Annotated in this window: 59 protein-coding genes and 1 pseudogene (2 of these 60 only partly in view); 19 read left to right on the top strand and 41 right to left on the bottom strand. The window is 67.0% G+C overall.

Features of this window, described 5'->3' with window-relative positions; all coding sequences use genetic code 11:
• The 3 genes from ACWPN8_RS08685 to ACWPN8_RS08675 all read left to right on the top strand — a co-directional run.
• Positions 1 to 248, top strand: partial view of an ABC transporter permease gene (locus ACWPN8_RS08685; protein WP_492240525.1) — the 3' end only. 520 nt of this gene lie to the left of the window's left edge; 248 of the gene's 768 nt are visible here — the last part of the coding sequence; its start codon lies beyond the left edge, outside the window; it ends in the stop codon at positions 246 to 248.
• A gap of 17 nt (positions 249 to 265) precedes the next feature.
• Positions 266 to 1207 carry an ABC transporter substrate-binding protein gene (locus ACWPN8_RS08680; RefSeq protein WP_492240524.1) on the top strand — a complete coding sequence of 314 codons (942 nt, stop codon included), beginning with the start codon at positions 266 to 268 and terminating at the stop codon, positions 1205 to 1207.
• Positions 1208 to 1322: 115 nt separating this feature from the next.
• The gene (locus ACWPN8_RS08675; RefSeq protein WP_109446152.1) at positions 1323 to 2150 is read left to right on the top strand and encodes a universal stress protein; all 828 of its coding nucleotides are present in this window, start codon (positions 1323 to 1325) and stop codon (positions 2148 to 2150) included.
• A gap of 43 nt (positions 2151 to 2193) precedes the next feature.
• Here the strand turns inward: ACWPN8_RS08675 and ACWPN8_RS08670 are convergent, their stop codons facing one another.
• The 12 genes and pseudogenes from ACWPN8_RS08670 to ACWPN8_RS08615 all read right to left on the bottom strand — a co-directional run bounded on the left by ACWPN8_RS08670 (position 2194) and on the right by ACWPN8_RS08615 (position 15350).
• Complete coding sequence (locus ACWPN8_RS08670; protein WP_492240523.1) at positions 2194 to 3006, bottom strand: inositol monophosphatase family protein; 813 nt, start codon at positions 3004 to 3006, stop codon at positions 2194 to 2196.
• Between the two features lie 37 nt (positions 3007 to 3043).
• Positions 3044 to 3607 carry a hypothetical protein gene (locus ACWPN8_RS08665; RefSeq protein ID WP_492240522.1) on the bottom strand — a complete coding sequence of 188 codons (564 nt, stop codon included), beginning with the start codon at positions 3605 to 3607 and terminating at the stop codon, positions 3044 to 3046.
• A gap of 142 nt (positions 3608 to 3749) precedes the next feature.
• Positions 3750 to 4058 carry a hypothetical protein gene (locus tag ACWPN8_RS08660; RefSeq protein WP_492240521.1) on the bottom strand — a complete coding sequence of 103 codons (309 nt, stop codon included), beginning with the start codon at positions 4056 to 4058 and terminating at the stop codon, positions 3750 to 3752.
• A 163-nt stretch (positions 4059 to 4221) separates the two neighbouring features.
• Entirely contained in the window at positions 4222 to 5502 is a 1281-nt protein-coding gene (gene hflX, locus ACWPN8_RS08655; RefSeq protein ID WP_492241383.1) for a GTPase HflX, read from the bottom strand.
• Between the two features lie 52 nt (positions 5503 to 5554).
• On the bottom strand, positions 5555 to 5803 hold the full coding sequence (gene hfq / locus ACWPN8_RS08650) for an RNA chaperone Hfq (protein WP_012974114.1): 249 nt from the start codon (positions 5801 to 5803) through the stop codon (positions 5555 to 5557).
• A gap of 61 nt (positions 5804 to 5864) precedes the next feature.
• Positions 5865 to 6593 (bottom strand): HAD family hydrolase, encoded by a 729-nt coding sequence (locus ACWPN8_RS08645; RefSeq protein WP_109446141.1) that lies wholly within the window; start codon positions 6591 to 6593, stop codon positions 5865 to 5867.
• Positions 6594 to 6771: 178 nt separating this feature from the next.
• Positions 6772 to 8173, bottom strand: a pseudogene (gene ntrX / locus ACWPN8_RS08640) (nitrogen assimilation response regulator NtrX).
• Positions 8163 to 10481: a sensor histidine kinase NtrY-like gene (locus ACWPN8_RS08635; RefSeq protein WP_109446137.1), complete on the bottom strand. Its 2319-nt coding sequence runs from the start codon at positions 10479 to 10481 to the stop codon at positions 8163 to 8165. The pseudogene ntrX and the gene ACWPN8_RS08635 overlap by 11 nt, the downstream one beginning before the upstream one ends.
• Before the next feature lie 236 nt (positions 10482 to 10717).
• Positions 10718 to 12163 carry a nitrogen regulation protein NR(I) gene (ntrC, locus tag ACWPN8_RS08630; RefSeq protein WP_098739873.1) on the bottom strand — a complete coding sequence of 482 codons (1446 nt, stop codon included), beginning with the start codon at positions 12161 to 12163 and terminating at the stop codon, positions 10718 to 10720.
• A complete protein-coding gene (locus ACWPN8_RS08625; protein ID WP_492240520.1) occupies positions 12163 to 13377 on the bottom strand; it encodes a two-component system sensor histidine kinase NtrB in 1215 nt (404 codons plus the stop codon). Before ACWPN8_RS08625 ends, ntrC begins: the two co-directional genes overlap by 1 nt.
• On the bottom strand, positions 13377 to 14363 hold the full coding sequence (dusB, locus tag ACWPN8_RS08620) for a tRNA dihydrouridine synthase DusB (protein ID WP_492240519.1): 987 nt from the start codon (positions 14361 to 14363) through the stop codon (positions 13377 to 13379). The genes ACWPN8_RS08625 and dusB overlap by 1 nt, the downstream gene beginning before the upstream one ends.
• A gap of 156 nt (positions 14364 to 14519) precedes the next feature.
• Positions 14520 to 15350: a cytochrome C assembly family protein gene (locus ACWPN8_RS08615; RefSeq protein WP_109446133.1), complete on the bottom strand. Its 831-nt coding sequence runs from the start codon at positions 15348 to 15350 to the stop codon at positions 14520 to 14522.
• Between the two features lie 174 nt (positions 15351 to 15524).
• Between ACWPN8_RS08615 and ACWPN8_RS08610 the strand changes: the two genes are divergently transcribed.
• From ACWPN8_RS08610 to ACWPN8_RS08600, 3 genes are read left to right on the top strand one after another with little or no spacing between them, the layout of a single operon-like run.
• Positions 15525 to 16697, top strand: a complete 1173-nt coding sequence (locus ACWPN8_RS08610) for a bifunctional 2-C-methyl-D-erythritol 4-phosphate cytidylyltransferase/2-C-methyl-D-erythritol 2,4-cyclodiphosphate synthase (RefSeq protein ID WP_492240518.1) — start codon at positions 15525 to 15527, stop codon at positions 16695 to 16697.
• 36 nt (positions 16698 to 16733) lie between these two features.
• Positions 16734 to 17237, top strand: coding sequence for a CinA family protein (locus ACWPN8_RS08605; RefSeq protein WP_109049900.1), 504 nt, complete (start codon positions 16734 to 16736; stop codon positions 17235 to 17237).
• Between the two features lie 24 nt (positions 17238 to 17261).
• The gene (locus ACWPN8_RS08600) at positions 17262 to 17468 is read left to right on the top strand and encodes a 4-oxalocrotonate tautomerase (RefSeq protein ID WP_282188100.1); all 207 of its coding nucleotides are present in this window, start codon (positions 17262 to 17264) and stop codon (positions 17466 to 17468) included.
• A gap of 33 nt (positions 17469 to 17501) precedes the next feature.
• Here ACWPN8_RS08600 and ACWPN8_RS08595 read toward each other — a convergent pair whose 3' ends face one another.
• The 9 genes from ACWPN8_RS08595 to ACWPN8_RS08555 form a co-directional block, all read right to left on the bottom strand.
• Positions 17502 to 17957, bottom strand: a complete 456-nt coding sequence (locus ACWPN8_RS08595; protein ID WP_109049901.1) for a type II toxin-antitoxin system RatA family toxin — start codon at positions 17955 to 17957, stop codon at positions 17502 to 17504.
• Between the two features lie 36 nt (positions 17958 to 17993).
• The gene (lipA, locus tag ACWPN8_RS08590) at positions 17994 to 18950 is read right to left on the bottom strand and encodes a lipoyl synthase (protein WP_492240517.1); all 957 of its coding nucleotides are present in this window, start codon (positions 18948 to 18950) and stop codon (positions 17994 to 17996) included.
• 61 nt (positions 18951 to 19011) lie between these two features.
• Positions 19012 to 19497, bottom strand: coding sequence for a DUF29 domain-containing protein (locus tag ACWPN8_RS08585; RefSeq protein WP_492240516.1), 486 nt, complete (start codon positions 19495 to 19497; stop codon positions 19012 to 19014).
• A gap of 42 nt (positions 19498 to 19539) precedes the next feature.
• Positions 19540 to 20937 (bottom strand): dihydrolipoyl dehydrogenase, encoded by a 1398-nt coding sequence (gene lpdA, locus ACWPN8_RS08580; protein ID WP_109096346.1) that lies wholly within the window; start codon positions 20935 to 20937, stop codon positions 19540 to 19542.
• Positions 20938 to 20952: 15 nt separating this feature from the next.
• Complete coding sequence (locus ACWPN8_RS08575) at positions 20953 to 21255, bottom strand: chorismate mutase (RefSeq protein ID WP_492240515.1); 303 nt, start codon at positions 21253 to 21255, stop codon at positions 20953 to 20955.
• Positions 21256 to 21274: 19 nt separating this feature from the next.
• The gene (locus ACWPN8_RS08570) at positions 21275 to 22603 is read right to left on the bottom strand and encodes a pyruvate dehydrogenase complex dihydrolipoamide acetyltransferase (protein WP_492240514.1); all 1329 of its coding nucleotides are present in this window, start codon (positions 22601 to 22603) and stop codon (positions 21275 to 21277) included.
• Positions 22604 to 22619: 16 nt separating this feature from the next.
• The gene (locus ACWPN8_RS08565; RefSeq protein ID WP_109096344.1) at positions 22620 to 24008 is read right to left on the bottom strand and encodes a pyruvate dehydrogenase complex E1 component subunit beta; all 1389 of its coding nucleotides are present in this window, start codon (positions 24006 to 24008) and stop codon (positions 22620 to 22622) included.
• A 78-nt stretch (positions 24009 to 24086) separates the two neighbouring features.
• Positions 24087 to 25100: a pyruvate dehydrogenase (acetyl-transferring) E1 component subunit alpha gene (pdhA, locus tag ACWPN8_RS08560; RefSeq protein WP_492240513.1), complete on the bottom strand. Its 1014-nt coding sequence runs from the start codon at positions 25098 to 25100 to the stop codon at positions 24087 to 24089.
• A 194-nt stretch (positions 25101 to 25294) separates the two neighbouring features.
• Positions 25295 to 25666: an FtsB family cell division protein gene (locus ACWPN8_RS08555; RefSeq protein WP_199237508.1), complete on the bottom strand. Its 372-nt coding sequence runs from the start codon at positions 25664 to 25666 to the stop codon at positions 25295 to 25297.
• A 355-nt stretch (positions 25667 to 26021) separates the two neighbouring features.
• Between ACWPN8_RS08555 and ACWPN8_RS08550 the strand changes: the two genes are divergently transcribed.
• Positions 26022 to 26333 (top strand): hypothetical protein, encoded by a 312-nt coding sequence (locus ACWPN8_RS08550; protein ID WP_492240512.1) that lies wholly within the window; start codon positions 26022 to 26024, stop codon positions 26331 to 26333.
• A gap of 67 nt (positions 26334 to 26400) precedes the next feature.
• Here ACWPN8_RS08550 and modC read toward each other — a convergent pair whose 3' ends face one another.
• Genes modC through modA form a run of 3 tightly spaced genes read right to left on the bottom strand, consistent with a single transcriptional unit; the run spans position 26401 to position 28992 of the window.
• Positions 26401 to 27522 carry a molybdenum ABC transporter ATP-binding protein gene (gene modC / locus ACWPN8_RS08545; protein WP_492240511.1) on the bottom strand — a complete coding sequence of 374 codons (1122 nt, stop codon included), beginning with the start codon at positions 27520 to 27522 and terminating at the stop codon, positions 26401 to 26403.
• A gap of 2 nt (positions 27523 to 27524) precedes the next feature.
• Complete coding sequence (modB, locus tag ACWPN8_RS08540; RefSeq protein WP_109096341.1) at positions 27525 to 28220, bottom strand: molybdate ABC transporter permease subunit; 696 nt, start codon at positions 28218 to 28220, stop codon at positions 27525 to 27527.
• Between the two features lie 10 nt (positions 28221 to 28230).
• A complete protein-coding gene (modA, locus tag ACWPN8_RS08535) occupies positions 28231 to 28992 on the bottom strand; it encodes a molybdate ABC transporter substrate-binding protein (protein WP_247872818.1) in 762 nt (253 codons plus the stop codon).
• A gap of 279 nt (positions 28993 to 29271) precedes the next feature.
• Here modA and rpe point away from each other — a divergent pair, with 279 nt between their 5' ends.
• Positions 29272 to 29925, top strand: coding sequence for a ribulose-phosphate 3-epimerase (gene rpe, locus ACWPN8_RS08530; protein ID WP_492240510.1), 654 nt, complete (start codon positions 29272 to 29274; stop codon positions 29923 to 29925).
• A gap of 223 nt (positions 29926 to 30148) precedes the next feature.
• Complete coding sequence (locus ACWPN8_RS08525) at positions 30149 to 30406, top strand: GlsB/YeaQ/YmgE family stress response membrane protein (protein WP_085089454.1); 258 nt, start codon at positions 30149 to 30151, stop codon at positions 30404 to 30406.
• A 95-nt stretch (positions 30407 to 30501) separates the two neighbouring features.
• On the opposite strand, the gene ACWPN8_RS08520 is transcribed toward ACWPN8_RS08525, so the two are convergent.
• From ACWPN8_RS08520 to ACWPN8_RS08510, 3 genes are all read right to left on the bottom strand, one after another.
• The gene (locus tag ACWPN8_RS08520) at positions 30502 to 31305 is read right to left on the bottom strand and encodes a response regulator (protein ID WP_492240509.1); all 804 of its coding nucleotides are present in this window, start codon (positions 31303 to 31305) and stop codon (positions 30502 to 30504) included.
• A gap of 247 nt (positions 31306 to 31552) precedes the next feature.
• Positions 31553 to 32131: a thermonuclease family protein gene (locus tag ACWPN8_RS08515; protein ID WP_109096337.1), complete on the bottom strand. Its 579-nt coding sequence runs from the start codon at positions 32129 to 32131 to the stop codon at positions 31553 to 31555.
• Positions 32109 to 32843: an SOS response-associated peptidase gene (locus ACWPN8_RS08510; protein WP_492240508.1), complete on the bottom strand. Its 735-nt coding sequence runs from the start codon at positions 32841 to 32843 to the stop codon at positions 32109 to 32111. Before ACWPN8_RS08510 ends, ACWPN8_RS08515 begins: the two co-directional genes overlap by 23 nt.
• Positions 32844 to 33043: 200 nt before the next feature.
• On the opposite strand from ACWPN8_RS08510, the gene ACWPN8_RS08505 reads away from it, so the two are divergent.
• Entirely contained in the window at positions 33044 to 35380 is a 2337-nt protein-coding gene (locus ACWPN8_RS08505) for a xanthine dehydrogenase family protein molybdopterin-binding subunit (protein ID WP_492240507.1), read from the top strand.
• 204 nt (positions 35381 to 35584) lie between these two features.
• Positions 35585 to 36283 carry an EAL domain-containing protein gene (locus ACWPN8_RS08500; protein WP_492240506.1) on the top strand — a complete coding sequence of 233 codons (699 nt, stop codon included), beginning with the start codon at positions 35585 to 35587 and terminating at the stop codon, positions 36281 to 36283.
• Between the two features lie 3 nt (positions 36284 to 36286).
• Here the strand turns inward: ACWPN8_RS08500 and ACWPN8_RS08495 are convergent, their stop codons facing one another.
• Positions 36287 to 36778: a GNAT family N-acetyltransferase gene (locus ACWPN8_RS08495; RefSeq protein ID WP_492240505.1), complete on the bottom strand. Its 492-nt coding sequence runs from the start codon at positions 36776 to 36778 to the stop codon at positions 36287 to 36289.
• 159 nt (positions 36779 to 36937) lie between these two features.
• On the opposite strand from ACWPN8_RS08495, the gene cysQ reads away from it, so the two are divergent.
• Genes cysQ through rnhA form a run of 4 tightly spaced genes read left to right on the top strand, consistent with a single transcriptional unit; the run spans position 36938 to position 40022 of the window.
• Positions 36938 to 37714, top strand: a complete 777-nt coding sequence (gene cysQ / locus ACWPN8_RS08490; protein ID WP_109049920.1) for a 3'(2'),5'-bisphosphate nucleotidase CysQ — start codon at positions 36938 to 36940, stop codon at positions 37712 to 37714.
• Positions 37711 to 38544 carry a ferritin-like domain-containing protein gene (locus ACWPN8_RS08485; protein ID WP_492240504.1) on the top strand — a complete coding sequence of 278 codons (834 nt, stop codon included), beginning with the start codon at positions 37711 to 37713 and terminating at the stop codon, positions 38542 to 38544. Before cysQ ends, ACWPN8_RS08485 begins: the two co-directional genes overlap by 4 nt.
• 13 nt (positions 38545 to 38557) lie before the next feature.
• Positions 38558 to 39541 carry a homoserine kinase gene (locus ACWPN8_RS08480; RefSeq protein ID WP_492240503.1) on the top strand — a complete coding sequence of 328 codons (984 nt, stop codon included), beginning with the start codon at positions 38558 to 38560 and terminating at the stop codon, positions 39539 to 39541.
• Positions 39542 to 39545: 4 nt separating this feature from the next.
• The gene (gene rnhA / locus ACWPN8_RS08475; RefSeq protein WP_492240502.1) at positions 39546 to 40022 is read left to right on the top strand and encodes a ribonuclease HI; all 477 of its coding nucleotides are present in this window, start codon (positions 39546 to 39548) and stop codon (positions 40020 to 40022) included.
• A gap of 47 nt (positions 40023 to 40069) precedes the next feature.
• Here rnhA and ACWPN8_RS08470 read toward each other — a convergent pair whose 3' ends face one another.
• The 3 genes from ACWPN8_RS08470 to ACWPN8_RS08460 all read right to left on the bottom strand — a co-directional run bounded on the left by ACWPN8_RS08470 (position 40070) and on the right by ACWPN8_RS08460 (position 43224).
• Entirely contained in the window at positions 40070 to 40552 is a 483-nt protein-coding gene (locus tag ACWPN8_RS08470) for a peroxiredoxin (protein ID WP_109049924.1), read from the bottom strand.
• Between the two features lie 141 nt (positions 40553 to 40693).
• Positions 40694 to 41047, bottom strand: a complete 354-nt coding sequence (locus ACWPN8_RS08465) for a zinc ribbon domain-containing protein YjdM (protein ID WP_492241382.1) — start codon at positions 41045 to 41047, stop codon at positions 40694 to 40696.
• A gap of 89 nt (positions 41048 to 41136) precedes the next feature.
• On the bottom strand, positions 41137 to 43224 hold the full coding sequence (locus tag ACWPN8_RS08460; RefSeq protein ID WP_492240501.1) for a protein-disulfide reductase DsbD family protein: 2088 nt from the start codon (positions 43222 to 43224) through the stop codon (positions 41137 to 41139).
• Between the two features lie 195 nt (positions 43225 to 43419).
• Between ACWPN8_RS08460 and ACWPN8_RS08455 the strand changes: the two genes are divergently transcribed.
• On the top strand, positions 43420 to 44010 hold the full coding sequence (locus tag ACWPN8_RS08455; protein ID WP_492240500.1) for a YqgE/AlgH family protein: 591 nt from the start codon (positions 43420 to 43422) through the stop codon (positions 44008 to 44010).
• A gap of 25 nt (positions 44011 to 44035) precedes the next feature.
• On the opposite strand, the gene moaE is transcribed toward ACWPN8_RS08455, so the two are convergent.
• From moaE to ACWPN8_RS08415, 8 genes are all read right to left on the bottom strand, one after another.
• Entirely contained in the window at positions 44036 to 44488 is a 453-nt protein-coding gene (moaE, locus tag ACWPN8_RS08450; RefSeq protein WP_492240499.1) for a molybdopterin synthase catalytic subunit MoaE, read from the bottom strand.
• A gap of 3 nt (positions 44489 to 44491) precedes the next feature.
• Entirely contained in the window at positions 44492 to 44743 is a 252-nt protein-coding gene (moaD, locus tag ACWPN8_RS08445) for a molybdopterin converting factor subunit 1 (RefSeq protein ID WP_109096325.1), read from the bottom strand.
• 10 nt (positions 44744 to 44753) lie between these two features.
• The gene (locus ACWPN8_RS08440) at positions 44754 to 46019 is read right to left on the bottom strand and encodes a molybdopterin molybdotransferase MoeA (RefSeq protein WP_492240498.1); all 1266 of its coding nucleotides are present in this window, start codon (positions 46017 to 46019) and stop codon (positions 44754 to 44756) included.
• A 70-nt stretch (positions 46020 to 46089) separates the two neighbouring features.
• The gene (locus tag ACWPN8_RS08435; RefSeq protein ID WP_492240497.1) at positions 46090 to 46761 is read right to left on the bottom strand and encodes an HAD hydrolase-like protein; all 672 of its coding nucleotides are present in this window, start codon (positions 46759 to 46761) and stop codon (positions 46090 to 46092) included.
• Positions 46762 to 46791: 30 nt separating this feature from the next.
• Positions 46792 to 47292: a molybdopterin-guanine dinucleotide biosynthesis protein B gene (mobB, locus tag ACWPN8_RS08430; protein WP_492240496.1), complete on the bottom strand. Its 501-nt coding sequence runs from the start codon at positions 47290 to 47292 to the stop codon at positions 46792 to 46794.
• Positions 47293 to 47303: 11 nt separating this feature from the next.
• Positions 47304 to 47906 (bottom strand): CDP-diacylglycerol--glycerol-3-phosphate 3-phosphatidyltransferase, encoded by a 603-nt coding sequence (gene pgsA, locus ACWPN8_RS08425; RefSeq protein ID WP_109049932.1) that lies wholly within the window; start codon positions 47904 to 47906, stop codon positions 47304 to 47306.
• 78 nt (positions 47907 to 47984) lie between these two features.
• The gene (uvrC, locus tag ACWPN8_RS08420; protein WP_492240495.1) at positions 47985 to 50003 is read right to left on the bottom strand and encodes an excinuclease ABC subunit UvrC; all 2019 of its coding nucleotides are present in this window, start codon (positions 50001 to 50003) and stop codon (positions 47985 to 47987) included.
• Positions 50004 to 50419: 416 nt separating this feature from the next.
• On the bottom strand, positions 50420 to 51190 hold the full coding sequence (locus ACWPN8_RS08415; protein ID WP_492240494.1) for an SDR family oxidoreductase: 771 nt from the start codon (positions 51188 to 51190) through the stop codon (positions 50420 to 50422).
• Positions 51191 to 51287: 97 nt separating this feature from the next.
• Between ACWPN8_RS08415 and ACWPN8_RS08410 the strand changes: the two genes are divergently transcribed.
• The 3 genes from ACWPN8_RS08410 (at position 51288) to ACWPN8_RS08400 (ending at position 52904) form a co-directional block, all read left to right on the top strand.
• A complete protein-coding gene (locus ACWPN8_RS08410; protein ID WP_492240493.1) occupies positions 51288 to 52103 on the top strand; it encodes a hypothetical protein in 816 nt (271 codons plus the stop codon).
• A 39-nt stretch (positions 52104 to 52142) separates the two neighbouring features.
• The gene (locus tag ACWPN8_RS08405) at positions 52143 to 52517 is read left to right on the top strand and encodes a hypothetical protein (protein ID WP_492240492.1); all 375 of its coding nucleotides are present in this window, start codon (positions 52143 to 52145) and stop codon (positions 52515 to 52517) included.
• A gap of 219 nt (positions 52518 to 52736) precedes the next feature.
• Complete coding sequence (locus ACWPN8_RS08400) at positions 52737 to 52904, top strand: RSP_7527 family protein (protein ID WP_158285359.1); 168 nt, start codon at positions 52737 to 52739, stop codon at positions 52902 to 52904.
• Between the two features lie 109 nt (positions 52905 to 53013).
• Here the strand turns inward: ACWPN8_RS08400 and ACWPN8_RS08395 are convergent, their stop codons facing one another.
• Positions 53014 to 53322, bottom strand: a complete 309-nt coding sequence (locus ACWPN8_RS08395; RefSeq protein ID WP_492240491.1) for a hypothetical protein — start codon at positions 53320 to 53322, stop codon at positions 53014 to 53016.
• Positions 53323 to 53346: 24 nt separating this feature from the next.
• Positions 53347 to 53678, bottom strand: partial view of a DUF983 domain-containing protein gene (locus tag ACWPN8_RS08390; RefSeq protein WP_492240490.1) — the 3' portion only. The gene runs 61 nt beyond the window's last position; only the last 332 of its 393 coding nucleotides appear in the window; its start codon lies off the right edge, out of view; it ends in the stop codon at positions 53347 to 53349.

Here is a 53678-nt window from a genome sequence, read left to right as displayed (position 1 = left end):
CCGGCGTGCGGGTCGCCGCCGCGGTGGCGCCCATCGGGGCGGTGATCGGCGAATGGGTGGGGTCGTCCTCCGGTCTCGGCTACCTGATGCTGCACGCCAATGCCCGCATGCAGATCGACCTTCTGTTCGCCGCCGTGCTGGTGCTGGGACTTTTCGCCGTCTCGCTTTATGCCGCCGTCGATGCGCTCGCCCGCCGTGCCCTGCCCTGGCAACCCGATACCCAACCTGCCGAAGACGCCAACCCTTGAAGGGGGAGAGACACTCGATGAAGCATCTTTTCACCGCCGGCCTGATCGCCGCCGGCCTGATGACCTCGCTTCCCGCGCTGGCCCAGGACAAGCTGTCCGTGATGCTGGACTGGTTCGTCAACCCGGACCACGCCCCGCTGGTGGTGGCGCAGGAGAAGGGCTTCTTCAAGGATGCCGGTCTCGAGGTCACCTTGACCGCCCCGGCCGATCCCAACGACCCGCCGAAGCTGGTGGCCGCCGGCGGGACCGACATCGCCGTCTCCTACCAGCCGCAGCTGATCCTGCAGGTGGCCGAGGAACTGCCCCTGGTCCGCATCGGCACGCTGGTGTCCACGCCGCTGAACTCCGTCGTCGTGCTGCGCGACGGGCCGGTGAAGACGCTGAAGGATCTGAAGGGCCGCAAGGTCGGCTACTCCATCGCCGGTTTCGAGGACGCTCTGCTGGGCGCCATGCTGGAGAAGCAGGGGCTGAGCCTGAAGGATGTCGAGCTGGTGAACGTCAACTTCTCCCTGTCGCCGTCGCTGCTGTCGGGCCAGGTCGATGCGGTGGTCGGTGCTTTCCGCAACTTTGAACTGAACCAGATGGAGATCGAGAAACACCCTGGCCGTGCCTTCTATCCCGAGGAAGAGGGCGTTCCGCCCTATGACGAGCTGATTCTGGTCGCCCGCAAGGACAAGGCGAACGATCCCCGCTTCAAGCGCTTCCTGGCGGCGGTGGAGCGGGCGACGCTCTACATCCTGAACCATCCGGAGGAGTCGCAGGCCGCCTTCGTCAAGGGCCGGCCCGAACTGAACGACGAGCTGAACCGCCGCGCCTGGGCCGACACGCTACCGCGCTTCGCCCACAGCCCGGCCGCCCTGGATGCCGAGCGCTACACCCGCTTCGCCGAGTTCCTCAAGGCCCGCGGTCTGATCAAGGCCGTGGCGCCGATCGACCAATATGCGGTGGTTGTGAAGTAACCGCCTGCCTTTCCCTTGACCGGCGTTGCCATCGACCCCGGCGGAGCGTTACCTAGAGGGAAACCGCTCCGCCGGCTGATGGTGGACCGATCATAATGTTGGGAGACGCGAGGGCATGCCGATCAAGACCATCCTGCTGCACATGGCCAACGACGACGCCCACGCCAGCCGTCTGGCGGTGGCCGCGGCTTTGGCCAAGCGTTTCTCCGCACATATCCAGGCGCTCTACATCGCCACCCCGGTGTCGATGCCGGCGGGCGCCACCGGCCGCGCCGCGTCTTATGGCTTCATGGCGGAGGCGACCGCAATCGCCCATGAGAATGCCGAGCGGATCGAGCAGGAGGTCCGCAAGTCGCTTGACGGGCTGCCCTACGACTGGACGGTCGAAGAGGGTGACCACGTCGATCTGCTGGCAGAGCGCGCCGCCTATGCCGACCTGATCGTGGTCGCGCAATCCGCGGCGGTGCGGGCCGGCGAGCGGGTGTCTCTGCACCACATCCCCGACCGTTTGCCGCTGGAGACCGCCACGCCGGTCCTGGTCCTGCCGCCGAAGCAGCCGGCGGCGGCGCCCATCGGCCGCCATGTGCTGATCGCCTGGAAGAACACGCGCGAATCCACCCGTGCGGTCCGCGCCGCCATGCCCTTTCTGGAAACTGCGGAATCCGTCACCGTGCTGACCGTGGAGCCGCTCGGGCAACAGAGCAGGGAAGCCGCGACCCTGGTCGAGTGGCTGCACCGCCACGGCATCGCCGCACGTCCGCAATCGGTCATCGCGTCCGGCGGCGAGGTCGGCGACATGATCCTGTCCTGCTGCACCGACCAGGGCGCCGACCTGCTGGTGATGGGCGCCTACGGCCACTCCCGCCTGCGCGAACTGGTTCTGGGCGGGGCGACCCGCACGGTGCTGGACGGGCTGGCCCTGCCGGCGTTGCTGGCACATTGAAGGGGCGCGGGAGGGCTGTCGCCCTCCTGCCCCAAGGACGCACTCAGCCGAAAAGCTGTCCGTGCAGCGCCTGCCAGCTTTCGCGGTCGGGCGCCAGCAGGATGCTGCCGTTCAACAGTCCAGGCCGGTAGGGTGTCCCGTCGATCAGCGCCGAATGGCCGCCCGCCTCGGCATGCAGCAGAACGCCGGCCGCATGGTCCCAGGGCATCAGCCGGTGATAGAGCGAATACTGCGCCCGTCCCTCCAACAGCCGCAGATACTCCTGGGCGGCGCTCGACAGGCAGACGCGCTCCGCCAGCCCGACGCTGCGCTCCTCCAATCTGAGCCTCATCTCCTCGCTGCAGAAGCGCGTGGACAGTGCGCCCACCATCTGCCGCAACGGCACGGCCGGCGCGACATGGACGCGGCGCCCGTCGAGCCAAGCCCCCTGCCCCTTCACCGCCGTCGCCATCCGGCCGTCGACCGGATCGTGAATCCAGCCGGCGATCGTCTCACCCTTGCAGGCAAGCGCGACGATCACCGCGAACATCGGCCGTCCCTGGGCGAAGTTGATCGTGCCATCCACCGGGTCGATGATCCAGACCGGGTCGTCGCCATGGATGCGTTCGAGCACGCGCTCGTCCTCGGATGCGGCCTCCTCCCCGACGACGCGGCTGCCCGGCAGCAGCGCCGACAGCGCCGGGGTCAAGGCCCGCTCCGCCGCCTCGTCCGCCAGCGTGACGAGGTCGGTCGGGCCGGTCTTCTGCCGGATGCCGGCGGCGTCGAGCTTCTGGAAATAGGGCATGATCTCCGTCCGGGCGACGGAGCGGATCAGATCCGCGACGCAGTCAATGTCGGGAAGCGGGAAACCCGTCATGGTCGATTGGCCCTTTACGGCTTGAGTTCGGAGAGGGTCAGCGCTTTGCCGCCGGCTTGCTGCCGGGCACGCTGTCCAGCTTCAACATAGGATCGCCGCCCTTCGGATCGGTCAGCAGCACCTTGCCGTCCAGTCCGCTGTCCTTCAGCGCCTTCGACAGCGCATCGAAGGTGGCACGGTCGGCCGCGGCGGCGGCGGCTTCCTTGGCCGCATCGGCTGGCGGAGGCGGCACCGGTCCGCCCTGCGCCGGTTGGCGTGGCGCCTTGGGGTCGGGTGGCGGCGGTGGCGGAGGCGCCGCGGCGGTATCCTTCTCGGGCTCCGGCGGCGGCGGTGGAGGAGGAGGAGGAGGCGGTTGCCACAGGCGGAAACAGTCGGTGAAGGTCTGCTGCTTGCACTCCTTCAGCAGACCGGCGGCATCGGGGGCGACGACCTGCGGTTCGTCGGGCGCCACCGACAGCGGCTTCGGCGGCGGAGGAAGCGGGTCTTCAGGCGGGGTTTCCGGTTCTTCCACATAGCCGGGAGGCAGCGGCGTTCCCGGTCGCAACGGCTCCGCCGCCGCCAGTGGCTGGACGAACGCCAGCAACAACGGCAGCGCCGGCATCAGACGGCCGGCACCGGTCAGGATGGTTCGTGAAGGGGAACGGAGCAATTCGGGACCGCGGCGATGGCGAACGGCTCATTATGACCTGCCATCGCAGGCGCCGTCATCCCTCAAGCATGTGTCAAATCACCGTCATGCCGCATCATGCCGCGGCGCGCTGATCGTGGCGAGGCTCATGGCGGGGCCCGCCGGTGAAGCCGCCATAGCCCCAGGCGGTCAGTTCACGGCAAATCGCCGAAATCTTCGCTGCCTCATCGGCATTCGGTTCCCGTTCGCCGGCGGCCTCGATCAGATGCATCAGGGTGGCACGGCCTTCCGGCGTACGCGAAAGCTCCTGCAGACGCAGAAGGGCCGCACCCGGCGGCAGATTTTCCTGACGGGCGACGAGAGCTACCTGATCGGCGAGAAATGCCGTAATCGAGAAGCACGACGGATCGGTTTGCAACCGCATTGGCAGTCCTCCTCAAGGGGGAGCACGACCGCTCCATTCCCATCATCGGACCCCAACGGGGAAATAACCACGCCGCATTCGTCTTAAGACCGGAGTGGGGTGCAACAGGTCATAGGCCTCTCTGCACCCCTTTCCGTTTAGCCAGGATACCCGGACGTACCGCCTAAGGTTGCGGCTCAGGCTGACTGTCGGGCTGGAACCGCTTTTCAAACCGGGCAAGATCGACAGGGTCGATGGAGACATGCAGATGCGCATGCTCCTCGTCGTCGCGCCGGTCCAGCACTTCGCCCTTGGCGTAAAGCCAGGCGAGCGCCGCCCCGTCGCCAAGGTCGACCGAAAGGTCGACGACCTGCCGGTTGACGTTCATCCGCTGGTCCAGCAGGCGGTCGAGGTTGTCGATCCCCTCGCCGGACAGGGCGGAGACCGCCACCGCCCGCGGATTGCGGCCGGTCTGGGCCAGGATCGCCGCGCGGCTTTCCTCGTCCAGCGCGTCGATCTTGTTCAGCACCTCGATCACCCGGTCGTCCGCTTCCGGGTCGATGCCCATGTCGGACAGCACCTCATGGACGTCGGCCTTCTGGGCGTCGCTGTCGATATGGGCGATGTCGCGGACATGCAGGATGATGTCGGCGGCGTCAACCTCCTCCAGCGTGGCGCGGAAGGCGGCGACGAGGCCGTGCGGCAGGTCGGAGATGAAGCCGACCGTGTCCGACAGGATCACCTTGCGCCCCGACGGCAGGGTCACCTGCCGCATGGTGGGATCGAGTGTCGCGAACAGCAGGTTCTGGGCGAAGACGTCGGCATTCGCCAACCGGTTGAACAGCGTCGATTTGCCGGCGTTGGTATAGCCGACCAGGGCCACCACGGGATAAGGCACCTTCGCACGTGCCTTGCGGTGAAGGCCGCGGGTGCGCCGCACCTCCTCCAGTTCCTTCTTGATCTTGATGATCCGGTCGCCGATCAGGCGGCGGTCAAGCTCAAGCTGCGATTCGCCGGGGCCGCCGAGAAAGCCGAAGCCGCCGCGCTGCCGTTCCAAGTGGGTCCAGGACCGCACCAGCCGGGATTTCTGGTAGGTCAGGGAGGCCAGCTCGACCTGGAGCATGCCCTCACGCGTCCGGGCGCGGGCACCGAAGATCTCCAGGATCAGGCCCGTGCGGTCGATGACCTTCGCCTTCAGCGACCGCTCGAGGTTGCGCTGCTGAACCGGCGACAGGGCGTGGTCGAGGATGACGAGCGAAGCCTCGGCCTCTTCCACCACCTGTGCCAGATGCTCCACCGTGCCGGAGCCAAGCAGGGTCGACGGTTGCGGCCGGTTCACCTTGGCGCATTCCGCATGGACGACGTCCAGCTGAATGGCCTGGGCAAGACCGACCGCCTCCTCAAGCCGCGATTCGGGAGGGCGCATGTCCCCGTCCGCCTCACTGCGGAGGACGGGGTGGACCACGATGGCCCGCGCGGCGCCGTCAGGGGCCGCGCCGTTACCATTGGTCAAGGGATCAGACGCTTTCACCTTCCTTGGGCGGCTCGAAAAGTTGAATGGGATGGGCCGGCATGACCGTGGAGATTGCGTGCTTGTAGACGAGCTGGGAATGCGCGTCGCGCCGCAGAAGTACCGAGAAGTTGTCGAACCAAGTAATGATGCCCTGGAGTTTCACGCCGTTCACGAGAAAGACGGTTACGGGAGTCTTGTTCTTACGGACGTGATTGAGAAACACGTCCTGCACGTTCTGGCTTTTTTCAGACATTTTTCATGCCCCCTTCTTCAATGTTCTTGGGACCCCTTTGCTAGGCGGTCCGCTCCCCGTTTCACGGTGTAGGTGTGGTCCGCGTCGGTACCGTCTCGACAGCCGTCTGCAGGGATATGGTATCACCATTGCCGTCCACCAAGCCATACAGGACGCGGTGAAGCGCCGTACAGTCGGTGTGGCGATGGGCGGGCGGGAAGCGGTCGAAGCCACTCCCCTCGCCCAGCCCTATTAGCACCGGAACGAGACCGGCGCCATGGGCGCATTCCATATCGATGTCGGCATCGCCGAGAAACCAGACATCCCCACCCGGCGCGATCCCCGCCGGCTCCAGCGCCATCCGCACCGGGGCGATGTGCGGCTTGTCGAACTCGGCATCCTGGGCGCCGACCAGTTTGCCGAAATAGCGGGTCCAGCCCAGCGCATCGGCCTCCGCCCTCAGGAACCTGCCGTTCTTGTTGGAGACGACGGCCTGATAGACGCCCTGCTCGTGGAAATGGCGCAGCAGCGTCTCGGCACCCGGCAACGGCGTCAGCCCGTCCAGATGGTGGGCGGCGAAATAGGCGTAGAACAGGTCGCGCGCCTCGGTCCAGCGCTCGCCGAAAATGCGCGGGAAGCTGTCGCGCAGCGATGCCTTGATCCGCTCGCGCGCCTCCTCCGCACTCCAGGGGGCGAGACCGAAGGACACCAGCGCATGGTTCAGCGCCTCGCGCACCGTGTCCCAATTGCTGACCAGGGTATTGTCCCAGTCATAGAGGACGGCGCGCGGCAGGGTGATGGGGGAGGACAAGGAGATGCTCCGGTAGACGTGGGAAGGGCGGCACGAGGCCGCCCTCACCTGGAGGTCATCCCCGTGACGGCGGGGATCCAGGTTGCCCCACAGCAACTTCTGTGCAGACGCTGGATTCCCGCCGTCGCGGGAATGACGGACGGACGGAGAAGCCATTGGCGTCGAGCGATTGCACCGATCACTCGAGGAACATCTTCCCCTTCTCGCTGCCATGGACGCCCAGCGACTTCAGCTTGCGGTGAAGGGCCGAGCGTTCCATGCCGACGAAGGACGCGGTGCGGGAGATGTTGCCGCCGAAGCGGGTGACCTGGGCCAGCAGATATTCGCGCTCGAACACCTCGCGGGCCTCGCGCAGCGGCAGGCCCATGATCTCGCCGCCCTTGTCCCATTTCAGGACCGTCGGGGTGATGGCGCCGATCTCCGGCGGCAGGGTGTCGGCGCGGATCGGCTCCTTGGGATCGCCATGGGCCATGATCAGCAGCCAGTCCACCACGTTGCGCAACTGGCGCACGTTGCCCGGCCAGTCATAGGCCTGGAGGGCGGCCATGGCGTCCTCGCCGAACTCGCGGGTCGGCAGGCCGGACGCTTCGGCGGACCGCTGCATGAAATGGCGGGCCAGCACCGGGATGTCCTCGCGCCGCTCGGCCAGCGACGGCACGCGGATCGGCACCACCGACAGACGGTAGAACAGAATCCTGGCGGAAGCGCCCCTGCTCGATTTCCGCCTGGAGGTCACGGTTGGAGGTGGCGATGACGCGCACGTCGACCTCGACCCGCTGTCCGCCGCCGACGCGCTCGAACACCTGTTCCTGAAGGGCGCGGACGATCTTGCCCTGGGTCTCCAGCGGCATGTCGGCGACTTCGTCCAGCAGCAGCGTGCCGCCATGGGCCTGCTCGAAGGTGCCGATCTTGCGGCCGGGACCATCGACGCCGGCCTCGGTGCCGAACAGCTCCATCTCCAGCCGTTCCGGCCGCATGGTGGCGCAGTTCAGTCCGACGAAGGGACCGCCGGCCCGGCGCGAGCGGGCGTGGATCAGCCGCGCCACCACCTCCTTGCCGGCACCGGGAGGGCCGGAGATCAGGACGCGGCTGCCGGTGGGCGCCACCTTGTCGATGGACTGGCGCACCTGATTGACCGCCGAAGACTTGCCGATCAATTCCGCGTCGCCGCCGGCGCGCAGCTTCAGTTCCTGGTTCTCGCGCTTCAGCCGTGCCGCCTCGATGGCGCGGTCCACCATCAGCAGCAGGCGGTCGGCCTTGAACGGCTTTTCGATGAAGTCGTAGGCGCCGACCTTGATCGCCTGGACCGCGGTTTCGATGTTGCCGTGGCCGGAGATCATGATCACCGGCAGGTTGCCATGATCCCGCATCAGCTGTTCCAGGATTTGCAAGCCGTCCAGCCTGCTGCCCTGGAGCCAGATGTCGAGCACGACGAGGCTCGGCCGACGCGCCGCCACCTGGGCGAAGGCCTGATCGGCGTCGGCGGCTTCGCGCGTCTTGATGCCTTCGTCGTTCAGGATGCCGGCTATCAGCATCCGGATATCGGCTTCGTCGTCGACGATCAGAATGTCATGCGCCATGGGCTTCGTGCCTCATCTCTCCGCCGGTCTCCGCCGGCCTGTCGTCACGGCCGCCCGCGTCGTTCGCGACCGTAACCGGGTGTGGAATGACCAGGGTCACGCGCGCCCCGGATCCGCCTTCGCGGTCCTCAAGGGTCAGCACGCCGCCATGGTCCTCCATGATCTTCTTGACGATGGCGAGCCCCAGCCCGGTGCCCTTGGCCCGCGTCGTCACATAGGGTTCGGTCAGCCGGTCGCGCTGTTCGCCGCCGGGCAGGCCCTTCCCGTTGTCCTGAACGGTGACGACGACCTTCTCGCCGTCGTCCTCCACCGCAATCGCCACCTCTCCGGGCGGCAGGTCCGACCCGTCCGCTGGAGGCGTACGACCCTCGATTGCGTCGGCCGCGTTCTGCAACAGGTTGGTCAGCGCCTGCGAGATCTGCCGGCTGTCGCAGGCCACCGTCAGCGGCCCCGACGGCAGCCGGGTGTCGAAGCGGATCCTGCCGGAGTGCGCGCTCGATTGCAGGAACACCGCTTGCCGGACCAGATCGTTGATGTTGACCGGCTTCATCACCGGCTGCGGCATCCGCGCGAAGGCGGAGAATTCGTCCACCATGCGGCGGATGTCGTCGACCTGCCGGACGATGGTGTCTGTGCACATGGTGAAGACCTCCGTATCGCTGGAGATCTCCTTCAGATATTTGCGGCGCAGCCGCTCAGCCGACAGCTGGATCGGCGTCAGCGGGTTCTTGATCTCGTGTGCAATGCGGCGTGCCACGTCGGCCCAGGCCGCCTTGCGCTGCGCCGACACCAGTTCGGTGATGTCGTCGAAGGTGACGACATAGCCGCGCACGGTGCCGTCGCGCACCTCCGCCGCGATGCGGACCAGCAGCGTCAGCGTCGTCTTGCCCGGACGCCGGATCTGGATCTGGTCCTGCACCACGCGGCCGGGCTTCTTCGGCGCGTTTTCCAGCAGGTCGCCGATGTCCGGCAGCAGCTCGACCAGCGACATGCCGATCATCCGCTCCGGATCCTCTTCGCCCAGCAGGCGGGCGGCGGACAGGTTCGGCAGGTTGATGACGCCGTCGGCATCGACACCCAGCACACCGGCCGACACGCCGGACAGCACCGTCTCGGTGAAGCGGCGGCGCTCGTCGAGCAGGCGGTTGGTCGACAGCAGCTCCCGCCGCTGCCCCTCGATCTCGGTGGTCATGCGGTTGAACGCGCGCGACAGCAGGACGAACTCGTCCTCGCCCGGCGGTTCCGACACGCGGACGGTCAGGTCGCCGGCGCGCACCCGCTCGGCGGCACCGATCAGAGCGCTGATCGGGCGGACCAGACGGGTGGCGAAATTCAGCCCGGCCCACACCGCCGCCAGCAGCAGCAGCATTGCCACCACCAGGAAGATCAGCGTGAAGGTGACCTGCAGGCTGCCGCGCTGGTTCTCCAGCGCGGTGTATTCCTTCACCGCCCCTTCGGCCGAGGCCATGTGCTGGAGCACCCGCGGCTCCACCATGCGGCCGACATAGAGGAAGGTGTCCGACACCCGGTCCAGGCTGACCAGGGCACGGACGCGGTCGTCGGATTCCTTGACGATCAGCGCGACCTCGCCGGTGCGGGCCTGCTGGATCTTGTCTTCCGGAATGGGCTCGAATTCCAGGGTGAAGGTGTAGCCGGCCCGCGCGACGATGGCGCCGGTGGTGCCGTTGAAGACGATCGCCTCCGACAGCGCGCGCAGCATCGCCTGGGTGGCGACGACCTGCTCGAACCGCTCGGGGTCGCTGGAGAAACGCGCCTCCTGCGACAGGTCGTTGGCCATCGCCAGTGCGTCGGCGCGGATGTTCTGCTGGTGCTCGTGCAGGTAGGCGCTGGCGACGACCAGGGATTCATTCACCGCCGTGCGGACACGGTCGCTGAACCAACTCTGCACCCCGACATAGAAGAACAAGGTGGAAAAGACGGTCATGATGATGGCCGGCGCCACCGCCAGCACGCTGAACACCAGCACCAGACGGGTGTGCAGCCGCGAGCCCGCGAGCCCGCGCCGCCGCCCGATCAGGATGGCGACGATGCGCCGGGCGATCAGCACGCCCAGCGTCAGCAGGATCGCAAGGTCGAGCGTCAGCAGAAGCGTGACGGTCCGCGGGTTGGCCTGTCCGAACGGCGCGCTTTCCGTCATCGCCGCGTAGGTGGCGAAGCCGGCGGCCAGGGCCGCCAGCGACAGGGCAAAGGCCAACCGCTTGCCCAGGCCGACCCGCCTGGACCATTGAAGAATCTTCTGCCAGACCGGCCTTTGGCCGGCTGCTGCGATGTCGGAATTCGGTGGCATGGTCCGGCGCTAATCTGTTGCCGGAAAGATACACCTCTGTTGCGGCCCTGCCAAGCCTCAACGAATCTGCCTTTCGGACAGCATAGTCTACGCCGGACGGCGTCAGAAAAGGTGCAGAAGGCGCCAAGTGGTGAATGGGCGGCGGTTTGCCCGCCGCCCCTGACTGCGCTGTGTCACAATTTTGGCACGGATCGGCTGCGATGCCGAGCCTCCCCGCACGCGCTGCCGGATGCGGCCTACTTGATGCCGCGCATCACCTGGATATCGAGGTCGCGGATCTTCTTGCGCAACGTGTTGCGGTTCAGGCCGAGCAGTTGTGCCGCCTTGATCTGGTTGCCGCGGGTCGCCGACAGGCTCAGCGAGATCAGCGGCCGTTCGATTTCGCGCAGCACCCGGTCATACAGGCCGTTGGACGGCATGCCGTCCTTGTGGGCGGCGAAATAGTCCTTGAGGTGGCGCTCGACGGCCGAGGACAGGCCCTCGCTCTGCGGCTCCTCCACCGGCTGGGCGGCCGGGGTGGCGTCGGCGAGTTCCGCCTCCACGACATCCAGCCCGATTACCTCCTGCGAATAGAGCGCGGCAAGGCGGCGGACGAGATTCTCCAGCTCGCGGACGTTGCCGGGCCAGCGATAGCGCTTCAGCCGGTCCATCGCCGCCTGGTCGATGCTCTTGGCCGGAAGTCCCTGGCTGATGCCGAGATTCAGGAAATGGCGGACCAGCAGCGGGATGTCTTCCGTCCGCTCGCGCAGCGGCGGCAGGCGGATCGGCACCACGCACAGGCGGTAGAACAAATCCTCACGGAACAGCCCCTGGCGGATCAGGGTGCGCAGGTCACGGTGGGTCGCCGCGATGATGCGCACGTCGGTCTTGATCGCGGTGCGCCCGCCGACGGTGGTGTATTCGCCCTCCTGCAGCACGCGCAGCAGCCGGGTCTGGGCGTCGAGCGGCATGTCGCCGATCTCGTCCAGGAACAGCGTTCCGCCCTGCGCCTGCTCGAACCGGCCGGTCGACCGGTTGGTCGCGCCGGTGAAGGCGCCCTTCTCGTGGCCGAACAGTTCGGATTCGATCAGTTCGCGCGGGATGGCGGCCATGTTGATGGCGACAAAGGCGCCGTTGCGCCGCTTGCCGTAATCGTGCAGCGCGCGGGCGACCAGCTCCTTGCCGGTCCCGGACTCGCCGGTGATCATCACCGTCAGGTCGGTGCCCATCAGGCGGGCCAGCACCCGGTAGATTTCCTGCATGGCGGGCGAGCGGCCGATCAGCGGCAGCTGTTCCTCGCCCTCCACGTCGCCGCCCGGCATGGCGGCCGGCGGGGTGTTGGTGTTCAGTGCCCGTTCGACGACGGAAACCAGTTCCTTCAGGTCGAAGGGCTTGGGCAGATATTCAAAGGCCCCACGCTCCGCCGCCTTAACCGCGGTGATCAGCGTGTTCTGCGCGCTCATCACGATGACGCGCATTTCGGGACGCAGCTTCTTGATGCGCGGGATCAGGTCCAGGCCGTTTTCGTCCGGCATCACAACGTCGGTGATGACCAGATCGCCCTGCCCGTCCGCCACCCAGCGCCACAGCGTCGCGGCGTTGCCGGTGGTGCGGACCTCGTGCCCGAGCCGGGCCAGGGCCTGGGTCAGGACGGTGCGGATGGCGCGGTCGTCATCCGCGATGAGAATGGTCGCTGCGCTCATCAACGAGTTCCCCGGCCGCCCTTGGACTGCAAGCCAGCGTCAGAAATCTTCGAGTCCCCGGAAAGTTTCGGTTCATCGTATTTCGAATCATCGTACATCGGCAGCGACACCTTGAAGACGGTCCGGCGAGGCTGGCTGTCGAACTCGATGGTTCCGCCATGGTCGCCTATCAGTTTCGCCACCAATGCAAGACCAAGGCCAGTCCCGTTCACTTTGCTGGTCACGAACGGATCGAACAGGTTGGACTGAAGGTCTTCCGGAATACCGTCGCCGTTATCCTGAACCGTCACCAGCAGGGGCAGGTGCCGGCGCACATCCCCGCCGGGCAGCGCCATACGCACACCATGCTGGTAGGAGGTCGTCAGCGTGATCTCGCCGCCCGATTCCGGTGCAGCCTCTGCCGCATTTTTAACCAGATTCAGGAAAACCTGCACAAGTTGGTCGCGATTGCCGTAAACAGGAGGCAATGACGGGTCGTAGCGCTCGACAAAGCGTATTTTTCGGGCAAAGCCGCTCTGGGCCACTTTCCGCACATGTTCCAGAACGGTGTGGATGTTCACCGCGGCCCGCTCCAGCGGCCGTTCGTCGGAGAACACCTCCATCCGGTTGACCAGCGCGACGATGCGGTCGGCCTCGTCGCAGATCAGGCGGGTCAGCACCCGGTCCTGGTCGCTGGCGTTCTCCTCCAGCAGCTGGGCGGCGCCGCGGATGCCGGACAGCGGGTTCTTCACCTCATGGGCCAGCATCGCCGCCATGGCGGTGACGGAGCGCGCGGCATGACGGTGGGTCAGCGAGTGGTCGATCTTGCGGGCGAGCGACCGCTCATGGATGGTCAGCACCACATGGTCGGGCGGGTCGCCCATGGTCGCCACCTGCACCGTCACATGGTGCGGGCCGATGCGGGGCGTATCGATGATGACACCGTCCTGCGACACCCGGCGGCTGCCCCGGCGCACCTGTTCGATCAGACCCATCACCGGGCTGTCCGGCGGCAGCAGGTCGGGCAGCGGCATGCCTTCCATGGCGTTGGCCGACAGGTCGAAGAACTCCTGCCCTTCCAGATTGACGAAGCGGATGTCGCCGTTGCCGTCCACCACCAGCACTGGATCGGGCAGGCTGTTCAGCACCACCAGCGAGTCCAGCCGCGGCGCCCTGGCGGCACCCGACCGGTTGCGGCCACGTTGGCCCGGAGCGGTCATCGGTACGGGATCCATCAGGCGGCCATCCTTTCGATTGCCGGTTCATAGAAGGCACGGATGCGGTCGCGCACCGCGCCGGGATCGCCCAGCTGGTTGATCTCCTGCCGGAACTCGTTGGAGCCGCGCAGGCCGGTCGAGTACCAGGAGACATGCTTGCGGGCGACCTTGATGCCGCCGTCCGTGCCGTAATGGCTCAGCATGCTGTCGAAATGCTCCAGCAGCGTGTCCATCTGCTCGGGCAGCGGCGGGTCAGGCAGCATTTCGCCGGTGCGCATGTAATGCATGACCTGAGACGGGAACCAGGGACGCCCATAGCTGCCGCGCCCGATCATCACGCCGTCGGCGCCGGATTCGGCAAGCGCACGGTCCACCGCCTCGAAGCTGGCGATGTCGCCGTTGACGACGATGGGGATCTTCACCGCCTCCTTCACATGGCGGACATAGGTCCAGTCGGCGGTGCCGGTATAGAACTGCATGCGGGTGCGGCCATGGACCGTCACCATCCTGATGCCGCACTGCTCGGCGATGCGGGCGAGGTTGGGGGCGTTCCGGTTGGTCTCGTCCCAGCCCAGCCGCATCTTCAGCGTGACCGGAATGCCGACGGCCTTCACCACCGCCTCCAAGATGCGGCCGGCCAGTGCCTCGTCCCGCATCAGGGACGAGCCGGCATGGCCGTTCACCACCTTCTTGACCGGGCAGCCGAAATTGATGTCGACGACCGCGGCGCCGCGATCCTCGTTCAGCTTCGCCGCCTCGGCCATCACCACGGGCTCGCAGCCGGCGAGCTGGACCGCCATCGGAAACTCTTCCGGCTCGGTTTCCACCATGCGCAGGGTCTGGCGGTTCTCGCGGATCATCGCCTGGCTGGCGATCATCTCAGACACGACGAGGCCGCAGCCCGCGCGCTTCACCAGACGGCGGAACGGCAGGTCGGAGACACCCGACATGGGCGCCAGGATCACCGGTCCGGCGAGCGTGATGGGTCCGATTTGTATGGTCATTCTCACCTGCCCGATTGATGGGCAAATCAACAAAGTGCCGTCAATTTGGGCAAGTTATCACGCGGCGACAGTCGTGCGCAAGGGCGAAGCCCCACCGCCACTCTCAGGCCCTGCCCTAAACCCATGATCTTGCATCGGCTTGTGCCGACTTCCGGCTCAGCTCCAGGTCCACTGGCCGATCAGTACGTTCGAGACGAACTTGACGCCGGGATAGGCAAGCGTCGCCAGCAGGTAGACGATCAGCATGGTGCGCGCCGCCGTCTTTCCGCGAACCCCGGTCCGGTATTCGGCAAGCAGCAGCACGCCGATCACGATGAAGGTCGCCAGCGACAGCAGGCTCTTGTGGTCGGTGCGGAACAGCAAACCCTGCTCGAAATAGAGCACCGCCATGCCGGTGGCGAGGCCGGCACCCAGCACCACTTCGGACGCGATCAGCAGGCGCAGTTGCAGCCGCTCGCTCTCCGCCACCGGCGGCAGGAAGCGGCTGAGCGGGGTCGGCCGCTTGGACTTCAGCGCCCGGGTTTGGATCACCGCGGCGAAGGACGACACGGCGCTGAGCGTCAGCAGGGCATAGGTGAAGACCGACACGGCGATGTGCAGGTCGATCCACACGCCCGGCGCGTTGCCGCGTAGAATCGGCGCTGGCGCATCCTCGGTCAGGGTCGCGAGCAGGCAGACCACCAGCAGATAGGGCAGCAGCAGCGGCGCCAGCCTCCAGGCGGTGGCATGGAACAGGCTAAGCCCGATGAACAGGGCCATGCAGGCGGCCGTCGTCACCCACAATGCCGTCGAAAATCCAGTCTGCCACTGGCCGGCGACCTGGAGGATCGCCCACATGCCGGGCCCGGCGGCGGCGAGCAACAACGCGCCCCAGAAGGCCCAGCCACGCCCGTCCACGCCCTGCCCCGCGATGCGCCGGTAGGGGTAGAGGGCGGCAGGCACCAGGGCCACCAACGCCGTCAGGCTCAAAAGAATGTTCTGCGACATGGACCCGAATGCACTCCCGTCTTCCCGCCATCATGCTGCCGAGCGTGCCGGCCGGCTCCCTGACATTGTCCGGAGCGTCTCGGCGGCAAGGCTCGGCACTTGGCGGAACCACGGCGACAGGCTAGGCTCCGCGACGTTTCCGTCAAGTGGCTATCATATCTTACGGTTTGCCTTATGCCCACCTGCATCGCCCCCAGCTGTATTGCTTTGATCGTGGCCGGAGGATCCGGACAGCGGTTCGGGGCCGAGCGGCCGAAGCAGTATCTCGACCTCGCCGGCAAACCGGTGCTGCGCCGGACGGTGGAGGCCTTCCTGGGCCATCCGCAGGTCACCGGCGTGCGCGTGGTCATCGACCCGACATGGCGCGATGCCTATGACGCCGTCCTGTCCGGGCTTGCCCTGCCCGACCCGGTTGCCGGCGGCGCCAGCCGTCAGGACTCGGTCCGCAATGGGCTGGAGGCCTTGGCTGCCGACGGCGCGCCCGACCTCGTCCTGATCCATGACGCCGCCCGCCCCCTGATCGATGCCGACACCATCGCTGCGGTGATCGCGGCGCTGGACAGCTCGCCCGGCGCCATCGCTGCGGTTCCGGTGGCCGATACGCTCAAGCGCGGGAGCGGTGACGCCATCGCCGGCACCGTGGACCGCGACGGGCTGTGGCGGGCGCAGACACCGCAGGGCTTCCGCTTCCCCGCCATTCTCGAAGCCCACCGCGCCGCCGCCGGCCTGTCGCTGACCGACGATGCCGCAGTGGCGGAGCGCGCCGGGCTGGCCGTGGCGCTAGTTCCATCCAAGGAGGACAATTTCAAGGTGACCACCCCCGACGACCTGAGCCGCGCCACCCGCGCGATCATGAGCAGCCTGTGGGACGTGCGGACCGGCAGCGGGTTCGATGTCCACCGCTTCACCGACGGCGATTTCGTGACGCTCTGCGGCCTGCGGGTGCCGCACAGCCATGGGCTGGAAGGCCATTCGGATGCGGATGTCGGATTGCATGCCCTGACAGACGCCATCCTCGGGGCGATGGCTGCCGGCGACATCGGCAGCCACTTTCCGCCGACCGATCCGCGCTGGCGCGGTGCCGACAGCGCCAAGTTCCTGCGCCATGCCGCCGATCTGGTGGCGGAGCGCGGCGGCGTCATCGCCCATGCCGACGTGACCGTCATCTGCGAGCGGCCGAAGGTGGGACCCCACCGCGCCGCCATGGCGGAACGTATTGCCCAGATTCTGGGCATCGAGGTCGGACGGGTCAGCGTCAAGGCGACGACCACCGAGCAGTTGGGCTTCACCGGCCGGCGCGAGGGCATTGCGGCCCAGGCTGTGGCGACCGTCCGACTTCCGGGCTAACATCCTGTCCGACGACACGAACCGGGAGAGGCCGTCATGTTTCCCGAGATCATCCGCGACCTCGCCGCCCAAACTCTCGCCGAATACGGCCTCGCCGGCTTTATGCTGGCGACCGCCGAATCCTGCACCGGCGGCCTGATCGCCGGTGCCCTGACCGATATCGCCGGCTCGTCCAAGGTGGTCGACCGCGGCTTCGTCACCTACACCAACATCGCCAAGACCGAAGTGCTGGCCGTCCCCGCCAGCCTGCTGCATGCCCATGGCGCCGTCAGTCCCGAGGTGGCGGTCGCCATGGCGGTCGGCGCGCTGGCGAAATCGCGCGCCGACGTGACGGTGGCGGTGACGGGAATCGCCGGCCCCGGCGGGGCCACGGAAACCAAGCCGGTGGGCCGGGTCTATGTCGCGACGGCCGTGCGCGGCGGAGCCGCCAAGGCCAAGGAATACACCTTCCCCGGCGACCGCGACGCCGTGAGGATGGCGACGGTCCAGGCGGCGCTGGAGCGGCTTCGGCTCGCCCGGCCGACCGGAAGCCTGCGCTGAAGACTCGCCGACAAACTCTTCACAATGAGGGAAAAAGACCCGATGCCGACCATCAACATCCAGCTGTTCGAAGGACGCACCGTCGAACAGAAGCGCGACTATGCCAAGGCGTTGACCGAGGCGACCGTGAAGGTCCTCGGCTGCTCGCCGTCCGCGGTGGACATTATCTTTCAGGATGTGAAGAAGAGCGATTGGGCGAGCGGCGGGGAGCTGTGGTCGGACAAGAGCTGACCGACCACCCGTCTCAATCGTCCGCGGCCGGCGTCAGGCCGGCTGCGTCGCCCGGCCCGGCCCGTAAAGCTGGGCCGCGCGCGTTTCAAAGGCCTGGACCATGCGGCGGACAGCCTCGTTGAACAGCAGCCCCATGATCTTCTGCAGCATCTTCGAGCGGAACTCGAAATCGACGAAGAAGTCGACGCAGCAGCCACCGGGATGCTCGTTGAAGATCCAGTGATTGTTCAGATACTGGAACGGCCCGTCGGTGTACTGAACGTTGATCCGGCAGTCGGGCTCGTGCAGCTCCACCCGCGAGGTGAAGCGTTCGCGGACCATCTTGAAGCCGATGATCAGGTCCGCGAACATCACGTTGTCTTCGCGCTTGCGGATGCGGGCCGCCAGGCACCAGGGCAGAAACTCCGGATACTTCTCCACATCGGCGACCAGGTCGTACATCTGCTGGGGCGTGTAGGGAAGAACCTTCTTCTCCGCGTGCGTCGGCATGCCCGTATCGTGTCCTTTCTTATTGAGCCGCCTGGATCAGGCGGCCGCGACCCCCAGCTTGCGCAGCCGGGCTTCGCGCAGCTTCTCGAAATCCGCACCCGCATGATAGGACGAGCGCGTCAGCGGCGACGAGGCCACCAGCAGGAAGCCCTTGCCGCGGCCAACAGTGGAATAACCGTCGAACTCCTCAGGAGTCACGAAGCGATCCACCGCCGCATGCTTGGGCGTGGGCTGGAGATACTGCCCAATCGTCAGAAAGTCCACATCGGCGGAGCGAAGATCGTCCATCACCTGCCCGATCTCCTCCTTCGTCTCGCCCAGGCCAACCATCAGACCGGACTTGGTGAAGATCGTCGGATCCAGCTCCTTCACCCGCGCCAGCAGCTGCAGCGAGGCGAAGTAGCGCGCGCCGGGACGGATCGTAGGGTAGAGGCGCGGCGCGGTTTCCAGATTGTGGTTGAACACGTCCGGCTTGGCCTCCACCACCACCTCGACCGCACCCTTCTTCTTCTGGAAGTCGGGGGTCAGGATTTCGATGGTGGTCGTCGGCGACGCCGCACGGATGGCGCGGATGGTGCGGGCGAAATGCTCCGCACCGCCGTCGGTCAGATCGTCGCGGTCGACCGAGGTGATGACGACGTGGGACAGCTTCAGCTGACCGACGGCCTCCGCGACTTTCTCCGGCTCATGCGGGTCGAGCAGATCCGGACGCCCGGTCTCGACATTGCAGAACGCGCAGCCGCGCGTGCAGATGGAGCCCAGGATCATGAAGGTGGCGTGCTTCTGCTTCCAGCACTCCCCAATGTTCGGGCAGGCGGCCTCTTCGCACACGGTGTTCAGCTTCAGACCGCGCATCAACTGGCGGGTCTCGTTGTATTCCTGGCTCATCGGGGCCTTGACCCGGATCCAGGCCGGTTTGCGCTGGATAGGGTTGTCGGGCTTGTGGGCCTTCTCGGGGTGGCGCAGCTTCTCGGTCTGGTCGACGAGGGTCATGGTCTAAAGCTCCCGATGGCCGACGCGATGCCCGGCCCCGACAATAGGTGCGATGAGGATGTCAAACCCGCCATTCCGGCGGAAACAGTTCGGCCGGATAGGACGGATCGAGCGCCTGGTCAAGCGTGAAAGGCGGCTCGACCGGGAAATGGCCGTCAGGGGTATCCGCCTCGTCGGCGGCATCCAGCCGGGCTTTGCGATAGATCTTCTCGAACACAGCGGCGATATAGGGCCGCAAGCTGGGGCTGGCAGCAATCTCATCCACCAGTCGGTCGCGCCGCTCGCGTATCGTTCGACGCCAGCCGCGTTCGCACCGCTCGCGCAGATCCTGACAAAACAACCACTTCAGCAAATGGGTCATTAGGACCCGCAGCCGGCTGTCGATCTCGGACTTCTGGCTGCGGCCCATGCTCTCGATCTCCTCGGCGACGTTCCCCCAGTCGACCGGGGCATTGTTCCGCTCGGCGCCGGCACGGCGAAGCTCCTGCGCCTGGGCTTGGGTCCAGGCATAGAAATCCTCGTCATACGCGGCGCTGCTGCGGTCCATGGCCCCATCCGGCTGGGAAGAACGTCACCTCGGAAACATCAGTTAAAAGTGGATCGCCCGGCCATAGGCATCAAGGACCGACTCATGCATCATTTCCGACAAGGTCGGGTGCGGGAACACCGTGTGCATCAGCTCGGCCTCGGTCAGCTCCGACGACTTGGCGATGCCGTAGCCCTGGATCAGCTCGGTCACTTCCGCACCGATCATGTGGGCACCCAGCATCTCGCCGGTCTTGGCGTCGAAGATGGTCTTGATCAGGCCTTCCGGCTCGCCGAGCGCGATGGCCTTGCCGTTGCCGACGAACGGGAAGCGGCCGACCTTGATCTCGTAGCCGGCTTCCTTCGCCTTCTTCTCCGTCAGGCCGACCGACGCGATCTGCGGGTGCGAATAGGTGCAGCCCGGGATGTTGCGGACGTTCAGCGCATGCGGATGCTTGCCGGCGATGTGCTCGGCGACGATCACGCCTTCATGGCTGGCCTTGTGGGCGAGCCAGGGCGCGCCGGTCACGTCGCCGATGGCGTACACGCCCGGCTCGTCGGTCTCGCACATGCCGTTGGTCTGGATGTGGCCGCGGTCGGTCTTGACCTTGGTGTTCTCCAGGCCGAGGCCTTCGGTGTTCGGGCTGATGCCGACGGCGACGATGACGCGGTCGACCGTGATGTCCTCGGTCTTGCCGCCGGCTTCGACGGCCACGGTCACGCTGTCGGCGGCCTTGCGCAGGTTGCCGGCCTTGCCGCCGGTGATGATGCGCATGCCCTGCTTCTCAAAGGCCTTCCGGGCCATTCCGGAGATTTCCTCATCCTCCACCGGAAGGATGCGGTCCATCACTTCGACAACGGTGACCTTGGCGCCGAGCGCGTTGTAGAAGCTGGCGAACTCGATGCCGATGGCGCCGGAGCCGATGACCAGCAGCGACTTCGGCATGCTGTCCGGGGTCATCGCCTTGCGGTAGGTCCAGACCAGCTTGCCGTCATCCTCCAGGCCCGGCAGCGTGCGGGCGCGCGCACCGGTGGCGATGATGATGTGCTTGGCGCCGAAGGTGCCGACCGGGGCTTCGCCCTTGGAAACCGCCACCTGCCCCTTGCCGAGCAGCTTGGCCGAGCCTTCGATCACCGCGACCTTGTTCTTCTTCAGCAGGTGCTTGACGCCGCCGTTCAGCTGCCCGGCGACCTTGCGCGAGCGGGCGACGACCTTGTCGAGGTCGAAGGACGGGTTCTGGATGACCAGACCATAATCGGACGCGTGCTTGGCGAGATGCAGCACCTCGGCCGAGCGCAGCAGCGCCTTGGTCGGGATGCAGCCCCAGTTCAGGCAGATGCCGCCCAGGTTTTCACGCTCGATGACCGCGGTGTGCAGGCCCAGCTGCGCGGCGCGGATCGCCGCCACGTAACCGCCCGGTCCGCCGCCGATGACGATGACGTCGTAATTGATGTCGGCCAAGGGTGTTCTCCCCATTCAGGAGCGAGGCGCATCCTCGCGGCCGGCGGCAAAGATGCCTTCCTCGACCCGGCACGCCTCGTCGATGATCGTCTGGTACAGGGTGGCCATGAAGTCCAGATCCAGGCCGTAGGCCTTGCCTGCCTCGGCCGCCCGCCGTTTGACCGCTTCGACGCGGTCGGGCAGGACGGCCGGCAGGTTCTCCGCCATCTTCACCGCTGCGACGCGGTGGACGACGGACAGGCGCTTGCCCAGCAACGCGACGATCTCGTCGTCGATGGCGTCGATCTCGGCGCGGAGCGGGGCAAGGCTTTTCGACATGGAACCGGTCCTCCAGCCGTCAGAGCAGCATCGAGAGCGGATCCTCGAGCAGCTTCTTCACCGCTCCAAGGAATTCCGCACCGACGGCGCCATCGGCCACGCGGTGATCGAAGGTGCCGGTCAGGCTCATCACCGTGGCGATGGCCAGAGCGCCGTCCTTCACCACCGGGCGCTGCTCGCTGGCGCCGACCGCCAGGATGCAGGCCTGCGGCGGGTTGATGATCGCCTGGAACTGCTTGATCCCCATCATGCCCAGGTTGGAGATGGAGATGGTGCCGCCCTGATACTCTTCCGGCTTCAGCGCGTTGTCGCGCGCCTTCTTGGCCAGCGACTTCATCTCGTTGGAGATGTCGGCCAGCCCCTTGGTCTCCGCCTTCTTGACGATCGGGGTGATCAGCCCGGTCGGGGTGGCGACGGCGACCGAGATGTCGGCGTGGCTGTACTGCAGCATCGCCTCGTCGGTCCAGGCGGCGTTCAGCGCCGGGACCTTCTTCAGCGCCAGAGCCACGGCGCGGATGATGAAGTCGTTCACCGACAGCTTGTAGGCGTCGGACCGGCCGTTCAGCTCGGCACGGACCTTCATCAGCGCGTCGATCTCGACATCCACCGTCAGGAAGTAGTCGGGAACCGTGCGCTTCACCTCGCCCAGACGCTTGGCGATGGTCTTGCGCATGCCGCTGTTCGGCACGGCGGTGTAGGCCATGCCGAGCTTGTCGGCGAGCGCCTTGGCATCCACGCCTTCGGCCTTCGCCGGGGCCGGAGCCGCTGCGGGAGCCGGAGCGGCGGCAGCCGGAGCCGAAGCAGGGGCCGGGGCGGCAGCGGCCTTGGCCGGGCCGGCGGCCTTGGCGGCCTCGACGTCGGCCTTGACGATGCGGCCGTGCGGGCCGGTGCCCTTGACGGTCTTCAGGTCGACGCCGGCCTGCTCGGCGATACGGCGGGCCAGCGGGCTGGCGAACACGCGCTCGCCACCTGCCGCCGGAGCGGCAGCAGGAGCGGCCGGAGCAGCGGCGGCAACCGGAGCTGCCGCGGGCGCCGGCACAGCGGCCGGAGCGGCAGCTGCCGGGGCCGGAGCGGAACCGGCGGACGCCAGCGCGCTCTCGTCCTCGCCCTCTTCCAGCAGGATGGCGATGGGGGTGTTCACCGCCACGCCCTGGCTGCCGGCCGGGATCAGGATCTTGCCGATGCGGCCCTCATCGACCGCTTCGACTTCCATGGTGGCCTTGTCGGTCTCGATCTCGGCGAGCACGTCGCCGGACTTCACCGTGTCGCCTTCCTTCTTCAGCCACTTGGCGAGGTTGCCCTCGGTCATCGTGGGCGAGAGGGCAGGCATCAGAATCTGAACGGTCATCCTATCAGCCCTCCTCTCAGCGGTAGCAGGCTTGCTTGGCGGCCTTGACGATGTGATCGACCTGCGGCAGCGCCAGCTTTTCCAGGTTGGCGGCGTAGGGCATCGGCACGTCCAGGCCGGCCACGCGGGCCACCGGCGCATCGAGATAATCGAACGCCTGCTCCATCATCAGAGCGCACATTTCCGAACCGATGCCGGCGAAGGGCCAGCCCTCCTCGACGGAGACGAGGCGGTTGGTCTTCTTGACGCTGTTGACGATGGTCTCGGTGTCCAACGGACGGATCGTGCGCAGGTTGATGACCTCCGCGTCGATGCCTTCCTTGGCCAGGATCTCCGCGGCGGCCAGGGCATGGCCGACCATGATCGAGAAGGCGGTGATCGTCACGTCCTTGCCGGCGCGCTCGATCTTGGCCTTGCCGATCGGCAGCACGAACTCCTCGTCCTCCGGAACCTCGAAGCTCTGGCCGTAGAGAATCTCGTTCTCGAGGAAGACGATCGGGTTGGCGTCACGGATCGCCGCCTTCAGCAGGCCCTTCGCGTCGGCCGCCGACCAGGGCGACACGACCTTCAGGCCCGGGCAGTGCGCGTACCACGAGGCGTAGCACTGCGAGTGCTGGGCGCCGACGCGGGCAGCGGCGCCGTTGGGGCCGCGGAACACGATCGAGTTGCTCATCTGTCCGCCCGACATGTACAGCGTCTTGGCGGCCGAGTTGATGATGTGGTCGATCGCCTGCATGGCGAAATTGAAGGTCATAAACTCGACGACCGGCTTCAGGCCCTTGAAGGCGGCGCCGACGCCAAGACCGGCGAAACCGATCTCGGTGATCGGCGTGTCGATGACGCGACGCTCGCCGAACTCCTGCAGCAGGCCCTGGGTCACCTTGTAGGCGCCCTGGTACTGTGCGACCTCCTCACCCATGACGAACACCTTGTCGTCACGGCGCATTTCCTCGGCCATCGCGTCGCGCAACGCTTCGCGGACCGTCTTCTTGACGGTCTTGGCCATGAATTTGTCCTCGTCCGACGCGGGCGCCGCGACCGGAGCCGCCGGCACCGTGGGTGCCGGAGCCGGAGCGGCTTCCGCCACCGGGGCAGGAGCGGGGGCGGCCGGAGCGGCGGCAGTCGGGGCGTTGCCGCCCTTGCTCAGCGCGCTCTCGTCCTCGCCCTCTTCCAGCAGGACGGCGATGGGGGTGTTCACGGCGACGTTGTCGGTGCCCTCGGCGATCAGAATCTTGCCGACGCGGCCTTCATCGACCGCCTCGACCTCCATGGTCGCCTTGTCGGTTTCGATCTCGGCGAGGACATCGCCGGACTTCACCTGGTCACCTTCCTTCTTCAGCCATTTCGCCAGTTTGCCCTCGGTCATCGTGGGCGACAGGGCCGGCATCAGCACTTCGATCGGCATTCCTCAACCTCCGGCGGCGCGGGGAGTCCGGTTTCCCGTCCCACAAGGCGCCGCTCCCGCTTATCGTTGACGTCAGGATCAGACGAGAATGTCGGTCCACAGCTCCGACGGATCGGGCTCCGGGCTCTGCTGGGCGAATTCGGCCAATTCGGTGACGATCGCCTTCACCTCGCGGTCGATCTCCTTCAGCTTGTCCTCGTCGGCGTGGTTGCCGGACAGGATCTTCGCCTTCAGCTGATCGATGGGATCGGATTCCGACCGCATCTTCTCGACTTCTTCCTTCGTCCGGTACTTGGCCGGGTCGGACATCGAGTGGCCGCGGTAGCGGTAGGTCTTCATCTCGAGGATGACGGGGCCGTTGCCGCCGCGGATGTGCGGCACCCACTGGTCCGCCGCGGCCTTGACCTCCAGCACGTCCATGCCGTTGACCTGATAGCCGGGGATGCCGTAGGCGGCGCCGCGCTGGTGCAGCTCGCCGGCGGAGGCGCGCTCCTGCGAGGTGCCCATGGCGTACTTGTTGTTCTCGATGATGAAGAGCACCGGCAGCTTCCACAGCGCTGCCATGTTGAAGCTCTCGTAGACCTGGCCCTGGTTGATGGCGCCGTCGCCGCAATACACGGCGGCCACGCCGCCGTCGTTGCTGTACTTGTGCGCGAAGGCCAGACCGGTGCCGAGCGGGACCTGCCCGCCGACGATGCCATGGCCGCCGAAGAAGTTCTTCTCCTGGCTGAACATGTGCATCGAGCCGCCCTTGCCCTTGGAGTAGCCTCCAATGCGGCCGGTCAGCTCGGCCATCACGCCCTTGGCTTCCATGCCGCAGGCCAGCATGTGGCCATGGTCGCGGTAGCTGGTGATGACGCTGTCGCCATCCTTCAGGGCGGCCTGCACGCCGACCACGACGGCTTCCTGGCCGATGTAGAGGTGGCAGAAGCCGCCGATCAGACCCATGCCGTACAGCTGGCCCGCCTTTTCTTCAAAGCGGCGGATCAGCAGCATCTCGCGATAATAATGAAGAAGCTCTTCGGAAGAGACGGCTTGAGCGGGCGCGGTGTCGGTCAGCGCCTTGGTGGAACGGCGTCGGGACGCGGCCATGATTCCTCCCCAGGGTTCAAGCGGCAAAGGTCATTGACAAAACCTTTTGCCGCCGCGCGTTGCGGGCATACGAGAGCCCGCACCGGAAGCGAATATGGCGCGCACAGTACACGAGCTTCAGGAGGCGCGCAAACGTCTGTTTTTGCAGCGCTATTTCAGATTAACCGCGAAACGGTTAATCGGCTGATATCCCCTTACTTCTGCTGGCCGGACCCTTCCTGTTCCGCCAGCTTCGGCAGCTTTACGATGACGTCGCGCGCGTTCGCGAAGTTCAGCATAAGGCGCGCCCGCTCCTCCAGCATGTCGCGGTCGAGGCCGTCGCCGCGCAGCAGCTGCGCACGGCGTTCCATGTCCTCCCGCTCGGTGCGGAGCTGGTTGAGGACCCCTTCGGCCTGGGCGATCTCCCCCTGGATCTGCTTCATCGCCACCAGCCCGCGGTCGCCATGGACCGCGTAGTAGGCGAAGTAGGCGACCACGCAGGCGCACAGCGCCGGCATGATTGCTTGGCGGATCGCGCTTTTGGCGGCGCGGGCGAGTGTGTCGGTGAGATCGGCGATCATCGTCATGGTGGCATGATGGAATCACAGCGACTTTCCACCGGTCAAACGAAAAAGATGGAAAAACCAAGTCGCAAAAGGTTCGTGTTCTTTGCGCAACCCAATAATGGACATCCGTGGCGCCCAGGCCACAAGTCGCGACGATGTTCCCGTAAAGTTCTCATCAGTCACCGTAAGCATCCGGTGACCGGAACCTGTTCATCGGAACAGGCACCCACCCGGCATAGCACCAAGGTCCATGGAATGAAACCGGCGGTGGCGTGTTTGGACGCATACGACATCACCGGGGCCGTACCGAGTCCGCCTCGTACTCGCACAGCAAGTCCCGTCGATGGCGCCGCCCACTGGCTGAGGAGCAACACTCATGCGCAGCAAGTTTCTGATCGTGGCCCTGCCCGCCCTGCTTCTGGGTCTGGCCGCCTGCGACGACCACAATGCCCAGAATTCCAACGCGTCAAACCAGACCAGCCCGACCACCAGCAGCGGGTCGAGCAGCGGTTCCACCACCGTCCCGCCGCCTTCGACCGGCGTGCCGGTGCAGGGCGGCACCTCCGGCAACTCGATGAACGAGACCACCGGTGCCACCCAAACCGTGCCGGGCGGATCGACCGCCGGCGGGTCGGCCGGCGGCGGCGGCAGCACCGGCGGATCCGCCACCCCCTCGGGCGGGCAGTAAAATCGGCGGCCACTAAAAACTGTGAATTTGCGGCCCCTCTCCCGTTCGCGGGTGAGGGGCCGTCCGCTTATACGTCCACCACCCGCCCGTGCCGGTCCGACACGGCACCGCCGCTGTCAGGCTCGAAGGCGACGCCCTTGACCAGCGCCACCACTTCGCGGCCCGGCATCAGTCCCAACTCGCGCACCGCCGCACGGGTGATGCGCGCGATCAGGAAAGAACCGCCCACCGCCAGCCGCACGTCGGCGGAGGAGGGGCCGGCTTCCGCCAACTCGATCACCGTCGCGGCCAGCGCATTGCGCAGACTGACGCCGGCCAGCGGCTGCAATGCGACGATCACGTCGCGGGCATGGATGTGCAGCCGCACTGGGGATCCGGGCAGGCGGTCGATCTGCGGCACGGTCAGCCGTCCGCCGTCGAAGGCCAGCACCGACAGACCGTCTTCCGGAACATGGGCCTCGACCGTCAGGTCCAGCACGGCACCGGCATGCTGCGCGCCGGTCACCGCCGACAGGTCCAGCCGGCCCATCACCGTTCCGACCGGTCCGGACGCACGCACCCTGCCCTCCCCGATCAGCACCATGGTGGTGGCGAGCCGCACCACCTCGTCCAGCGCGTGGCTGACCATGACGATCGGAATGTTCATCTCGTCGCGCAGCCGCTCGATGTAGGGCATGATCTCCGCCTTGCGGGCGGCGTCGAGCGAGGCCATCGGCTCGTCCATCAGCAGAAGGCGCGGCTGCGCCAGCAGGGCGCGGCCGAAGGCGACGCGCTGCCGCTCGCCGCCGGACAGGCCGCGCAGCCGGCGGTCCAGCAGATGGCCGAGCCCTAGCAGATCCACCACCGGGCCGAAGGCGATGCGCCGCTCCGCTACCGGCACACGGCGCAGGCCGTATTCAAGATTGCTGCGGACGGTCATGTGCGGAAACAGCCGGGAATCCTGGAAGACGTAACCGATGCGCCGCTTCTCCACCGGCACGTCGATGCGCCGGGCGCTGTCGAAGAACACGGTGTCGCCGACGCGGATATGCCCCTCGTCCGGCCGGGTCAGCCCGGCAATCGCATTGATGACAGAGGTCTTGCCGGACCCGGAGCGGCCGAACAGCGCCGTCACGCCGCGTTCCTCGGCGGCAAAGGCGACGTCGAGCGTGAAGGCGCCCAGCCTCTGGCGGATTTGCAGGTCGAGCATGATCAGACCTGCCCGATCAGGCGGCGAACCCGGTTCGCCAGGAATTCAGACAGCATCAGCGCCAGCAAAGCCACGGTGAAGGAGATCGCCGCCAGCCTTGCGGCCACCGCATCGCCGCCGGGTTCCTGCGTCGCGGCGTAGATCGCCAGCGGCAGGGTCTGCGTCTTGCCGGGGATGTTGGACACGAAGGTGATCACCGCTCCGAACTCGCCCATCGCCGCGGCGAAGGCCACGATGGCGCCGGACAGCAGTCCGGGCGCCATCAGCGGCAGCAGAATGGTGAAGAAACGGTCGACCGGCCCGGCGCCAAGCGTGCGCGCCGCCGCCTCCAGCCCACCGTCGATCGCCTCCACCGACAGGCGGATCGCCCGCACCATCAGGGGGAAGGACGTCACCGCCACCGCCAGCGAGGCGCCTTCGGCGGTGAAGATCAGCTTGATCCCGAAGGTGTGGTACAGCCAGCCGCCGACCACTCCCTTCGTCCCCATCGTCACCAGCAGGATATAGCCGGTGACAACTGGCGGCAGGACCAGCGGCAGATGGACAAGCCCGTCGAACAGCGTCTTGCCCGGAAAGGAATAACGGCCGAGCACCCAGGCGGCGAGCACGGCGAGCGGCAATCCCAACGCGATGGCGACGCCCGCGACACGCAGGCTCAGCAGCAACGCGGTGGTCTCCATCGGCGTCAGGATTTCCATGCCGCTGAGCTTACGGTGCTTTGGGTGCCGGGACGAAGCCGAATTCCGTCCAGACCGCCATGCCGTCCGGCGACTTCATGTAGTCGAGGAAGGACGCGGCAGCTGCATTCTTCGAGGACGCAACCAGCGCCGCCGGATAGGTGATCGGCGGATAGCTGTCGGGCGGAAAGGCTGCCGCGACCTCCACCCCCGGATCGACGGCGGCATCGGTGCGATAGACGATGCCGACCGGCACCTCGCCGCGGCTGACCAGAACCAGGGCCGCGCGCACGCTGTCGGCCCGCGCCAGCTTCGGTTCGACCGCCGCCCACTGGCCCAGCTTCTCCAGCGCGGCCTTGGCGTACTTCCCGACCGGAACGTTCGACGGGTCGCCGGTGGCGAGCCGCCCGTCGCCCAGTTGCTCCGCCAGCTTGCCGCCCTTGGACAGGTCGGGCTTCAGAGTCGATCCCTTGGGCACCACAACCACCAGCTCGTTGCCGAGCAGATTCACCCGGCTGTCGGTCTTGATCAGGCTGCGCTGCTGGAGATAGTCCATCCAGTCGAGATCGGCCGAGATGAAGATGTCCGCCGGAGCGCCGTTCTCGATCTGCTTGGCCAGTGCCGACGAAGCGGCGAAGGAGGAGGTCACGGTGGCCCCGGTCTTCGCCTTGAACTGCGAGGCCAGCTTTTCCACCGCATTCTTGGTGGAGGCCGCCGCCAGCACCAGCACATCCTGCGCCATCGCCGCCGGTGCCGCGAGCGTCAGCCCGACACCGAGAATGACCGCCGACATCGCCGACCTGAATCGGCCGCGCCCAAGAGCCCCATGCAACCCAACCATCGCCACCTCCTGCCGGATTAGACATTTCATCTATATTCCAACGGATACAGCGCTTCGCATTTGCGGTAAAGCGCAAACGGTTTGGCCGACGCTGGATCCGGATCTCAAACGCCGAACCTGTGCACGCATATCGGGCGTTCACATCATGTCATGACTTGCCTTGCTACGCCGTGATAGGAAGTTCGGCTGATCGGACCCGGTCCAAGCCACCTCCCGCACCAGGAAAGCCCCATGCGCGCCGTCAAGATTTCCCCCTCGATTCTCTCCGCCGATTTCGCCCGGCTGGGCGAGGAGGTCCGCGCGGTCGATGCCGCCGGCGCCGACTACATCCATATCGACGTGATGGACGGCCATTTCGTGCCGAACCTGACCATCGGGCCGGGCGTGGTGAAGGCGCTGCGTCCCCACACCGCCAAGGTCTTCGACGTCCATCTGATGATCTCGCCGGTGGATCTCTTCGTTCCGGACTTCGCCAAGGCCGGTGCTGACATCATCACCGTCCATCCGGAGGCCGGTCCGCACCTGCACCGCACCATCCAGTTGATCAAGTCACTGGGCAAGAAGGCCGGCGTGTCGCTGAACCCTGCCACGCCGGTGGACGCCATCCAGCATGTGCTGGAGGACATCGACCTCGTCCTGGTGATGACGGTCAATCCCGGCTTCGGCGGCCAGAGCTTCATCAAGAGCCAGCTTCCGAAGATCCGTGACCTGCGCGCCCGCATCGACGCGCTCGGCAAGCAGATCGACCTTGAGGTGGACGGCGGCATCAACCCGGAAACCGCGCGTCTGGCCATCGAGGCCGGCGCCGACGTGCTGGTGGCCGGTACCGCCACCTTCACCGGTGGGCCGGAGCAGTACGCCGCCAACATCAGCGCGCTGCGCTGACCCGGTCAGAATGACTGCGGCCCCGAAAGCGCCCCCGATCAGGGAGCGCTTTCGGGACTGTTTTCGTTCGGAGAGGCGGTCGGGAGGATACGGCGTAGGGCCGGCAGGTTCTGCCCTACCGAAAGAATACCAGTCCAAAAGATCCGCCGGTGGCGAGAACCAAATCCCTCTTTGCCCGTTATTGGGCATGGGAAGACGGTCCCGCAACGGAAGGGAAATCACCATGGGCATTCTCTGGACGATCATCATCGGCTTTCTCGCCGGCATCGTCGCCAAGTTCCTGATGCCGGGTCGCGATCCGGGCGGCTTCATCATCACCACCCTGCTGGGCATCGCCGGCGCCTTCGTCGCCACCTATCTGGGTGCTGCCGTCGGTTGGTACCGGCCGGGTGAAGGTGCTGGCTTCATCGGCGCCATCGTCGGCGCGATCATCATCCTGGCCATCTACCGCATGATCGCCGGCCGCCGCACGACGGTGTAAGGACGGTTCAGAGAAATGCCGGCCTGCCTGCAGGTCGGACATGAAAAAGGGACCGCGGGACGACCGGCGGTCCCTTTTTCATTGCGTGATCGGCATCAGGCCAACGCCACCGGCTGCGGCATGAAGATGGCGCGGGAGATGGCGGCCTGGATGCCCGCATTGGTGAAGGGCTTGCGCACGATCTGCCCCAGATGGCGGGCATCGCGGGCCAGGATGTCATCGTCGAACGCAGTGACGAAGATGGTGCGCAGGTCGCGCACGCGTTTCAGCCGCCGGGCGATCTCGATCCCGCTGCCGCCATCGGCCAGCCGGACGTCCAGCAGGGCCAATGTCGGCTTTTCGGCATCCAGCAGCGCCAGCGCCTCCGGCTCGTTGCCGGCGGTGCCACAGACGACATGGCCCATTTCCGCGACCAGCGCCCCCAGTTCCATCGCCAGCAGGACATTGTCCTCGACCACCATGACCCGCTGCACCATGGTGCTGCGCACCCGCGCGCGGGCCGATTTCAGCCGCGCAATCGCCTCCCCCGTCCTCAATTGCAGGACCTTCGCCGCCTGCGGCAGGGACAGCCCCTCCAGTGCGGTGAGCAGATACAGGCGACGGTCGGGCTCCGGCAGTTCGGCCAGGGCACGTTCGATGGGATGGGGAGAGGGCAACGGGCGGCCGGGCGGCCCGAATTCCTCAGGAGAGCGGTCGAACAGCAGGTTCAACAGGGCGTACATCGACAGGCGGGCGCCGTCGCCGCCGCGGTCCAGCCCGAAACGGGTGGGTGCCATCACCGCAGCCTCGACACAGCGGGTTACCAGCGCGTCGCCACGGTCTGTGGCGCCGGTCAATGCGCGCGCATAGCGGCGCAGCACCGGAACCACCTCGAACAGTTCGCATTCGTAAACGAGCATACCCGTGACTCCGCTCCCCGGTGGGAGTTGCCGCTCTGGAATCGCGCCGGCCCTGTCCAATCGGGCCACAGAACCTGCTTGATGATCGTCCGTCGTCTTTTCCGGATCCTACCACGACCGGCGGAGGGGTCGACTGGGAAATGGGGGTGTGGGCGGTCATCGCCCGGTCAGTAAGCTCCGATCAGGGTCGAGCCGGCCGGTCGCTTGGCTTCCGGTCACTTTACGCACGTGTCACTTGGCGCACGCATCACTTGGCGTTTTGGCGAATCTGCCTGCTGCGCCATTGCCAGGGCTTTTCCACCTGCCCGGCCCACAGCCCCAGCCGCTTGCTCTGGGCATAGGCCTCGCCCTTCTGATAGGCGGGCGACAGGCTGGCATATTGGAAGGCCCAGCCGCGCGCCACCATCGCAGCCCCCAGATCGACACCGCGCACGCGGCATTCGCCCTTCTTCTCGCCGGTGCGGTCCTGTTCGGTGACGGTACAGGTCACCTCCTCGCCCTTCACCATGTTGGCAAGCACCGCGGTGGCGACCTTGAAACAGTCCAACTCGTGGCCGTAGCGGTTCTTGCACTTCTGCCCCGGATCGGGCGCATCGATGCCCATCAGCCGCACCGCCGTCCCATTGACGGTCAACAGATCGCCCTCCACCGCCATGGCGGTGCCCTTGATCGTCTGGTCCGGTGTGTTGGCAATCGGGCCGCGGCTCTTGGCCGACTGGTTGGTCTGCGCCGCGGCGGAGCCGGCCAGCAACAGCACCGCAACGACCGCCGCAACCCTCATGGCCGCCGCCAGCGCCATCGCCTCAGAACAGGCTCGGCTGGTCATCGCCCCGCTTGTCCTTCGCTTTCGCCGGCACGGTCTCCTGCGGCGGGTCGAGGCAGGAGCAGTCGTCGTTGCGGACGCTGTTGACCTTCGGCCCCACCGGCACGACGTCCAGCCACTCCTCCGGTGCCGAGCGGATCAGCCGCTCCAGCACCGGCAGCGGGGTGGCCGGGTCCAGCCAGGCATCCCAGTCGGCGGGGTCGAGCACCACCGGCATGCGGTCATGCAGGAATGACAGTGTGGCATTGGTAGCTGTCGTCACCACCGTCGCGGTTTCCAGCGGCGGATCGAGCGGAGCGGCGCCCTTCGGTCCGCGCCAGCGTTCCCACAAGCCCGCGAGCGCGAACAGGCCGCGGTCGCGGCGGCGGATGACATGGCCCTGCTTGCGCGGCTTGGCCCCCTCCCCCACGCTGGTCCATTCATAGAATCCGTCCAGCGGGACCAGGCAGCGGCGCTTGCGGAAAGCATCGCGGAAGGCCGGCTTGTCAGCCACCGATTCGCCGCGCGCGTTGATCATGCGGCCACCGATGGCGGCATCGTCGGCCCAGGGCGGCACCAGCCCCCAGCGGACCATTGCCAGATGGCGGCCGTCCTCCTCCCGCCGGATGATGGGAATGTCCTGGGTCGGGGCGATATTCCACCGCGGCATCAGGTTCAGCCGTTCGGGAACGCCGAACAGTCGCTGGACCTCGCTGACCGGGGTGGTGAGAAGCATTCGTCCACACATGCCCTGGAATATGGCCCCGGAAGGTTCCGTGCGCCAGCCGCATTCCCAAACGTCGCTGCGTTCCACCGACAATCCTTGCAACGGACAACCGTCACCCATACCGGCGGCCGGGGTTTCCCTGGCGCTCAAGCCGGCCTATCTTCGCGGGGCAGACCAATCGCATCGCACCGGAAGGCGGGAGTTCACCCATGAAGTTCGGCATCGGACAGGCGGTTCCGCGCACCGAAGACGCCCGGTTGCTGACCGGCGGCGGCCGCTATACCGACGACGTGTCTCTTCCCGGACAGGCCTATGCGGCCTTCGTCCGCTCGCCCCATGCCTTCGCCGCCATCGGCGCGGTCGATGCGTCGGAAGCGCTGGCGCAGCCCGGCGTGCTGGCGGTCTACACCGTCGCCGATCTTGATACCGAGAAGATCGGCATGATCCCCTGCCAGGCGGCGCTGAAGCAGCGCGACGGGTCGGACTATGTCCAGACGCCCCGCCCGGCGCTGGCCCGCGGCTTCGCCCGCCATGTCGGCGACCCGGTCGCAATGGTGGTGGCGGAAACGCTGGAGGCCGCGCGCGAGGCCGCCGAGCTGGTGATGATCGATTACGAAGACCGCCAGTCCGTCACCGGCACGCTGGAGGCGCTGGAGCCCGGCCGCCCGCTGGTGTGGGACGAGGCGCCGGACAACCTCTGTTTCGACTGGGACACCGGCGACGAGGCGGCAGTGGAGGCCGCACTGGCCGGCGCCCACCGCGTGATCGAGCTGGAACTGGTCAACAACCGCGTCGTCGCCAATCCGATGGAGGGCCGCGCCTGCGTCGCCGGCGTCGAATCCGGGGCGGACGGCGCACCCGGCCGGCTGCTGATCTATGTCACCAGCCAGGGCGTGCATGGCCTGCAGAAGCAGTTCGCCAAGATCCTGAACGAACCGGAACAGCGCATCCGCGTGCTGACCACCGATGTCGGCGGCGGGTTCGGCATGAAGCTGTTCAACTATCCCGAATATGTCGCCTGCCTGTTCGCCGCCCGCCGTCTGAACCGCGCGGTGAAATGGGCGGCCGACCGGATCGAGGGCTTCATCAGCGACGACCATGGCCGCGATCATGTCAGCACGGCACGCCTCGCGCTCGATGCCGACGGGCATTTCCTCGGGCTGCGGGTCGATACCGTCGCCAATCTCGGCGCCTACCTGTCCAACTACGGCCCCTTCATTCCGACCGATGCCGGATCGGCGATGCTGGTCGGCTCCTACAGGACGCCTGCCGTCTATGTCCGGGTGAAGGGCGTCTTCACCAACACCCAGCCGGTGGACGCCTATCGCGGCGCCGGGCGGCCGGAAGCGGCCTATCTGCTGGAGCGGCTGATCGATCATGCCGGCCGCGTCACCGGCCTCGGTCCGGCGGAGATCCGGCGGCGCAACTTCATTCCGGCCAGCGCCATGCCCTATGCCACGCCGATGGGGCAGGTCTACGACACCGGCGAATTCGTCCAGAATCTTGAGGACGGGCTGATCCTTGCCGACATGGCCGGCCTGCCCGCCCGCAAGACGGAGGCGAAGGCCCGCGGCAAGCTGCGTGGTGCCGGCCTGGCCACCTACATCGAGGCCTGTTCGGGCGGCGGGCCGGAGCAGGCGACCGTCCAGGTCAACGGAGACGGCAAGGTCGTCCTGATGATCGGCACCCAGACCAACGGCCAGGGGCACGAGACCGCCTACAAGCAAATCCTCGCCGACCGGCTCGGCGTCCCGCCGGAAGATGTGGAGGTGGTGCAGGGCGACACCGACCGAGTCAGCTGGGGGTCCGGCACCGGCGGTTCCCGCTCGGTCCCGGTCGGCGGCTCGGCATTGGCGGAGGGGGCGGCCAAGGTGGTGAAGGCCGCGACCGCCGTTGCTGCCGACCTGCTGGAAACCGCGGAGGTCGATGTGGAGTTCGCCGAAGGCCGCTTCACCATCGTCGGCACCGACCGCTCGGTGTCTCTGAAGGAGGTGGCGGCGAAGGCGGCAGACGGCGGCACCGGCGGCATCGCCTTCTCCGAGATGGCGCGCTGGACCCCACCGGCCAGCACCTTCCCCAACGGCTGCCACATTGCCGAGGTGGAGATCGATCCCGCCACCGGCATCGTCGAGGTTCTGCGCTACAGCGTCGTCGACGATTTCGGCACGGTCATCAACCCAATGCTGGTGATCGGCCAGATCCATGGCGGCGTGGCGCAAGGGCTGGGTCAGGCGTTGCAGGAGCGCGTGGTGTTCGATCCCGACAGCGGCCAGCTTCTGTCCGGTTCCTTCATGGACTATCAGATGCCGCGGGCGGTCGACATGCCGCCGATCGAGGTGAAGCTGAACAGCGTGCCCAGCACCACCAACATGCTGGGCATGAAGGGCGCCGGCGAGGCCGGCGCCATCGGCGCGCCGCCAGCCATCATCAACGCGGTGGTCGATGCGCTGTCCGACCTCGGCATCACCCACATCGACATGCCGGCGACGCCGGAAACCGTGTGGGCGGCAATCCGCCGTGCCGAAACCCGGATGGCTGCGGAGTAGGCTGTTTAGCGAGGCTTACCGGAACGGTAAGGGAAAGTCCTAGTCGGAAGGTGCGGCACTTGCCACACCTCCGTCGGATGAAATCCATGGCATTGTTCCTTACCTAAAGGTGGCAATCTATTGACTGGCAGGGGTAGGGCGATGGCGTTTGGTGACGGTGGGTGTGGCGGACAATGTGCTGACCGTCTCGATCTGGACTTCACGATGGCGTTCCAGCCCATCGTCGACGTCGCCAATGGCGGTGTCTGGGCGCATGAGGCGCTGGTGCGCGGTCTTGAGGGTCAGGGCGCAGGCTGGGTCCTGGGACAGGTGACCAATTCCACCCGCTATGCCTTCGACCAGTCCTGCCGCATCAAGGCCATCGAACTGGCATCGTCCCTGCCGATGAACGGCGCCCGCCTGTCGATCAATTTCCTGCCGAACGCCGTCTACAAGGCGGAAGCCTGCATCCGCGCCACGCTGGCCGCCGCCCGCCGCACCGGCTTCCCCACCGACCGCATCATCTTCGAGGTGACGGAGAACGAGCGGGTGGTGGACCACGACCATCTGAAAAGCATCTTCAACGAATACAAGCGCCAGGGCTTCCTGACCGCCATCGACGATTTCGGCTCCGGCTATTCCGGCCTGAACCTGCTGGCCGAGTTCCAGCCCGACATCATCAAGCTGGACATGGAGCTGACCCGCAACATCGACACCGAGCGGGCACGGCGCAGCATCGTCAAGGCCATCCTGGCGGTGTGCGAGGATCTCGCCATCACGCCCATCGCCGAGGGCATCGAGACGGCGGACGAGGCCAAGACCCTGCGCGATCTTGGCGTCACCCTGATGCAGGGCTACCTGTTCGCCAAGCCGGCTTTCCAGGCCGTGGTGACCGATCCGGAAATGGCGATGCTGGCCGCCTGAGCCTCACTCCCACGCCCGAACCGGTGCGGTCATGTAGCTCATTCCCCCGCCATAGCTGGCCAGCTTGGCCTCCAGCGCCGGCCCACCGTCCGCATAGGGCGTGAAACCGGCCCGGTCCCAATAGCTCCGCGCGCCCGGCGTGGAGGTCAGCGCCAGCCACCGCCAGCCCTCCCGCGCCGCCAGCCCGTGCGCATAGCCCAGAACCGCCGCCCCCAGGCCGGTGCCGCGCGACTCCGGCAGCAGCGCGATGTCATGCAGATACAGGCAGTCCGCATCGGCCGGCAGGCTGCCGAGCGGCGTATCGAGGGGCGGCGGCACGCCGAGCCTGCCGGGATGCATGACGCCGTAGCCGATGGCCTCTCCGCCGCGCTCGGCCACACGGCAGCCGGCGGGGTAAAGCGCCAGCCGTTCCTCGAACACGCTGCGCTCCTCGGGATAGGCCGGATGCACGATGTCCGCGATGGCGAGGACCCGATCCAGATCGGCCGCGGTCATAGCACGCCATAGGGCCGATGCTCCGCGGCCCTCTCCCCGTTCACCGTGCGACTGTAACCCGGCCGTCATCCGCCTTCTCCGTTCCACACCCGTTCAAGAGCTTCCGGCCCGCCATCGGGCACGGTATGCTGACTCTTCATACCATAGGGAGTTCACCCCATGCCCGATGCCGCTGTGGCGCGCCTGCTGCCGACGGTCCGCACCATCGCTCACGAGGCCGGTCAGGTCATCCTGCGCTTCTACAACGACGGCATCGACGTCGCCACCAAGGTCGACGGCAGCCCTGTCACGCAGGCCGACCATGCGGCGGAGGCGGTGATCGTTCCGGCGCTGCACCATCTGCTGCCCGGCGTCCCGGTTGTCGCGGAGGAGGCGATGGCCGCCGGCCATAAGCCCGACATCTCCGGCGGCCGGTTCTGGCTGGTCGATCCGCTCGACGGCACCAAGGAGTTCATTTCCCGCAACGGCGAGTTCACCGTGAACATCGCCCTGATCGAGAATGGCGCCCCAGTGCTGGGCGTCGTCTACGCTCCCGCCACCGGCGACCTCTATGCCGCGGCCGGCCCAGGCACCGCCGTCCATTGCGCGGAAGGCCGCCACGACCACGCGATCTCCGTCCGCAACCCGCCGGCCGACGGGCTGACCGTCGTCGCCAGCCGGTCCCACGGCAGCGGGTCGGTGCTGGACGAGTTCCTCGGCAACTATGCGGTGAAGGACCGGGTATCCTGCGGCAGCTCGCTGAAATTCTGCACCGTGGCGAGCGGCAAGGCCGACCTCTACCCGCGCTTCGGACCGACCAGCGAATGGGACACCGCCGCCGGCCACGCCGTGCTGATCGGTGCCGGCGGCCGGGTGGAACAGCCGGACGGCTCGCCCCTGGTCTATGGCAAGGACGACATCCTGAATCCGAACTTCGTCGCCTACGGCTGGAAATGACATCTTCCGTATCGTGCCTGGGTGAAGCGGCGACCGCGGTGCTCACCACCGCGGCGCCGCTGGAGAAAGTGCGCCTGACCCGCCGTCACGCCGCCGCATGGCGCGACGGTCTTCTGTCGCCCGACGTGCCGGCACCGCCGCCCGACCGCCCTGCCCGTCCCGACCGGCCGGAGCTGAAGCTGCCTCGCGACATGCCCAAGCGCGGGCGCGGCGGCAGTGCCCAGAACCGCATCGCCCTGCTGCATGCGCTGGCGCACATCGAACTGAACGCCATCGATCTCGCCTGGGACATCGTCGCCCGATTCGCGCCTCTCGGCCTGCCGAAGGGCTTCACCGACGACTGGATCCAGGTGGCCGACGACGAGGCTCGGCATTTCCAGATGCTGGAAACCCGGCTGAACGCGCTGGGGTCCTCCTATGGCGACCTGCCGGCCCATGACGGGCTGTGGCAGGCGGCGACCGAGACCGCCCACGACCTCGCCGCCCGGCTGGCGGTGGTGCCGATGGTGCTGGAGGCGCGGGGACTGGACGTGACGCCGGAGACCGTGCGCCGCCTGCGCGATTTCGGCGACGCGGAGAGTGCCGATTTGCTCCAGACCATCCATGACGAGGAGATCGGCCACGTCGCCGCCGGCCGCCGATGGTTCGTCCATCTCTGTGCCGACCGCGGGGCGGAGCCGGTCGCCCTGTGGCAGGAGCTGGTCGGCCGCCATTTCCGCGGCGGGCTGAAGCGCCCGTTCAACACCGCCAGCCGTCAATTGGCCGGCTTCGGCCCGGAATATTACGAGCCGATCACTCCCGAAATTGACCGCAAGCCGGAAACCCGGTAAGGCGCTGCATATCATGGCCGTATACACCGAAGTCACCGACGAGGATCTCAGCACCTTCGCCGCCCAGTACGATCTGGGCGCGGTGCTGTCGTGCAAGGGCATCGCGGAGGGGGTGGAGAATTCCAACTTCCTGCTGGTGACCGAACGCGGACCCTACATCCTGACGCTCTATGAAAAGCGCACGCGGAAGGAGGATCTGCCCTTCTTCCTCGGCCTGATGGAGCATCTGGCGGACAAGGGCATCGCCTGCCCGCTGCCGGTGGCGGCGCGCGACGGCGTGGCTCTGCGCGAGCTGTGCGGCCGCCCGGCGGTGATCGTCACCTTCCTGGCCGGCATGTGGCCGCGCCGGATCACGCCGCAGCATTGCGCCCAGTTGGGCGAAGCACTGGCGCGGCTGCATCTGGCGGTCGGCGATTTCCGCATGGAGCGGCCGAACGCGCTGGCCCTGCCCGGCTGGAAGGATCTGTTCGCCAAGTCGGCCGAGCGCGCCGATGAGGTGGCCCCCGGCCTGCGCGCCACCCTGGATGCCGAACTGGCGGCGCTGGAGGCCAACTGGCCGGTCGGTCTGCCTTCGGGCGTCATCCACGCCGACCTGTTCCCGGACAACGTCTTCTTCCGCGGCGACAGCCTGTCCGGCCTGATCGACTTCTATTTCGCCTGCAACGACTTCCTCGTCTATGACGTGGCGATCTGCATCAATGCCTGGTGTTTCGAGATCGACGGCTCGTTCAACGCCACCAAGGCCCGGCTGCTGCTGTCCAACTACCGCAAGGTCCGGCCGCTGTCCCGCGAGGAGCTGGACGCCCTGCCCTGGCTCTGCCGCGGCAGCGCCGTGCGCTTCCTGCTGACCCGTCTCTATGACTGGCTAAACCACCCGCCGGGCGCCTTCGTGCGGCCGAAGGATCCGCTGGAATATCTGCGCAAGCTGCGCTTCCACCAGTCGGTCCGCGGTCTGGGCGACTATTTCCTCGACGACTCGGATGCGGGCAGGAGCTGACGGCATGACGGACAGCACCATTTCGCCCGAAGCCGGCGGCAAGACCGTCGACATCTTCACCGACGGCGCCTGCAGCGGCAATCCCGGCCCCGGCGGCTGGGGCGCCATCCTGCGCTATGGCGAGGTGGAGAAGGAGCTTTACGGCGGCGAGCCGGCGACCACCAACAACCGCATGGAACTGATGGCGGCCATCATGGCGCTGGAGGCCCTCAAGAAGCCGGTGACCGTCCGTCTCTTCACCGACAGCGAATATGTGAAGAACGGCATCACCAAGTGGATCCATGGCTGGAAGGCCAAGGGCTGGATGACCGCCGACAGGAAGCCGGTGAAGAACGTCGATCTGTGGCAGCGCCTGGAAGAGGCGAAACGGCAGCACGAGATCGAGTTCCACTGGGTGCGCGGACACGCCGGCCACCCCGAAAACGAACGTGCCGACGAACTGGCGCGGCGCGGCGTGGCCGACGTGCGGGCCAGAAGCTGAACAGGCGCCCCCTCCCCGGACCTTCCCGAGGAGGGGGCGCTTTACGATCAGACCTTTTCCAGCACGGCTTCGGCCGACGACACCTCGAACTTGCCGGGGGCCTCGACGGCGACATGGGTGACCTTGCCGTCCTCGGCCACCAGGGCGAAGCGCTGGCCGCGGGTGCCCAGGCCATGGGCCGAGCCGTCCATGGTCAGGCCGAGAGCGGTGGTGAAGGTGGCGTTGCCGTCGGGCAGCATCTTGACCTTGTCGCCGACGCTGCCCTTGTCACCCCAGGCGCGCATCACGAAGGGATCGTTGACGGCGAGGCAGATGATGCTGTCCACGCCCTTGGCCTTCAGCGCGTCGGCCTGCTGGACGAAGCCCGGCAGGTGCTTGGCGGAGCAGGTCGGGGTGAAGGCGCCGGGAACGGAGAACAGGACGACCTTCTTGCCCTTGAACAGCTCGTCCGTGGTGACTTCCTGCATGCCGTTGTCGGTCAGCCACTTCAGCGTGACGGACGGAATGGTATCGCCAACCTGGATGCTCATCGTCTCTAACCCTTCCGGTTTTTGGGTTTGGCCCGTTTTCGGGTCCGGCCGGACCCTCTTTGCGGAGCCCGGCCCTGCATCCCTTCTATCCCTCGCGGCGAGCGCCCGCAAGGCGCGGCTGACCAGACGGCACAACCGTGATCAAGCCTTCTTCACGAACTCCGACTTCAGATTCATCGCGCCGATGCCGTCAATCTTGCAGGCGATGTTGTGCCCGTCGGCCCCGTCCACCAGACGGATGTTCTTCACCTTGGTCCCGCCCTTGACCACCAGCGACGATCCCTTGACCTTCAGGTCCTTGATGACGGTGACGCTGTCGCCGTCGGCCAGCGGGTTGCCGTTGGCATCGCGCACGCCCTGCCCGGCTTCGCCATCCACGGCCGCGGCAGCCGTGTCGGGGTTCCACTCATGCCCGCAGTCCGGGCAGTTCCACAGGCTGCCGTCATTGTAGGCGTTTTCGGAGCTGCACTGCGGGCAGTTGATCTGATCGTCCATCATCGTCCTCTTGGCGCGGGATGCTCTCCCGGAGCCGCCCTGTTACCGCAGAATAGCCGCAACGGCCATAGGCCTTTTCCGGACCCTGCTCAGACACCCTTGCCTGCTGACTTGCCCGCCGCCTTGCTCAACGCCTCCAACACCGCGCCTTCGCTCAGCAATTCCGGCAGAGCGAGGCCGTCCGGTGCGCCGGGGCCATAGACGATGTTGAAGGGAATGCCGTAACGGCCATGGTCGGACAGGAACTTCGCGATCGTCGCGTCCGGGCGGGTCCAGTCGGCGCGCATCGCCACGACGGCCGGGTCGTCCATCCGCTGGGCAACCTCGCCGCGATTCAGCACCAGCTTCTTGTTTGCCTGGCAGGTGATGCACCAATCGGCGGTCACGTCGACGAACACCGTGCGTCCGGCGGCGACATGCTCGCGGATCGTGGCTTCGGCAAAGGGGACCCAGCGTGCCTTGGACTCGGCAAGCACCGGCGCCGCACCGGCCGACGGACCGACCGCCGCCGGCATGGCGAAGGCGGTGACCGCCAGTACGCCGGCCAGCGCCGGCCCCGCCGTCCGCGCGGCGCCCCGCGCGCTCCGCCCGACCCACAGTGACAGCACCAGCGCCGCCATCATCAGCCCGACCGTGGCCGCGGCCACATCGCCGATCTGCGCGGTCAGCACCGACAGCAGCCAAAGCGCCGTCAGCATCATCGCGAACCCCAGAACCGCCTTCAGCGTCGCCATCCAGCTCCCCGGACGCGGCAGCCAGCCCGCCACCCGCGGCCATGCCGCGACAGCCAGATAGGGCAGAGCCAACCCGACGCCCAGAGTCGCGAAGATCGCGTAGATCTCCACCGGCCCCTTCGACAGGGCGAATCCCACCGCCGTGCCCAGGAAGGGCGCGGAACAGGGTGTCGCCAGCAGGGTCGCGAACATGCCGGTGGCGAACGGCCCGGCCAGCCCGTCGCCGCCCAGCCGGTCGGCCATGGCGCGCGGCAACGGCACCTCGAACAGGCCCCACAGGTTGGCCGAGAACAGCGTGACCAGCACGACCATGAAGACCAGGAACAGCGGCTGCTGGAACTGGATGCCCCAGCCGACCGCCCCGCCCGCCGCCTTGACCCCGACCAGTACAGAAGCCATCAGCAGGAACGAGGTCAGGATACCGGCGGCACTCGCCAGGAAGCCGGCACGCACGGCGGCCGGCGCCTGCCCGCCATGCTTGACCACCGATATCAGCTTCAGCGACAGCACCGGCAGCACGCAGGGCATCAGGTTCAGGATCAGGCCGCCTAGCAGGGCCACCCCCAGCATCGCCAGCAGACCCACACCACCGGGCACCGACGCGGCGCCGCCGGCCGACGCGGTTGCCGGTGCTTCGACCGCCTTGTCGCCGTCGACCAGGGTCAGCGTCATCGCGCGCCCGGCGAGATCGAGGCCCTGCTGCGGATCGGTCACCGTCAGGGTCAGGCGGACATGGCGGTCATTGTCGGAAAAGACCGTCTTGGGGGCGGAAAAGGTCAGCGGCGGGTCCGTCTCAACGAACAGATCGGGGGAGACGAAGCCATCGGCGGCGGTCGCCTCGACCTCCAGGGCGCCCCCCTTGCCCTGCACGGAGTCGATGCGCAGCAGACCGTTCGGCCCCTTCGGCACCAGCGCCTGCGCACGCGCCACGTCGTTGGCGACGTCGCTGGGCTCGGCCGGCCCGGCCGGAAGAGCAAGGGCAAGCTCCAGAGTTTGCGGCACGCAGATTTCCGAGCAGACCAGCAGTTCGGCGGTCAGCGCCAGATCGACCGGCTTTCCGGGCGTCGCCGGCTTGCCCTCGATCGGGAAGAGAACCGCCGTGTCATAGCCCGCCGTTTCAAATCCCAGAACCGAGAAGCGGTGCGGCGCCGGATAGGACAGCGTCGCCTCCCCCAGATTGCCGGAGCGGCTCCAGTCCAGGCGCGGCGCAAAGCCGGCATCGCCGGGGGAGCGCCAATAGGTCTTCCATCCCGGCTCCAGCCGCAGTTCCAGTCCCAACGGCAGCGCCGCCAGATCGCCGGTGCCGCGCACCGCCGACACCAGACGCGCCTCCACCGGTCCTGCCTTGGTCCAGGCCCCGACCGCATCCTGCGCAAAAACAGGGGTACCGCCACCGGCAAGCGCGGCCAGACTCAGCAGAAGGGCGAGGGCATGTCTTTTCATCGCGCGCACTGTTCTCTTCCCTGGAAGGGGCGCATCCGCGTCCCCGACACCCTATATGATAGCCCATATAATGGTGACAAAGCTCGGCCGGTGCTGTCACACTCCGGTGAAAGCGTCGCCAGAGCGCCAACCACAACCGCACGTGGGTACGGGCAGCGGTTTCCCGCACCGGACCGACGACAAGGATAATCGCCCATGCCGCGCCTGACCAAGTCTCCGGACTCCAAGACCACGGAATCGCTGACCGGCCAGCTGCTGATCGCCATGCCCGGAATGGAGGACCCGCGTTTCCAGCGTACGGTCATCTATGTCTGCGCCCACAATGAAGACGGCGCAATGGGGCTGGTGGTCAACCGGCTGTTCGGGTCGATCACGTTCGAGGATCTGCTGGAACAGCTCGACATGGACATCGCGCAGCCGGTCAACAACCTGCCGGTGCATTACGGCGGCCCCGTCGAGTTGGGCCGTGGCTTCGTCCTGCATTCGACCGACTATGTCCGCGACGGCACCCTGGTGGTGAACGACGACGTGGCCCTGACCGCCACCATCGACATCCTGCGCGCCATTTCCGAAGACCGCGGCCCGCGCCGCAACCTGCTGCTGCTCGGCTATGCCGGCTGGGGTCCGGGGCAGCTCGACGCCGAATTCCAAGCGAACGGCTGGCTGAACGTGCCCTGCGACGAGAAGCTGCTGTTCGATACCGACCTGGACGCCAAATGGGAACGCGCCATCGGCAAGCTGGGTGTCAGCGTCTCCATGCTGTCGGGCGAAGCCGGGCACGCCTGAGCGCGCCCGGCCTCCCGGCGATCCTTTACGTCGCCCACCGCGCTGCCGCTGCGTCGTCGCTGTCCTTGGCCTCGACCCAGCGCTCGCCCTCCGGCGTGGCTTCCAGCTTCCAGAAGGGCGCCCTGGTCTTCAGCCAGTCCATCAGGAAGCGGCAGGACTCGAAGGCAGCGTCCCGGTGGGCCGACGCGGTGGCGACCATCACGATGCGGTCGCCCGGCTCCAACCGGCCATGGCGGTGGATCACCAGCACATCGTCCAGCGGCCAGCGGCGGCGCGCCTCCTCCTCGATGGTCTCCAACTGCTTCTCGGTCATGCCGGGGTAATGTTCCAGCGTCATGGCGCTGACGGCGGCACCGCCGGCGACGTCGCGCACCAGCCCGACGAACATCGCCACCCCGCCAACGCTGGTGCGGCCGGCGGTGAAGGCGGCATATTCGGCGCCGACATCGAAATCCCCGGCCTGGACGCGGATCGCCATCTGTCAGCCTCCCGTCACCGGCGGGAACAGCGCCACCTCGTCGGTGGCCGAGATCGGGTGGTCGTAGGGCACATGCTCCTGGTTCACCGCCACCTTGACCACCTTGCTGTTGGCCAGCGCCTCGGCATGACGGGGGCTGCGGGTTTTCAGCCATTCGACGAGATCGCCGGCCGTTGCGACCTCCGCCGGCAGGTCCACCGTCTCGGTCGGCACGCCGATCTTGCTGCGCAGCCAGGCGAAATAGAGAATCTTCATCACGCGACCTCTACAGGAATTCTTTGAAAGGCAGGAAATCGACGGTCATGCCGGGCTCGACCCGCGCCAGATCCTCGGGCAGTTCGATCAACCCCTCGGACTCCACCAGCGACGAGAGCACGCCGGCCCCATCGCGCGGGTATTTGGTCGCCTCCAACGTACCGTCTACGCCGCGCATCAGCGACCCGCGCAGAAACTCGCGCCGGCCGGGCTTCTTCTTGTGGGCAAAGCCCGCGCGCACCGGGATCGGCCTTGGCGCCTCACCGGATGCCCCCATCAGCGTCAGCAGAATTGGCCGGGCGATGCGCAGGAAGGTCACCACCACCGCGACCGGATTGCCGGGCAAGCCGACGAACACGGCATCGCGCACCCGCCCCAGCGCCACCGGCCGTCCCGGCTTGATCGCCAACCGCCAGAAATCGAGCCGCCCGTTCGCCTCGACCGCCGGCTTGACGTGATCCTCCTCGCCGGTTGACATGCCGCCGGAGGTGATGAGCGCGTCATGGCCGGCCGCGGCCTCCGCCAGAGCGTCGCGGATCGCCTCGAACCGGTCGGGCAGAATACCGAGATCGGTGACGGCGCAGCCCAGCCGGGTCAGCAGCGCGATCAGGGCGAAGCGGTTGGCGTCATAGACGGCACCGGGCTCCAGCGCCTGCCCTGGCTGCCGCAGCTCGTCGCCGGTGGAGAACACCGCCACCCGCAGGCGGCAGCGCACGCCCAGCACCGCATGGCCGAGCGAAGCGGCGAGCGCGATGTCCTCCGGCCGCAGGCGGCGTCCGGCCGAGAGCACGACCGAGCCCTCGCGCACATCCTCTCCCGCCAGCCGACGGTTCACGCCACGGCGGATGCCGGGTGGCAGGGTGACGGTTGCATCGCGTCCGGTCCCGGCGCTGCGGCAATCCTCCTGCATGAAGACGGTGTCCATGCCGGTGGGCATCGGCGCGCCGGTGAAAATCCGCACCGCCTCCCCCCGCGCCGCCGGCCGGCCGAGCCACTGCCCGGCCGCCACCCGCGCCGTCACCGGCAGAGTGGTGGAGGCATCGGCGTCGAGGTCGTCGAAGAACACGGCATAGCCATCCACCGCGGCGTTGTCGTGCGGCGGCACATTGAAGGGCGCCACCAGATCGGCAGCCAGAACCCGTCCCAACGCATCGGACAGCGGCACGGCTTCGGTCGCCGTCACCGGCCCGACCCGTCCGGCCAGCAGCGCCAGCGCCGGCTCCAGCGCCATCATCGGTCCGCCGAAGGCGAAGCAGTCATTGTCGAGTTGCACCATGGCCGCCACTCTAGTCCGTTGCGACGCCGGGTGCGAAGAGGGAAAAGGCGCGCTTTCCGGGACGTGGCATTCAGCCGCCGAACAGCCGGGGGATCTCATCGACCCGACTTAGCAGCCGATCCGGCCGCAGCGCCGCCAGCGCATCGCCGCGCGTGTAGCCCCAGGCGACAGCGGCACAGGCGATACCCACCGTCCGGGCCGCCTCGATGTCGCGCAGCTCATCGCCAATCGTGATGGCTTGGGACGCCGGAACGCCGGTGATGCGCAGCATCCTGCGGAACTTCGCCGCCTTGCCGAACAGCGAGGCGCCGCAGCCGTAATGAACGACCAGCCCCGCCGCCTCCGGCCCCAGGATGCGGCGGACGTTCTCGACGGAATTGGAACTGACGATGGTGACCGTCACCCCCCGGTCGGTCAGCGCCCACAGCATATCCGGCACGCCGTCGAACAGCCGTATGCCGTCGATGTCGCTCGCCATCAGCCGGCGCATGTGGTTGGCGATGAAAGGAAGCTTCCAGCCGGGCACCCGCAGGTGCCGCATGATCTGCCGCGCGTCATAACCACGGAGCAGGTCGACCTCGTCCGCCTGTACGCGGTTGAAGCCATAGCGGTCGGCGACACCGTTCAGAACGCCGACGAACCAGGGAAAGGAGTTGGCCAGCGTCCCGTCGAAATCGAAGATGGCGAGCCGATAGACATCAGGGCCGGGCGCCCGCCGGGTGAAGGAGGAAATGCCGCCCATATTACCGTCTGACCGCGTGAAGGCTCAGCCTCACTCCAACCCGCAACGCGCAACGATGAAGGCCGCGACCGCATCCGCATCGTTGAGGTCCAGCACCGGAACCGGGCATCCCGGAACCGCGCTGTCGCTCGCCACCGCGACGATGGTAGGGTCGTCCGGTGCGATCAGCGCCTTGTCCACATCGGCCCGCCAGACCTCGATCTTCTCGTGCCGGTCGCGCTTGAATCCCTCGATCAGCAGCAGATCGACCGGAGCGATCTTGCCGATCAGTTGGTCCAGCGTCAGTTCCGGTTCGGCGTCGCGCAGTTCGTGCATCAACGCCCAGCGGCGGGGAGAGCTGACCAGAACCTCCGTGGCGCCGGCCATGCGATGGTTGTGGCTGTCCTTGCCGGGATGGTCGATGTCGAAGCCCTTGTGTGCATGCTTGACCGTCGAAACCCGCAGGCCACGCGCCGTCAGCGCGGGAATGAGGCGTACCATCAGCGAGGTCTTGCCGCTGCCGCTCCAGCCGGTCAGCCCGAAAATCTTCATGTCGGAAACTTTCAACCGGCGCTTCGGGCCGAACGGGCGGCACCGGGCTTGGCCGGCTGCTCCGCCATCATGTGGGTCAACCCGGCGCGCATGTAATCCCACCCGGTGTAGAAGGTCAGCGCCGCGGCGATCCACAGGCCGACCGTGCCGATGAAGGTCACCGGCAGTTCGGCCGGACCATAGTCGCCGACGATCAGGAAGCCCAGCGCGATCATCTGGATCGTCGTCTTCCATTTCGCCAGCCAGGTCACCGGCACGCCGACATGCAGGCCGGCCAGATACTCGCGCAGGCCCGACACCAGAACCTCGCGCAGCAGGATCACCACCGCCGGCAGGATCGACAGGCCGGTCAGCCGGTGGAAGCCCGCCAGCATGATCAGCGTCGCCGCCACCAGCAGCTTGTCGGCGATGGGGTCCAGGAACTTGCCGATCACGCTTTCCTGCGCCCAGGCGCGCGCCAGATAGCCGTCGAACCAGTCGGTGATGCAAGCCGCCGCATAGAGCGAGCAGGCGGTGTAGGCGGCCCACGCCTCCGGCACATAGAACAGCCCGACCACCACCGGGATCACCGCGATGCGCGACAGGGTCAGCAGGTTGGGCAGGCTGGTCAGCATGACGGAGAACTCGAACCGCTGGAGGATGTCGCCGCACGGCGCCCGTGAGAGAGCCGGCTGAATTCGTGTGCCTGCATTCTAACCATCGGGATGGAAGTGATCGTATATCTTTTTCGCAACGGTCCGATTGATCCCTTCCACCGCCTCCAGATCGGCAAGCCCGGCGCGCGACACGGCGGCACCGCTGCCGAAATGGTGCAGCAGGGCCTTCTTCCGGGCGGGACCGATGCCGGCGATCTCGTCGATGGGCGATTTGCCGATGGCCTTGGTCCGCTTGGCCCGGTGTGTGCCGATGGCGAAGCGGTGCGCCTCGTCGCGCAGCCGTTGCAGGAAGTACAGCACCGGATCGCGCATCTCCATCTGGAAAGGCGGACGGTTCTCCATGAAGAAATGCTCGCGCCCCGCATCGCGGTCCGGCCCCTTGGCGATGCCGACCAGCGTCACATCGTCGATGCCAAGCTCCGCGAACACCTCAAGCGCGACGTTCAACTGGCCGAGACCGCCGTCGATCAGCACCAGATCGGGCCAGCTTCCCAGGCTGCGTTCCGGATCCTCCTTCACCGCCCGGCCGAATCGGCGGGTCAGCACCTCGCGCATCATGGCGAAGTCGTCGCCGGCGGCACCCTCCGTGCGGATGTTGAACTTGCGGTAGGCGTTCTTGATGAAGCCGTCCGGACCGGCGACGATCATCCCGCCGATGGCGTGCGCGCCCTGGATGTGGGAGTTGTCGTAGACCTCCACCCGCTCCGGCGGCGAATCCATCCCGAAGGCGGCGGCCACCCCCTCCAGCAGACGCGCCTGGCTGGAGCTTTCGGCCAGCCGGCGGCCATGCGCCTCGCGCGCGTTGGTCAGCGCATGCTCGACGATCCGGCGCTTCTCGCCGCGCTTGGGCTCCGCCAACTCCACCTTGTGCCCGGCACGGACCGCCAGCGCCTCGCTCAGCAGGTCCAGTTCCGGCAGGGCGTGGCTGACCAGCACCAGCGGCGGCGCCGCCTTGTTCTCGTAGAACTGGGCGATGAAGGCGGCGAGAACCTCGTCGGTATCCGCCGCCTTGTCGTGGCTGGGGAAGTAGGCGCGGTTGCCATAGTTGCGGCCGCCGCGGAAGAAGAAGACCTGGATGCAGGTCACCCCGCCCTCGGCATAGGCGGCGATGACATCGGCATCCTCCACCACCCCCTCGACATTGATGTCCTGGTGGGCCTGGATCGCCGTCAGGGCGCGGATACGGTCGCGGTAGCGCGCCGCCGTCTCGAAATCCATCGCATCGGAGGCGGCCATCATCCGGTCCGCGAACTCCGTCTGGATGTCCCGGCTCTTTCCCGACAGGAAGGCGCGCGCCTGATTGACCTGGGCCTGGTATTCCTCCGGGGTGACGCGGCCGACGCAGGGCGCCGTGCAGCGCTTGATCTGGAATTGCAGGCAGGGCCTGGTGCGGGCGGCGAACACCGTGTCGGCGCAGTTGCGCAGCAGGAAGGCGCGCTGCAGAGCCGTGATCGTGCGGTTCACCGCCCCGGCCGAGGCGAAGGGACCGAAATAATCGGCGTCGCGCCCACGGGCGCCGCGATGCTTGGTCAGCTGCGGATAGTCGTGGTCCTTGGTGATCATGATGTGCGGAAACGTCTTGTCGTCCCGCAACAGCACATTGTACCGCGGCATCAGCTTCTTGATCAGGTTCGATTCGAGAAGCAGCGCCTCCACCTCGGTGTGGGTGTTGACGAACTCCATCGTCTCGGTCTCCGCGACCATGCGCTGGAGCCTGACCGGCAGCTTTCCCACCTGGGTGTAGTTGGTCACCCGGCGCTTGAGGTTGCGCGCCTTGCCGACATACAGGACCGCCCCGTCGCCTGCCAGCATCCGATAGACGCCCGGCGTCTGCGGCAGGGTCTTCAGATGCTCCCGGATGGTCTCGACGCCCCGGTCGATGTCGGCCGGGCGCCGCTTCGGGCGCGCGACGGCACCCTCCCCTGCCGGCACCGCGTCGGTCGGGGCGGCCAAATCGGTCGAACCGTCTTCGGCCGAGCGATCTTCAGCGAAACCAGCTGCGGCATCGTCGGCCGAGGGGGAATCCAGGGGGTGTGAGGAATGCGTTTCGGACATGACCAGAATGTCGTCGAGCGGCCGCCGCGGGTCAACTGTTGGGCACAGGGAGGTCGCATGTGGATCGACTCACCCCTCCGAAAGAATATCCACGAAACCTGTGGATAAGTTTGTCGATAACGGAGGGAGTAGCCCGCCCGGAGCTAGGCGCCGCAAGGGATCGCATGCTTATGCCTATTTTTTGAGCATTTTTGCTAAGTCATTGATTTCACTAGGGCAGCTTCAAGTCAATGGCGGGAATTGACGCGCTGACACAAAATCGTCGCTGCGGCGCAGGCGCCTCTTGCGCGGGGTGGGGCACCTGTGTAAAACGCGCGGTCCTTTTCCTCGCCCCCGCCATCGACCGCCTCGATCCCGCCCACCGTCCGGCACCGGGGCTGGTGCGTCCACCCATGTTCAGGCGCTGTAACACGCCGTCATTCGGTGGGCACGAAGCCATGCGCCGGCTGCGCCCATCCCAGATGCTCCCCACCGTCCAGCGCGATCATCTGTCCGGTCATCGCCGGGGCGGCGATCATGAAGCGGATGGCGGCGCAAACCTCCTCGGGCGTGGTGCCGCGCCGCAGCGGGGTCGAGTCCCACTGTTCGGCGAACTCCTCCACCGTCTGGCGGTCGTTGCGCAGGGTCGGACCGGGACCAATGCCATTGACGCGGATCCGCGGGGCAAGCGCCAGCGCCATCGTCCGGGTCAGCGCCCACAGCCCCATCTTCGACAGGGTGTAGGAGACGAAATGCGGCGTGGGGTTCCAGACGCGTTGATCGATGATGTTGACGATCAGCCCGCTCTCGCTCTCCGGCAACCGCGACGCGAAGTCCTGCGACAGCACGAAGGGCGCCCGCAGGTTGGCCTCCATATGCGCGTCCCACGATTCGCGGGTCACGTCGGGAACCTCGTCGCGTTCGAACCGGGATGCGTTGTTGACCAGCAGGGTCAGTGGACCGAGCTGCTCCGTCACCGCCGGCACCAGGGTCTTCACCTCGGCCTCGCGGTCCAGATCGGCAGCGAAGGCCACGGCCCGTCCGCCCGCCCGTTCGATCTCCGCCACGACGGCGTCGGCCTCCGCGCGGGAGCTTCGGTAATGGACGGCGACGTCCCATCCCTGCCCCGCCAGATCGAGCGCGATGGCCCGCCCGATGCGCTTGCCGGCCCCAGTGACAAGGGCCGCTTTCCTCTTGATCTCGACCATGGCGCCATAGGTACCTTGCCACCCTCGCGGGTCAAGGGGTGAGAGGGCCAAAAAGCGAGGCGCCAGGGAAAGACCGACTGGAGGGAATTGGCCGGCGATGTTGCGCGAAGCCTTGGAATATCTGACCACACCCTGCCCGCCACTGGCCCGCAGGTTCGGCTATCTGTCGGAGATGGTGGCGCTGGGCGCCCGCTACCGGCGGCAGAGACGGGCATGGGCGCCGCACGTCGCCGCCTGCCACCGTTTCGTCGAACAGGCCATGGAATGGGCGACTCCGGGGGGGCGGGCGCTGGTCGCCGGGTCCGGGCTGCTGATCGAGATCCCGCTGGAAAGGCTGACGGCCCGCTTCGACGAGGTGGTGCTGGTCGACATCCTGCACAGCCGCGCCGTCCGCCGCCGGGCCGCGGCCCTGCCCAACGTCCGGCTGGTCGAGATGGACGTCAGCGGCGCCCTGGCTCCGCTTGCGGCGGCGCTCGACAGCCGCAGCCCGCTGCCGACCGGCTTCGTTGCGCCGTTGCCGGAGGAAGCCCCCTTCCGTTTCGCTCTCTCCTGCAACCTGCTGTCCCAGTTGCCCCTGCTGCCGCTGGAGGCGGTGGAACGCCGTGCGCCGAAGATCCCGGCGGCGGAGCGGATGGCCTTCGCCCAGCGCATGGTCCATGGCCATCTGTGCTGGCTGACAGCCATCGCCGAACATGCGGCACTGTTCACCGACATCGATGCCTCCTGGATCCATGGCGGCACCGTGACCGAGGTGGAGGATTCGACCTGGGGCCTTGCCCTTCCCGCCCCCGACATGTCCTGGCTGTGGGACATCGCCCCGGCGCCCGAGCAGGACCGTCGGCACGATCTGCGCCACAGCGTCGGCGGCTGGTTCGACGTGCGGTCGGTGACAAGTGCCCTTCCGCCCTGTTGAGGAAAGCGAAACCTCGACACAGCAGACGGGAGAGCACCCATGGCCACCAATGACCGCAATGACGGCCGCAAGACCGGCAACGCCACCGGCCCCGGCGACAATGCTCCCGGTGACAACGGCGGCATCGACGAGCGCGACATCCCGCTCGACATCCGCGAGACGCGCGATCATCTGGACGTTGACGAGGAGATCGAAGGCTTTCAGCGCATCATCGGTCCCGGCGCCGACGGCCCTGTCGACCAGCCCGACGAGGATTTCGGCATCCCCGGCAGCGAGGAGGCCGGCGGTCTCGGCACCGGCCCGCTGCCGCCGCGCCAGCCCGACCGGCCGCAGGGGCAGGCGGGAGAACGCCACAGCGACCGCATCGTCTCCGACCGCAACGTCGCGGTGGACGGCGCGCGCGACCGCGAGTGACCGGACAGGCGAACTGTTGCCCGCAGTCCGCTGCGAACCGTGTCCTGCGGCAATAGTTCGCACCTCCGTTGATTGAGGAAGCTGATACGGAAAACGTCGGTCGGCCTTGCACGGACCGCGCTTCATGGGACAGCGGCTCTGCCCTATCTTGATCTTCACAAAGCAAACAATGCCAAAGGGAGTGGACGTCTCTCACCTCACGTGGAGATTCCCAGAGCCATGACCATGTCAATCAACGAAGTCCGCGATCCCCGGAGCCACGACGAAATCATGCTGGCCGCCCGCCGGATGCGCGCCGAGTACCTGCGCGAGCTGTTCGGCCGTCTGCGCGCCAGCCTGTCCGGCGCCCGCGCCGACCATGGCACCGCCCTGCCGAGCGCGCGCTGACGGCAGGCTGCCCTGCCGCGAGCGGCGGGAGGCTGTTTGCACATAGAGTTACGGCACCGCGCCTGAACCGCACGGTGCCGTTTTCATGTCCGGACACTCTAAAACCCGCTCAAAAACGGCTGGTACCGTCGAAACTCTGTCTCCAGCCCTTCCATCCATTCAGAGCGCCGCAATAGGCTCCGATCAGCACAGGAAAGCCCAGGAACCACCGGCTGCCCTCAAGAATCCCGGCATGGGCGAAACCCCACACAATTGCCTGACCTGCGGTCGCAACGATGGCGCCGCAAACCGTTCCCAGTCCCAAAGGGCCGATCCTTTCCGCCAACGACGGATTCAAGCCGATGAGAAGGCTGCCGATACCTGATGGCCTGTTCATGATCCACACTTGACCACCCATCACCGCAATGATCGGTAGCAAGCTTGATCCTGGCGGGAATTCCCGTCAACCGACTCCTTCGCCATGTTCCGACCCCGGTGCGCCGGTGCTCCACAGCAGCGCCAGCACCAGCCCCTTGCAGCGCGGCAGCAGAAGCAGCGTCAGCAACAGGGTCAGCGACGGCCAGATCGTCAAATGCACCCAGGTCGGGGGCTCGTAGCTCTGCTCAACCGACAGCAGGGCGGGAATGACGATGTGGCCGACGATCAGGATCGTCATCCAGGGCGGTGCGTCGTCGGCACGCAGATGGCCATAGGCCTCGCCGCAGGCCGAACACCGGTCGACCGGCTTGAGGAAGTTCCGCAGCAGCCGGCCGCGCCCGCAATTGGGGCAGCAGC

The organism is Azospirillum sp. UENF 112521, assembly GCF_058780665.1.
This window is presented reverse-complemented; position numbering and strand designations above follow the sequence as displayed.

Bases quoted from the DNA above. Each gene is read 5' to 3' on its own strand.
- ACWPN8_RS08635 (WP_109446137.1), bottom strand. From the start codon at position 10,481: ATGCCACCGAATTCCGACATCGCAGCAGCCGGCCAAAGGCCGGTCTGG.
- ACWPN8_RS08670 (WP_492240523.1), bottom strand. From the start codon at position 3,006: ATGACGGGTTTCCCGCTTCCCGACATTGACTGCGTCGCGGATCTGATC.
- ACWPN8_RS08605 (WP_109049900.1), top strand. From the start codon at position 16,734: ATGTTTCCCGAGATCATCCGCGACCTCGCCGCCCAAACTCTCGCCGAA.
- cysQ (WP_109049920.1), top strand. From the start codon at position 36,938: ATGCCCGATGCCGCTGTGGCGCGCCTGCTGCCGACGGTCCGCACCATC.
- ACWPN8_RS08595 (WP_109049901.1), bottom strand. From the start codon at position 17,957: ATGCCGACGCACGCGGAGAAGAAGGTTCTTCCCTACACGCCCCAGCAG.
- ACWPN8_RS08575 (WP_492240515.1), bottom strand. From the start codon at position 21,255: ATGTCGAAAAGCCTTGCCCCGCTCCGCGCCGAGATCGACGCCATCGAC.
- ACWPN8_RS08660 (WP_492240521.1), bottom strand. From the start codon at position 4,058: ATGCGGTTGCAAACCGATCCGTCGTGCTTCTCGATTACGGCATTTCTC.
- ACWPN8_RS08455 (WP_492240500.1), top strand. From the start codon at position 43,420: ATGCCGCGCCTGACCAAGTCTCCGGACTCCAAGACCACGGAATCGCTG.
- ACWPN8_RS08565 (WP_109096344.1), bottom strand. From the start codon at position 24,008: ATGCCGATCGAAGTGCTGATGCCGGCCCTGTCGCCCACGATGACCGAG.
- ACWPN8_RS08505 (WP_492240507.1), top strand. From the start codon at position 33,044: ATGAAGTTCGGCATCGGACAGGCGGTTCCGCGCACCGAAGACGCCCGG.
- ACWPN8_RS08470 (WP_109049924.1), bottom strand. From the start codon at position 40,552: ATGAGCATCCAGGTTGGCGATACCATTCCGTCCGTCACGCTGAAGTGG.
- hfq (WP_012974114.1), bottom strand. From the start codon at position 5,803: ATGTCTGAAAAAAGCCAGAACGTGCAGGACGTGTTTCTCAATCACGTC.
- ACWPN8_RS08585 (WP_492240516.1), bottom strand. From the start codon at position 19,497: ATGGACCGCAGCAGCGCCGCGTATGACGAGGATTTCTATGCCTGGACC.
- ACWPN8_RS08625 (WP_492240520.1), bottom strand. From the start codon at position 13,377: ATGGATCCCGTACCGATGACCGCTCCGGGCCAACGTGGCCGCAACCGG.
- ACWPN8_RS08615 (WP_109446133.1), bottom strand. From the start codon at position 15,350: ATGTCGCAGAACATTCTTTTGAGCCTGACGGCGTTGGTGGCCCTGGTG.
- modA (WP_247872818.1), bottom strand. From the start codon at position 28,992: ATGTCGGCGGTCATTCTCGGTGTCGGGCTGACGCTCGCGGCACCGGCG.
- ACWPN8_RS08515 (WP_109096337.1), bottom strand. From the start codon at position 32,131: ATGACCAGCCGAGCCTGTTCTGAGGCGATGGCGCTGGCGGCGGCCATG.
- ACWPN8_RS08415 (WP_492240494.1), bottom strand. From the start codon at position 51,190: ATGGTCGAGATCAAGAGGAAAGCGGCCCTTGTCACTGGGGCCGGCAAG.
- ACWPN8_RS08485 (WP_492240504.1), top strand. From the start codon at position 37,711: ATGACATCTTCCGTATCGTGCCTGGGTGAAGCGGCGACCGCGGTGCTC.
- ACWPN8_RS08460 (WP_492240501.1), bottom strand. From the start codon at position 43,224: ATGAAAAGACATGCCCTCGCCCTTCTGCTGAGTCTGGCCGCGCTTGCC.
- ACWPN8_RS08405 (WP_492240492.1), top strand. From the start codon at position 52,143: ATGGCCACCAATGACCGCAATGACGGCCGCAAGACCGGCAACGCCACC.
- modB (WP_109096341.1), bottom strand. From the start codon at position 28,220: ATGGAAATCCTGACGCCGATGGAGACCACCGCGTTGCTGCTGAGCCTG.
- pdhA (WP_492240513.1), bottom strand. From the start codon at position 25,100: ATGGCCGCGTCCCGACGCCGTTCCACCAAGGCGCTGACCGACACCGCG.
- ACWPN8_RS08500 (WP_492240506.1), top strand. From the start codon at position 35,585: ATGGCGTTCCAGCCCATCGTCGACGTCGCCAATGGCGGTGTCTGGGCG.
- ACWPN8_RS08675 (WP_109446152.1), top strand. From the start codon at position 1,323: ATGCCGATCAAGACCATCCTGCTGCACATGGCCAACGACGACGCCCAC.
- ACWPN8_RS08510 (WP_492240508.1), bottom strand. From the start codon at position 32,843: ATGCTTCTCACCACCCCGGTCAGCGAGGTCCAGCGACTGTTCGGCGTT.
- ACWPN8_RS08680 (WP_492240524.1), top strand. From the start codon at position 266: ATGAAGCATCTTTTCACCGCCGGCCTGATCGCCGCCGGCCTGATGACC.
- ACWPN8_RS08555 (WP_199237508.1), bottom strand. From the start codon at position 25,666: ATGACGATGATCGCCGATCTCACCGACACACTCGCCCGCGCCGCCAAA.
- ntrC (WP_098739873.1), bottom strand. From the start codon at position 12,163: ATGAGCGCAGCGACCATTCTCATCGCGGATGACGACCGCGCCATCCGC.
- ACWPN8_RS08440 (WP_492240498.1), bottom strand. From the start codon at position 46,019: ATGGTGCAACTCGACAATGACTGCTTCGCCTTCGGCGGACCGATGATG.
- ACWPN8_RS08520 (WP_492240509.1), bottom strand. From the start codon at position 31,305: ATGCTCGTTTACGAATGCGAACTGTTCGAGGTGGTTCCGGTGCTGCGC.
- ACWPN8_RS08465 (WP_492241382.1), bottom strand. From the start codon at position 41,047: ATGGACGATCAGATCAACTGCCCGCAGTGCAGCTCCGAAAACGCCTAC.
- ACWPN8_RS08665 (WP_492240522.1), bottom strand. From the start codon at position 3,607: ATGCCGGCGCTGCCGTTGTTGCTGGCGTTCGTCCAGCCACTGGCGGCG.
- rpe (WP_492240510.1), top strand. From the start codon at position 29,272: ATGCGCGCCGTCAAGATTTCCCCCTCGATTCTCTCCGCCGATTTCGCC.
- ACWPN8_RS08435 (WP_492240497.1), bottom strand. From the start codon at position 46,761: ATGGGCGGCATTTCCTCCTTCACCCGGCGGGCGCCCGGCCCTGATGTC.
- moaE (WP_492240499.1), bottom strand. From the start codon at position 44,488: ATGGCGATCCGCGTCCAGGCCGGGGATTTCGATGTCGGCGCCGAATAT.
- mobB (WP_492240496.1), bottom strand. From the start codon at position 47,292: ATGAAGATTTTCGGGCTGACCGGCTGGAGCGGCAGCGGCAAGACCTCG.
- pgsA (WP_109049932.1), bottom strand. From the start codon at position 47,906: ATGCTGACCAGCCTGCCCAACCTGCTGACCCTGTCGCGCATCGCGGTG.
- ACWPN8_RS08400 (WP_158285359.1), top strand. From the start codon at position 52,737: ATGACCATGTCAATCAACGAAGTCCGCGATCCCCGGAGCCACGACGAA.
- ACWPN8_RS08410 (WP_492240493.1), top strand. From the start codon at position 51,288: ATGTTGCGCGAAGCCTTGGAATATCTGACCACACCCTGCCCGCCACTG.
- rnhA (WP_492240502.1), top strand. From the start codon at position 39,546: ATGACGGACAGCACCATTTCGCCCGAAGCCGGCGGCAAGACCGTCGAC.
- uvrC (WP_492240495.1), bottom strand. From the start codon at position 50,003: ATGTCCGAAACGCATTCCTCACACCCCCTGGATTCCCCCTCGGCCGAC.
- modC (WP_492240511.1), bottom strand. From the start codon at position 27,522: ATGCTCGACCTGCAAATCCGCCAGAGGCTGGGCGCCTTCACGCTCGAC.
- moaD (WP_109096325.1), bottom strand. From the start codon at position 44,743: ATGAAGATTCTCTATTTCGCCTGGCTGCGCAGCAAGATCGGCGTGCCG.
- ACWPN8_RS08570 (WP_492240514.1), bottom strand. From the start codon at position 22,603: ATGACCGTTCAGATTCTGATGCCTGCCCTCTCGCCCACGATGACCGAG.
- ACWPN8_RS08610 (WP_492240518.1), top strand. From the start codon at position 15,525: ATGCCCACCTGCATCGCCCCCAGCTGTATTGCTTTGATCGTGGCCGGA.
- ACWPN8_RS08495 (WP_492240505.1), bottom strand. From the start codon at position 36,778: ATGACCGCGGCCGATCTGGATCGGGTCCTCGCCATCGCGGACATCGTG.
- lipA (WP_492240517.1), bottom strand. From the start codon at position 18,950: ATGACCCTCGTCGACCAGACCGAGAAGCTGCGCCACCCCGAGAAGGCC.
- dusB (WP_492240519.1), bottom strand. From the start codon at position 14,363: ATGACCATACAAATCGGACCCATCACGCTCGCCGGACCGGTGATCCTG.
- ACWPN8_RS08600 (WP_282188100.1), top strand. From the start codon at position 17,262: ATGAGGGAAAAAGACCCGATGCCGACCATCAACATCCAGCTGTTCGAA.
- ACWPN8_RS08525 (WP_085089454.1), top strand. From the start codon at position 30,149: ATGGGCATTCTCTGGACGATCATCATCGGCTTTCTCGCCGGCATCGTC.
- ACWPN8_RS08480 (WP_492240503.1), top strand. From the start codon at position 38,558: ATGGCCGTATACACCGAAGTCACCGACGAGGATCTCAGCACCTTCGCC.
- ACWPN8_RS08550 (WP_492240512.1), top strand. From the start codon at position 26,022: ATGCGCAGCAAGTTTCTGATCGTGGCCCTGCCCGCCCTGCTTCTGGGT.